Genomic DNA, 45,092 nt, shown 5'->3' with positions numbered 1-45,092 from the left:
CGTGTAGAGCTGGGCGGGCCAGGTCGGGGCGGGGCCGAACCGCGCCGTGGCGGCGGCGAGCAGCGGGCGCGAACCGCCCGTCGAACGGCGGTCGTGCGCGGCGAGCGCCGCCCGCAGCCCGTGGGCGCCGATCCACGACGCCGAGCCGAGGTCGCCGAGGAGGTGACCCCACCCGTCGACGCGCTGCCAGGTCCCGGCGAGGTTCGTGCCCAGGGCGATCGTGCCCGTACCGACCGCGACGACCGCCCCGGCCCGGCCGCCGAGCGCGCCGAGGTGGGCGGTCACGGCGTCGGCCGCGACCGCGGTGCGCTCGGCGCAGAGGCTCGCGCGGAGCGCGTCGTGGACGGCGGTCGGGTCCGGGACGAGGGTCGCGACGCCCGTCGCGCCGACCGCGGCGGCGGCGACCACGGGGGGCTCGCCGTGGGTCTCGGTCCAGGCCGCGACGAAGGCTGCGCCCAGGTCGTGCACGACCTCGGCGACGTCGCTGCCGTCGGGTCCGATCGCGACCGGGCGTCCGGTGAGGCTCGTGCGGTGCGCGTCGGGGTCGGCATCGCTGCTGGGATCGCTGTCGAGCCTTGCCGCGACGAGGCGGCTGCCGCTCCCGCCGACGTCGATCGCGACGATCCAGCGGGGGGAGCCCGTGGGTGGCGCCGCGACGTCTGCACGGGCCTCCGGGCGGGCGGGGTCGGGGTCCTGCGTGCTGGTCACGCCTCATTGTGGCATGAAGTTTCACAACAGCGCCACAGCGCGGAGAAAAGTGCCACGGGGTTCACCCGGCCCTGCGCCCGGGACTCTCGCCGTCGGCCCGGTTCGTGGCCGGGTCCTTGGCCGGGCCCCCGACCGGACCTCGCACCGGAGCCCCGGGGCGGGCCCTCGACCGGGGGCCGGGCCCTGCTGCTTGGAGGCTACTCCTGCGTGTGGCCCAGGTCACCAGGTGTCCGGCGGTGCGGGCGACCCGTGGAGCGCGGACTCGCGTCCAGCGGCACGTACCGTGGAGCCCATGAGAGGCGAGTACAAGGTTCCTGGTGGCAAGCTCGTGGCGGTCGACGTCGAGACCGACGGGGGGAGGCTGTCCCGCGTCGCGCTGAGCGGAGACTTCTTCCTCGAGCCCGACGACGCGCTCGACGACATCAACGCTGCCCTGACCGGGCTGCCCGAGACGTCGACCGTCGCGGACCTGACGCGTGCGATCGAGGCCGTGCTGACCGACGACATCACGATGGTCGGGTTCTCGCCCGAGGCCGTCGCGATCGCCGTGCGCCGCGCGCTCGGTCATGCGACCGGCTGGGACGACCACGTCTTCGAGATCATCCACGAGGGCCCCGAGCAACCTGCGATGCACCTCGCGCTCGACCAGGTCCTCACCGAGGAGCTCGATGCCGGCCGGCGCGGTCCCACGCTGCGTATCTGGGAGTGGGGCGCGCCCGCCGTCATCATCGGGTCGTTCCAGTCGCTCAGGAACGAGGTCGACCCCGAGGGCGCCGCGAAGCACGGCATCACCGTGGTCCGCCGGATCTCGGGCGGAGGCGCCATGTTCGTCGAGCCCGGCAACACCATCACGTACTCGTTGACCGTCCCGGCCTCGCTCGTCGAGGGTCTGAGCTTCGAGCGCTCGTACGCGTTCCTCGACGACTGGGTGCTGGGGGCGCTCGCCGACGTCGGCGTGAACGCCACCTACAAGCCGCTCAACGACATCGCGTCCCCGGCGGGCAAGATCGCGGGTGCCGCGCAGAAGCGCCTGCGTGGGGGAGCGGTGCTGCACCACGTGACCATGGCCTACGACATCGACGCCGACAAGATGCTCGAGGTCCTGCGCATCGGGCGCGAGAAGATGAGCGACAAGGGGACCAAGAGCGCCAACAAGCGTGTCGACCCCGTGCGCTCGCAGACCGGCATGGCGCGCGAAGAGGTCATCGAGGCCTTCAAGGCGCACTTCCGGTCGCGGTACCGCACGGTCGACGGCGCGGTGACCGCCGACGAGCGCGCACAGGCCGAGGAGCTCGTGCGCACGAAGTTCGGGACCGAGGAGTGGACGGCGCGCGTGCCGTGACGCGGTAGCCGCGGGTCGCGGTCGGGGCGAGGTCGCGCGCCGTGGCGTCGCCGGGGCCCGCGCCGTCGGGTCGCCGAGGTTACCAACAGGTCACAACTTCGCGACCGGCTTCCCTCTGCCCGTCGTTGGCGGTAATCTTCACGAACACCCAACCTGATGTAAGTTTGTTTCAGAGTCGAAGGGTGCCGACGACCCGGCGCCCCCACGAACGATCAGGTCCGCAGGGACGAACGGCTGGCCGCGACGCGGCAGCCGACCAGAAAGGAAGTCACGGCATGCAGCGACGCAGCACGGTGGCCGTCACGGGCACCCTCCTCCTGGCGCTCGGCCTCACCGCGTGTGGCGGTGGGGACAACAGCGGCGGCGAGGCCACGGGGGACGCAGCCTCCGCCGACCACACCGGCGAGACCCTCACCGTCTGGATCATGGAAGGCACCAACCCCGACGGGGACGCCTTCTTCGACGAGGTCACCACCGCGTTCAAGGAAGAGACCGGCGCCGACCTCCAGATCGAGTTCCAGCCGTGGGCCAGCGCCCACGACAAGTTCACGACCTCCATCGCGGGCAACACCACGCCGGACGTCGCCGAGCTCGGCACCACCTGGACCGGTGAGTTCGCCGACGTCGGCGCCCTGTCCGACCTGACCGACCGGATCAAGGACGCGGGCCTCGAGGAGGACCTCGTCCCCGGGCTCGTCGAGTCCGCGACGCTCGACGGCGCGCAGTACGGCATGCCCTGGTACGCCGGTGTGCGCTCGGTCATCTACCGCAAGGACCTCTTCGAGGCGGCCGGCATCGCGATCCCGACGACGTGGGCCGAGCTCCAGTCCGCGGCCGAGACGCTCAAGGCCGCGAACCCGGGCCTCATCCCCTTCCCGATCGCCGGTGACTCCCAGTACGGCGCCATGCCCTTCATCTGGGGTGCGGGCGGCGACCTGGCCGTCAAGGACGGCGACACCTGGAAGTCCGAGATCAACTCCGCGGACTCCGTCAAGGGCCTCGAGTTCTACACGGGTCTCGCGACCGACGCGGGCCTGTCGACCGCGGCGGCGACGACCTGGAAGGAGACCGACCTCCTGTCGAACTTCGAGCAGGGCAACGTCGGCATGATGATCTCCGGCAGCTGGACCCCGGGCAAGATCCTCACGGACGTCCCGGACATGGCCGACAAGATCGGCGCGTTCCCCATCCCGGGTGAGACCGACGGTCTGTCGGACTCGTTCCTGGGCGGGTCGCACCTGGGTGTCTTCGCGGCCAGCGAGAAGCAGGACCTCGCGTGGGAGTTCGTCGAGATGATGACGACCGGCAAGTTCGCGCAGGAGTGGGGCAACCAGTCCGGCTACTTCCCCGGCCAGACCTCGCTCCTGGAGAAGGTCATCGAGGAGAACGACCCGCTCGTCGCGCCGTTCGCCCAGCAGATGGTCGAGGCCGGCGCCTCGGTCCCGGTGACGCCGCTCTACGGCCAGATCCAGGGCAAGAAGACGGTCGAGACGATGCTGCAGTCGATCCTCTCGGGCAGCGCCACGGTGCAGGAGGCCGCTGACACCGCGGCCGCCGACATGAACGAGACCTTCGGGTCCTGACGAGCCCATGGCAGATCTGCACCAGGTTCCCGGCGCGTCGGCCGCCCAGCTGACGCGCCGGGCCCCGGCCCCGGCCCCTTCCTCCAGCCCGCGCCGCGGCGTCGGCCGACGTGGCATGCAAGTGCTCGGCCACAAGTCGCCGCTGCGCCCCTGGCTGCTCCTGGCCCCCGCGCTCGGCGTCCTCGGCGTCCTGCTCCTGTGGCCTCTGGCCCGCGTCGTGATGATCTCGCTGCAGGACTACGGCCTGCGGCAGATCGCCTCGGGCGAGTCGAACTACATCGGCTTCGACAACTACGCCGCGATCTTCGGCGACTCGTTCCTGTGGACCGTCGTCCTGCCCAACACGATCGGCTTCGCGGTCGCGTGCGTGGTCCTGACGGTGGTCCTGGGCACGGCCGTCGCGCTGTTCCTCAACAACCTCGGGACGCTCTGGCGCACGGTCTGCTCGACGGCGATCATGGTCGCCTGGGCCGTCCCGGCCATCACCGGCACGTACGTGTGGATCTGGATCTTCGACCCGCTCAACGGTCTGGTCTCCTCGGTGCTCGACTCGGTCGGGCTCATCGACCCGGCGACCACGAACTGGTTCACCGAGCGTCTGAGCTTCTACGCGATCGCGACCCTCAACGTCGTGCACCACGGATTCCCCTTCGTCGCGATCACGGTCCTCGCGGGCCTCCTGACGATCCCCAAGGAGCTGCACGAGGCCGCGATGATGGACGGCGCCACGCCCTGGCGCCGGTTCTGGACCATCACCGCGCCGATCCTGCGCCCCGTCTTCGCGGTCGTGACGATCCTGTCGACCATCTGGGACTTCAAGGTCTTCACGCAGATCTACCTGATGCCCGGCGGCAACGGCGGCAACAAGGAGGTCTTCAACCTCGGCGTGTGGTCGTACATCCAGTCCTTCGCGCAGGGCAAGTACGGGATGGGCTCGGCGATCGCCGTGCTGCTCACCCTGATCCTGCTCGGGATCACCATCGTGTACATGCGCACCCTGTTCAAGGAGGAGGAGCTGTGAGCGCCCTGACCGGTACCCCGTCCAGCACCCCGCCCACGGCCGGCCGCGCGGGTCGCACGGTGGCCGCATCGATCGACGGAAGCGCCCCGCGCCCCCCGCAGGCCCTGCGGGTCAAGGCGCGCAAGCGTCCCCTGCCGACCGCGGGCAAGGTCGTCGGCATCGTCGCGCTGCTCGCCTTCGCGCTGTTCCCCGCGTACTGGATGTTCTCCTCGGCGATCGACCCCGAGGCCGCGACGCGAGGCGCGCGGATCCTGCCCGCCGGGGTCACGTGGGACAACTTCGTGACCGTGATCGACGACGGGGGGTTCGGGCACTACCTGCGCAACTCGATCGTCGTCGCGATCGGCGCGGTCGTGTTCTCCTCGGTGCTCGCGCTGCTCGCGGCCGTCGCGGTGAGCCGCTTCAGGTTCCGCTTCCGCAAGTCGATCCTCGTGCTCGTCCTCATGGTGCAGATGGTGCCGCTCGAGGCCCTCGTCATCCCGCTGTTCCTCCAGATGCGCACGCTGGGCATGCTCAACTCGCTCCTGGGTCTGACGATCGTCTACATCGCCTTCTCGCTGTCCTTCGCGATCTGGATGCTGCGCGGCTTCGTCGCGGCGGTCCCGGTCGAGCTCGAGGAGGCCGCGTACCTCGACGGTGCTTCGTGGGGCCGCATGTTCTGGAAGATCCTGCTGCCGCTCGTCGCCCCCGGCGTGGTCGCCACGAGCGTCTTCTCGTTCATCACCGCGTGGAACGAGTTCATCTTCGCCCTGACGTTCCTGCAGCAGTCGGCCAAGTACACCGTGCCGATCGGTCTGCAGAAGTTCTTCGGCGAGAACACGACCGACTGGGGCGCCGTCATGGCCGCCTCGACCCTCATCACGCTGCCCGTGATCGTCTTCTTCGTCCTCGTGCAGCGCAACCTGTCCTCCGGCCTGACCGCTGGGTCGGTGAAGGGATGACCACCGTGCACCACGACGCGCTGCGCGCCGTCAACGGCGTCCTGCTCCCCGGTCTCACGGGGACCGACGCCCCGGCCTGGCTCCTCGCGGCCTGCGAGGAGGGGCTCGCGGGAGTCGTCTACTTCGCGTACAACACGCCCGACGTCGCCACGACCGCCAGGCTCTCGGCCCACCTCCACGAGGTCTCGCCCGACCTGCTGATCACGATCGACGAGGAGGGTGGGGACGTCAGCCGGCTCGAGGCCGTCACGGGGTCGAGCATCCCGGGGGCCGCGGCCCTGGGGGCGGTCGACGACGAGGACCTCACGGAGCGGGTCGCGCTCGCCCTCGGGCGGCTCCTCGCGGCGACCGGCGTGGACCTCGACCTGGCGCCCGTGCTCGACGTGAACTCCCGGACCGAGAACCCCGTCGTGGGCGTGCGTGCGTTCGGCGCGACGCCCGGGCTCGTGTCCCGGCACGGCGCCGCGTTCGTCCAGGGCCTGCACCGTGCGGGCGTCGGGGCGTGCGGCAAGCACTTCCCGGGGCACGGCGCGACGGACGTGGACTCCCACCTGTCGCTGCCCGTGGTCGACGACTCGCTCGAGACGGTCCGCGAGCGCGACCTGCCGCCCTTCGTGCGTGCCTTCGAGCCCGACGTCGACATCGACTCGATCATGACCGCGCACCTGCTGGTCCCTGCGATCGGTCCGCGACCCGTCTCGCTCGAGCCTGCTGCCGCCGCCCTGGCGCGCGAGCTCGGCTTCGAGGGCCCGATCATCACCGACGCGCTCGACATGGGCGCGGTCTCGGGCGGTGACGGGATCGGCGAGGTCGCCGTCCAGGCCGTCGAGGGCGGCGCGGACCTGCTGTGCCTCGGCACGACGGTCGGCCGCGACGACGAGGCGCTGTTCCGCCAGGCGCAGTCCGCGCTCCTCGCCGCGGTCGAGGAGGGTCGGGTCACGATCGAGCGCCTCCAGGAGTCTGCGGCCCGCACCGCACGCACGGTGCGCCGGGTGCGCGAGCGCCAGGCGTCCGCGGGCGCGACCTGCGGCCCCGAGGAGGCGACGGCCGCGCTCGAGGCGCTCGCCGCCGTCGGGCAGGAGGCCGCCGAGCGGGCCGTGCGCGTGCACGGTCCCGCCACGCACCTCGACCCGTCCGGCCCCGCACCCGACGTCGTCGACCTGCGCCAGCGGTTCGACCACGCCGCCGGGCGCACCGCCCAGCACGTCCAGACCGCGCTCGTCACGGCCTTCCCTGACACGACCCTCCACGCCTTCTCCGACCAGGCCGGGTGGGAGGACGCGCTCGCCGCGGTCTCGGCACGACAGGCGGACGGTCCCGCCCGGCCGCTGGTCGTCATCACCCGTGAGCCCGTCCCGGGCAGCCGCGAGGCAGGCATGCTCGACGCCCTGCGCGCCGCCCGGCCGGACCTCGTCGCCGTCCACACCGGCTTCCCCGACGCCGTCCCCGCCTGGTTCGGGGACCGGACCACCGTGGTCGTCGCCTGCGGCACCGGACGTGCGAACGCGCGCGCCGCCGTCGGGCAGCTGACCGCGCTCACCTCGGAGGTGACCCGATGATCGTCCTCGGCCTGTCCTCCGGCACGTCGGTCGACGCGATCGACGCGGCCGCCGCCGACTTCCACCTCGGCCCCGACGGGGTCCTGCGCATGCGGCCCCTCGGGCACACCGAGTACGAGTGGCCCGCCGCGCTGCGCGAACGCATCCTCAAGGCGCTGCCGCCCGCCGCGGTCGACATGGGCGAGGTCACGCAGCTCGACACGCTCATCGGGCAGGAGTTCGGCCGCGCCGGACGCCAGGCCATCGACGACGTCGCCGGCGGTGACGTCGACCTCGTCGCGTCGCACGGGCAGACGCTCTACCACTGGGTCGTCGGCGCCCGCGCGCACGGCAGCCTTCAGCTCGGCAACGCCGCCTGGATCGCCGAGCGCACCAAGCGGCCCGTCATCAGCGACTTCCGCGTCGCCGACATCGCCGCAGGCGGCCAGGGCGCGCCCCTCGTGAGCGTCCTCGACGCCCTGTGGCTCGGCCGCGACCCGCAGTCGCCCGACGGCGCGCCGGCCGGGCTGAGCGCAGCGCTCAACATCGGCGGGATCGCGAACGTCACGCTCGTCGGCGAGGTCGAGGCACCCGTGACCGGGTGGGACACCGGTCCCGGCAACTGCCTCATCGACCTCACCGCCCGCCAGCTCACGGGCGAGCCGTTCGACCGCGACGGCGCCCTGGGCGCCGCCGGGACGGTGGACCAGGCCGCGCTGCGCGCCCTGCTCGACGACCCGTACTTCGCGGCCAAGGCCCCCAAGTCGACCGGCCGCGAGCTGTTCGACGCGACCTACGTGCCGCGCAAGCTTGCGTCCGTGCGCCCCGATCTCACCGGTCCCGACCTCGTCGCGACCCTCACCGAGCTCACCGCGGTCACCATCGCGGAAGGGCTGCTCACGGTCGCCCAGTCGATCCCCGCCGACCGACGCAGCGCGGGCGACGCCGCCGCGGAACCCCAGCGCGAGGTGCGCCGCGTCGTCGTCTCGGGCGGTGGCGCGCACAACCCGACGCTGCTCGAGCGACTCCGCGCCTACCTGCCGGACGGCTGCGAGCTCCTCACGGCCGACCAGCTCGGGATGCCCATCGACGCCAAGGAGGCGTACCTCTTCGCGCTCCTCGGCTTCCTGTCGGCGCACGGGGTCGCCGGCACCGCCAAGGGGGTCCAGCGCCGCCGCTCGACCGGGGCGCGCCGCGCCGCGGTCCTCGGCTCGCTCACCCCGCCCACCCCGCTCGTCTGGCCCGCGTTCACCGGGCCCATCCGCCGGCTCGTGCTGGCCAACACCCCGTTCGGGCTCGCCCCGATGCCGAAGGGAACGCACCGATGACCGACACCCGCCCCGCGACGGACGCCGGACCGGCAGGACTCACGTCCTCCGACGAGGACTGGCAGGAGGTGCTCCGGCTCGCGTCGCCGACCGAGGACCGCAACCCGCGCACCACGGACATCGACCTGCTGCCCACGGCCGAGGTCGTGCGGCGCATCACCGACGAGGACGCCGGGGTCGCCGACGCCGTACGTGCCGAGGCCGACCGCATCACCGCGGCCGTCGACCTCGCCGTGGCCGTGCTCCGCGGCGGCGGGAAGGTCCACTACTTCGGCTCCGGCACGTCGGGGCGTCTCGGTGTCCTCGACGCGGTCGAGCTCCTGCCCACGTACGGCGTGGGGGACGAGTGGTTCGAGGCGCACCTCGCGGGCGGCGCCGGCGCCATGATGCTCGCGGTCGAAGGAGCCGAGGACGACGTCGAGCTCGGACGGCGCGACGCCGACGGCGTCCGGGCCGGCGACCTGGTCGTGGGGCTCGCCGCCAGCGGCCGCACCCCCTACGTGGGCGGCGCGTTCGACGTCGCCGCCGAGCGAGGCGCCGCGACCGTGCTCGTGAGCGCCAACCCGCAGGCGCGCCTCGCCTCGCGCGTCGACGTCGCGATCCTCCTCGACACGGGCCCCGAGGTCGTGACGGGCTCGACCCGGATGAAGGCCGCCACGGCGCAGAAGCTCGTGCTCAACACGTTCTCGACCGCGACCATGATCCGCCTCGGCAAGACGTACTCGAACCTCATGATCGACGTGCGCCCGACCAACCAGAAGCTGCGCGCCCGCATCGTGCGCATGCTCGTCCAGGCCACGGGACTCGGCACCGACGAGTGCGAGCAGGTCCTGCACCGGGCCGGCGGCGAGATCCACGTCGCGCTCGTCATGCTGCTCGCCGGCGTCGGCGTCGACGAGGCCCGCGAGGCGCTGCGTGGGGCCGGGGCGCCCGGCGTGCGCCGCGCGCTCGAGCTGCTGGGGGCCTGAGGGTCTCGGTCGCGCGACGTCCCTGGTCAGAGGGCCAGGTCGGGAAGCAGACGGCCGCAAGGTCGGATCGCGACATCTGGCGCCGAATCGTTATCCGGCCGGCATGCGGTACACGTGTCCCACGGTCGAGGATAGGAGGACATCTCGCCGCACCACGCGGTGACGTCCGAACATTCTGGGGGAGTCATGGGAGCACGTCGTCGTCCATCGGTCGGAGCAGGGCCCGCCGCCTACGGCCGGGCCACGAGGGCGGGACTCGTGCTGGTCCTCGGCGCGACGCTCGCAGCGTGCGCGACCGAGGCGCCCGCCGACAGCGAAGGTCCCGTCGAGACTGCGGGGACGACCACCCTGCCGTCCGCGGGGGACGACGTTGCGCAGGTGACCGCCGAGCTGGGAGCGTCCGTCGTGGCTCCGGCACCACCTCACGTCGACCCGTCCGCGATCCGGTCCCTGCTCCTGCCGGAAGCCGGGGTCCTCAGCGGCATCCCGGCGATCCAGGGGAACGTCGTGACGATCCTTCGTGACGAGCCCCGGGTACCCCCGGCGAACACCCAGTCCCCGGCGGACTGCGACATCGCGGCGATCCTCGCGGGACTCGGCACCAGTGGTTACGCCTTGCAGGACACCATCAGCCCCGGGGGCCGCGTCCAGCAGGAAGCTCACCTCTTTGCGGACGCGGCCGCGGCCGAGTCCGCCTACGCGATCGTCCAGGACCGGGCGGCGTCGTGCCCCACCGTGACGATCGACTACGTCGAGGCCGGTGACCCGATCAACGTCGAGGTCTCGGGCACCGTGGACACCACCGGGACCTTCCCCTCGCTCGCCCAGGACGCGCGCCTCTCCGCCGACGCCTACTGGGTGACCGAGGGTTACAACGGCTACGTGCTGGTCGGCAACGCGATCGTGCACTGGTCGGCCGACGCGGCCAACTATCACGCCGAGCAGATGCCGCGGGTCGACCGTGCCGTCCTGGGGACGCGCAGCGCCGTCGAGGCGGTCGTCCTGGCGCACCTGCAGCAGTTCGCGACGTCGTAGCCGGGCGGAGGTCGCCCGGCACAGGGCGCGGGACCGTCCACGTCAAGCGGACGGTCCCGCGTCACGTCCCTCGCCGGTCAGCCGACGGGCGCGGTGGCGGTACGTGCCCCGAACACCGCGGTCCCCACGCGTACGATCGTCGCGCCCTCGGCGATCGCCGCCTCGAGGTCGCCGCTCATGCCCATCGACAGCTCACGCGCCTCACCCGTCCCCGGGGCCTCGCTCGCGAGCACCTCGTCACGTATCCGGCGCAACCGCTCGAACCCGGCGCGCACCAGCGCGGTGTCGGGGGAGTTCGCCCCGATCGTCATGAACCCCGTGAGGCGAAGACCCTCCAGAGCGGCGACCTGACGGGAGAGGTGTGCGGCGTCCTCGGGCCCCACCCCCGCCTTGGACCCCTCTCCCGACACGTTGACCTGGACCATGACGTCGAGCGTGCGGCCCTCGCGCGCGCAGCGGCTCGCGAGCGCCTCGGCGAGCGCGAGCGAGTCGACCGACTCGACACCCGTGGCCGTCGCGAGGACCTGGTTGACCTTGTTGCGCTGCAGGTGCCCGATCATGTGGATCCGCACCGAGCCGCCTGCGACCAGGTCGGCGAGGTCGGGTGCCTTGGCGACGAGCTCCTGGACGCGGTTCTCGCCGATCAGCGTCGCGCCCGCGGCGACGACCGCGCGCACCGCGCTGGCGTCCTGCGTCTTGGTCGCCACGAGCAGCCGCACCTCTTGCGGAGCGCGGCCTGCGGCGAGCGCCGCGGCGTCGACGCGGGCGCGCACGGCCGTGTAGCGGTCGGCGATCGTCCGGGACGGCTCGGCCGGGACGTCGAGGGGCGAGTCAGGGGAGGGGGAGGGCACGGGAGCAGTCTAGTTTTCCGACGGCGTCACCGGGGTGGGCGTCCGGCCGACGTCCGTGAGGCAGAATCGGGGCATGAACGCGATCCTGAACGTCATCTGGCTCATCTTCGCGGGGCTCTGGCTCGCGATCGGCTACGTCGTGGCGGGGATCGTCTGCTGCATCCTCATCATCACCATCCCGTTCGGCATCGCGAGCTTCCGCATCGCCGGGTACGCGCTGTGGCCCTTCGGGCGGACCGTCGTCGACAAGCCCACGGCCGGCGCGTTCTCCACGATCGGCAACGTGATCTGGGTGGTCTTCGCGGGGATCTGGCTCGCGATCGGGCACGTCATCACCTCGATCCCGCTGTTCGTCTCGATCATCGGCATCCCGCTGGGCATCGCGAACCTCAAGATGATCCCGGTCTCGCTGCTGCCGCTCGGCAAGCAGATCGTGCCGACGAACGCGCGCTTCGGCGCCTGACGCGCGAGTATCGGGTGGTGGCCGCCGAGGGTGACGGTGACCGACGCCGAAGGTGATGGCGACCGACGCCGAGGGTGACTGTGTGGGCCGCCGAGGGTGACGCTGACCGTTGCCGACGGTGACCGCAGGTGACGACGACAGGGGAGCCATGCGCGACGGGAGCCGGGACCTGGGCCAGCGTCTGGGGCTGGGCCTGCGGCGGACCTGGTGGCGCGTCCGCGACTACGCCTGCGTGCTGCGCTGGCAGGCGACAGGGTTCGTGTCCCGGGTGGGGCCCGACGAGCTGCGCCAACCCGACCGGCCCGTCGGACCGCCCGTCGTCCTCGTCCCCGGGGTGTACGAGTCCTGGCACTTCCTGCTGCCCCTGGCCACCCTCCTGCACGACCACGGGGTCGCGGTCCACGTGCTCCCGGAGCTCCGGGACAACCGGCGACCTGTCGCGGACGGCGCCGTCCTCCTCGCGCGGTACCTCCGGGAGCAGGACCTGCACGACGTCGTCGTCGTCGCGCACAGCAAGGGCGGGCTCATCGGGAAGCTCGCCATGGTGCGCGAGAGCCCGGGCCGGATCGCGTCGATGATCGCGATCAACACGCCGTTCGCGGGCTCCGTCTACGCGCGATGGTTCGTCGCGCCGGCCGTCCGGGCGTTCATCCCGAGCGACGCGACGATCGTGGCCCTGTCCGCCGAGCGCGCCGTGAACGAACGCATCACCTCGGTGCACAGCCGCTGGGACCCGCACATCCCCGCCGGAAGCACGCTCGACGGCGCGCACGACGTCGTGCTCGACACCCCGGGACACTTCCGGCCGCTCGCCGACCCGCGACTCCACGAGCTCCTGGTCGAGCAGATCCGCGGGCCGCGGCCGTCCTGACGTCCTGGCCGACGCCGTCGGCGTGCCGACGATGTCCCGGCTAGCTGCGCGGCAGCTGCAGGACGCGCGTCAGGCCGGGGGAGTCCGGGTCGTCGACGATCTCGACGCCGTCGAGCCAGGACCCGATGACGTGCGCGAGCTCGCCGGGATGGCTGAAGTTGATCGCGTGCGCGGCGCCCTCGATGAGGGCGACAGTCGTGTTGTCGCCCGCGAGACGGCTCACCTCCCGCACGCGCGCAGGAGGCGGCATGAGCGGGTCCCTGCTCCCGATGACCGCGAGCGTCGGCACGGTCGACCGGACGATGCGCTCCAACGACGGGAACCGGGTGAGCTCGCTGAACAGGTGGAACGTGTTGACCGGCCCGAACCGCACGTAGTCCGGGACCGCCACGCGAGCCATCTGCCGGCTCTCCCGCGGACCGTCCATCGCGAGCTGCCGGATCGCGCGGGCCAACCCCTGGTTGTGCACTCCGCCCGCGGGAGACACGAGCACGATGCGCTCGACGCGGTCAGGGTCGCTGTGGGCGACCTCGAGGCTGATGGGGCAGCCCATCGAGTTGCCGACCAGGACCACCTTCTCGAGCTCGAGGGCGTCGAGGATGCGGATCAGCGCGTGCGCCAGCGCCGGGATGCCGAGCGTGTAGTCCCACTTCTCGCTCCGGCCGTAGCCCGGCAGGTCCGGGACGAGGTTCATGGCCCGCCCGGCGAGCACGCGCGCCGTCGGCATGAGGTAGGTGCCCGAGATCGCGAAGCCGTGCACGTGGACGATCGGCAGGCTGCCGGGCACCTCCGCGCTGCGCCGGTAGAACACGGGGTGCCCCTCGACCTCGACGGTTCCCTCGGTCCATCCGGTGGTGTTCGTGCCCATGAGGCCGATCGTGGCAGAGGGGGTGCGTGGGGGCCACCGGTGCGGGGCGTGGAGGGGGCCGGTGGTGGTCGGCGCATCTCGTGAACCTTCGGGCGGCCAGGTCGTCAACCGCCCGCCGTGGACTCCGGTGGGCTGACTGCCGCCCAGAGTCAGCGCATGAACGCCAGCGCCCATGTCTCGGGGCCGCGCTCCAGGTAGTCGACCGTGAACGTGCCCGGCCAGCGGGCGTCGACCTGGGCCAGGAGGGGCAGGGGGTCGTGCGGGGCGAGCAGTACCATGCCCGCGCCGGGGACGACGCCGTCGAGCGCACCGAAGATCGTCGCGTGCCGGATGGCGTGCGGCACCGCGCGGGCGTCGAGGACGGGGAGGTTCCCGGCGTCGTCGTGCCCGCCGCACCCGCACGAGTGCCCGCCCGGGGCCGGGGCGGTCGGGTCCGTGGCCGGGTCAGCCCTCCGGGGCTCGTCGGCCGGCTCGGCGCCACTGCCGCACCCGCCGCCCAAGCCTCCGTCGACACTGCCGCACCCGCACCCGACGCCGACCTCGGCAGGCCCAGGACTGCCCGTCCGCCCGTGCTCGTGCCCGCCGAGCAGCTCGTGCATCCCGTCGAGGACGGTCGCGAGCGACACGTCGGAGGAGAGGGCCAGCAGCGGCAGGATCTGCTCGTTCTCCTTGGTCATGTGCACCTCGAAGAGGACCTGGAGGGCGCGGCCCAGCGCGGCTGCGCGCACGGGGCTCGTCGCGTCGGCGAGCGCGTCGACGAGGCCGCCGATGACGCCGTGCTCGGCGATCATGGCGTCGACCAGGAGGCGGGCGTCCGGGGTGCGGTGCGCGTGCGGGTACATCGCGCCCTCCTCGGCGAGCGCGTGCGGCAGCAGGTCCGCGCGGGTCCATGCGACGAGCCGCTGGTGGGCCGTGGCGGTCGCCGTCGCGTCGCCAGTCTCGACCGCCCGGACGAGGGCCTCGACGAGGAGGCCGAGGGTCCCGTTCATCTCGGTGTGGTGGGCGACGACGGCCTCGACCGCGCGTGAGTCTTCGGCCGACGTGGCCAGGACGATGCTGCTGCTCATGACGTGGGTCCTCCGGGGCGGGTGTGGTTTCCGAACGCCTTCGAGATTAGTACACTTTATTCCGTGGAAAATACGGAGCCTCTGGGTCAGGCAGGACGAGCGATCTCCCCGCGCCCGGGGTACGGCCCCCCGCTGGTCCGACGTCCGGTGCGCCCCGCGCGGCTGTCCAGGGCGCGGCTCGCGGTGCTGGACGTCCTCGCCTCGCAGTCCGAGCCCTGCTCGGTCGCCTCGGTCGCGACGGCGCTCGACCAGCACCCCAACACGGTGCGCGAGCATCTGGAGGGCCTGGTCGAGGCCGGGCTCGCGACCAGCGAGAACGCTCCGGCGCAGGGGCGCGGACGCCCGGCCCGGCTCTACTCTCCGGCGACGGAGTCCCCGACGACGGCAGGAGCCGCCGAGTACGCGGGCCTCGCGTCGGCGCTCGCGGCCCAGATCGCCCGGTCGAGCGCCGACCCGGTCGGCGACGCCCTGGCAGCGGGCCGTGCGTGGGGTGCGGACCTCGCCGCGGGTCACGAGCCCCCGTCCGGCGACCGAGGCCACGGGCCGAGCGGCGAGGGAGCCGACGGCGCCGCGCTCCAGGCGACGGCGCTTCCGGACAGGGCGCACGTCGCGATCGCCGCGCGCCACGAGGTCGTCGCCCTGCTGGACAGGCTCGGCTTCGCACCGCAGGCCGACGACGACGCGGCATCGGTCGCGCTGACCCGGTGCCCGCTGCTCGAGGCTGCGTACCGCAACCCGGAGGTCGTGTGCGCGGTGCACCTCGGTCTCGCCCAGGGGGCGCTCGAGCGCCTGGGCGCTCCGCGGGAGGGCACCTCGTTGCTGCCGTTCGCCGAGCCGGGCGCCTGCCGGCTGCGCCTGCGCCCCCAGCCAGAGCCTCGCAGGAACAAGGCGTCGTGATGCGCCGTGCGGTCTTCGTCCTGCCCGCCGGGCTCGCTCTTCTCGCGGGCCTCGACGCGGCGCTCCTGCTGCTCGGCCTGCCGGCTCCCGTCACGACCGAGCGCCTGCCCGTGGTCCACGGCGTGCTGCTCGTCCTGGGGTTCGTCGGCACGGTCGTCGCGCTCGAACGGGCCGTCGCGCTGCGCACCCGCTGGGGGTTCGTCGCCCCGGGTCTGCTGGGGGCGGGGGCGCTGGCCCTACTCAGCCCTGTGCCCCTCGTCGTCGGGCAGGTGCTCCTCGTCGGGGGATGTGCCGCGCTGTGCGCGGTGTACGTGCCGCTGTGGCGGCGGCAGCACGACGACGCGGTCCTCGCCCAGCTGATCGGCGCACTGCTCGCGACGGGCGGCGCCCTGCTGTGGCTCGGCGGGGTGGGTGTCGCGGACGTGCTGCCGTGGCTCGCGTGCTTCGTCGTGGCGACCATCGCGGGCGAGCGGCTCGAGCTCGCCCGGATCGCGTTCCTCGGCCGGGGCGCGGCCCTCGTCCTGTGGGTCTGCTGGGCGCTCGCGGCGGGGTGCGTGGCCACGTTGCTGTGGCCTGGGGCCGGCTACGTGATCCTGGGCGCGGCGGTCCTGGTGCTGTGCGGCTGGCTCGCCGTGCACGACGTCGCGCGGCGCACGATCCGCTCGACGGGCCTCGCGCGCTGCATGGCGGCGTGCCTGCTCGCGGCGTACGTGTGGCTCGCGGTCGCGGGCGCGGTCTGGCTCCTCGGCGGGAGGCAGGACACGGGACCGGGGTACGACGCCGTGATCCACGCGGTCTTCCTGGGGTTCACGATCTCGATGGTCATGGCGCACGCGCCCGTGATCCTGCCCGCGGTGCTGAGGATCCGGCTCCCGTACACGCCCCTGATGTACGGCCCGGCCGTGCTCCTGCACGTCGGGCTCGTGGTCCGGCTCGGGCTGGGCGACGCCCGCAGCCTGCCCGTGGCGCACCAGGTCGGCGGCGTCCTGAACGTCGTGGCGCTGCTCGCGTTCGTCGCCCTCATGGTCACCGTCGGGATCCGCGCGAACCTGCGCCATGCCGCGCCCCCCGCCACGGCCGCACCCGGCCGGTGCGACGCCGTCGGGCCTGCACCTGCCCTCGAGGAGACCGTCCCGTGAAGCTCGACCTGTCCGCCGCCCCCGCCCCGCTGCGGCCCCTGACCGACCGCAGCACGTGGCACCTGCGCGCCAACGCGCCCGTGGTCGGGTGGCTGCTGGCCACGGTCGTGGTCGCGGTCGGCCACCGGTGGGTGCCCGCTTCGCCCTGGCTGCTCGTGCACCTGCTGCTGCTCGGCGCGGTGACCAACGCGATCTGCGTCTGGAGCCAGCACTTCACCGACGCGCTGCTGAGCCGCCGGGTCACGCCCGCGTCGCGGCGGTGGCAGGTTGCCCGGCTCGTGCTGCTCAACGTCGCGGTCGTCACGACCGTCGCGGGCATGGTGACCGCGGCGTGGGTCGTCACGCTGGTCGGGGCGGTCGGCGTCGGAGTAGCGGTCGCGGCGCACGGCACGGCCCTGTGGCGGCAGTCGCGCCAGGCGCTCGCGGCCCGCTTCCGGATCTGCGTCGCGTTCTACGTCGCCGCGGCCTGGCTCCTGCCGTTCGGGGCCGGGCTCGGCGCGACGCTCGCGCGCGGTCTCGACGAGGCCTGGCACACGCGCGTGGTGCTGGCCCACGCGGGCGTCAACCTGCTCGGGTTCGTGGGCCTGACGGTCATGGGCACGCTCATGACGCTGTGGCCGACCATGCTGCGGACCAGGATGGCCGACGACGCGCCCCGCGCCGCGCGTACGACGCTCGCCCTCGTGCTCGGCGGGCTCGCGGCCGGTGTCGCGGCGGTGCTGCTCGCGGCGCCGCCCGTCGCGGCCGTGGGCCTCGCGACGTATCTCGCGGGTGTCCTGGTCTCGGTGCGCCCCATGGTCACGGCGGCCCGACGGCGACCGCCCGCCACCTTCGCGACGTGGTCGGCGGCGTGCGCGCTCGCGTGGCTCGTGGGGTCGCTCGCGACGCTGACCGGTGTCCTCGCGTTCAGCGGAGGCTGGGAGACGGCCGCCGATCGCGTCGGGACCGTGACCGTGCCGCTCGTCGCGGGCTTCGCGGCCCAGGTCCTGCTGGGGGCGCTGACCTACCTCGTGCCCGTGGTGCTCGGCGGGGGACCGGCCGCCGTGCGCTCGACCACGGCCGTCCTCGAACGGGGAGCCGTCGTGCGGGTCGTGCTGTTCAACGGCGCGCTCGCGCTCTTCGTGCTGCCCGCGCCGAGCCTGGTGCACGTGCTCGCGTCGCTGACCGCGCTGGGCGCTCTCGTGGCCTTCCTGCCGTTGCTCGTCGGTGCGGTGCTCGCTCACCGCCGTGCGCGGCGCACGCCGTTCGTCCCACCGACCGCTGACGACGTCGCGGCGGCCCACGCCCTGGGACAGGACCTGCGTGCGCGAGCCGGCGGCGCTCGCCAGGGGCCGCCCGTGGAGGCCGTGACCGGCCCCCGCCGCAAAGGCCTGGCCGTGGCTGCGCTGAGCGTCCTGCTCCTCGTCGCGGCCGGCGGAGTCGCACTGGACCCGGCCGCGCTCGGCACGGGCAGCGGCGCGACGTCGGCAGCGGCCGGTGCCGCGGGGACCGTCGCCGCGACGGGCCGCACCACGACGGTCGAGGTCGAGGCCGCCGACATGCGCTTCGTCCCGAGCGAGATCGAGGTCCCTGCCGGCGACACCCTCGTCCTCGTCGTGACCAACACCGACACCACGGTCCACGACCTCGCGCTCGACACCGGCCGGACCAGCGGCCGGATCGCGCCGGGCGCGACCGTGACGTTCGACGTCGGGGTCGTGGGGCGCGCGATCGACGGGTGGTGCACGGTCGTGGGGCACCGGCAGATGGGCATGGTCCTGACGATCACGCCGACGGGAGCGGGCGCCGTGACCGACGCCGCGGCGTCCTCCGGGAACGCCGGAAGCATGGGCGACCACGAAGGCATGGCCGGCATGGACCACGGTTCGGGTGGATCAGCGGGCTCGGTCCCGTCGGGCGGCGCTGTGCCGGGCGGCGCAGCGCCCCGCGCCGCCGAGGACCTGGACCTCCTGGCCATGCCGGGCGAGGACTTCACGGCGTACCCGGCCGCGCTTGCACCAGCGGGCCCGGAGACCGTGCACCGTGTGCGCATGGCGGTCTCCGAGGTCGTGACCGAGGTCGCGCCGGGCGTGACGCAGCGGCTCTGGACGTTCGGCGGCACGGCCCCCGGCCCGACGCTGCGGGGCAAGGTCGGGGACCGCTTCGAGATCACGCTGGTCAACGACGGCACGATCGGGCACTCGATCGACTTCCACGCGGGAGCCCTCGCCCCCGACGAGCCCATGCGCACGATCGCCCCGGGCGAGGAGCTGACCTACACGTTCACCGCGACCATGTCGGGTGTGTGGATGTACCACTGCTCGACCATGCCCATGTCGGCGCACATCGCGAACGGCATGTTCGGCGCGGTCGTGATCGACCCCCCCGATCTCGCGCCGGTCGACCGCGAGTACCTGCTGGTCCAGTCGGAGTACTACCTCGGTCCCCAGGGCGGCGAGGTCGACGTGGACCGGCTCGCGACGGGGGAACCCGACGTCGTCGCGTTCAACGGCTACGCCAACCAGTACGACGCGGCGCCGCTCCCGGCCCGCGTGGGCGAGCGCGTGCGCGTGTGGGTGCTGCCTGCGGGCCCCAACCGGGGGACGTCCTTCCACGTCGTGGGTGGCCAGTTCGACACGGTCTACAGCGAAGGTGCCTACCGGCTGCGGCCCGGCAACGCCGAGGCGGGCGGCTCGCAGGTCCTGGGCCTCGCGGTCGCGCAGGGCGGGTTCGTCGAGATGGCGTTCCCCGAGGCGGGCAGGTACCCGTTCGTGAGCCACGTGATGATCGACGCCGAGCGCGGCGCGCACGGGCTCTTCGCGGTCACGAGCCCGTAGCGGGCCGGCGCCGGAGCCAGAGCCGGTCCCGCGACCGCGGGCACGCCCGACGTAGGGTGTCCTCGGTCCCCTCGCAACCATCACCGGAGGCAGCATGCACGTCGACACCACGAGCCTGCCCGCATGAGCGAGGTCCGCATCGGCCGGTGCGAGCAGTGCGGCGGCGACGTGCAGTGGCTGCCGTGCTACGACGGGCGCCGTCGGGCCTTCGCGCTCGACGAGGTCAGCAGCGTGCACGCGGGGGACGAGGTGCGCTGGTTCCTGACGTCGAACCGCGGAGCCGTGCCGGGCACGCAGCTCGCGTACAAGGCGACCATGCCGTTCCGGGTCCGGCACGTGTGCCAGCGCCAGCCCCAGGGGTACGGCGCGGGAGGAGAGGACGGCATCGACAAGGCCAAGGCGCTGCGCTCGGCGCCGCAGGTCCGCGAGTTCCAGGTGCGTCCGCCCTACCGGTTCGGGTACCGCTGGGAGTCGGAGTGGGGGCACATCGTGCACCCGGACCGGGGTCTGTGCGGCGCCAAGGTGATCGGCGAGATGACGCCCCGCGAGGCCGCGCGCCTGCCGACCATGCCCATGTGCAAGGAGTGCGTCATGAGGTACCGTCGCCGCCACCCGCAGGACCAGGTCCGCCCCCCGGTCGAGCCGTCCTGACGCGCCGAGCCGTTCTCGACGAACACGCCAGTCCCGACGAAGGAGCCCCGTGCCGCCCTACGACCTCGATCACCGGCTCGTCGTCGGTGTCTCCTCGAGCGCCCTGTTCGACCTGTCCGACTCGCAGCGCGTCTTCGACGAGCAGGGGATCGACGCGTACCGCGCGTACCAGGACGAGCACCTGGACCGGACGCTGCGCCCCGGGGTCGCGTTCGAGTTCGTCCAGCGTCTCCTGAGCCTCAACGACCTGTCGCCCAGCGCGCAGGACCCGCTCGTCGAGGTCTTCGTCCTGTCGAAGAACGACCCGACGACGGGCCTGCGCGTCATGAGCTCGGTCGCGGCGCACGGGTTGCCGATCAGCCGGTCGATCTTCACGCAGGGCCTCGCGCCGTACGCGTACATCCCGGCGCTCAACATCTCGCTCTTCCTCTCGGGGGACGCGCGCGACGTCCGGACGGCGACCCTGCTGGGACACCCTGCCGGGCAGGTCCTGGGGAGCGCCGCCGTCGGGCACCTCGCCGCAGCCGGCCCGACGGCGGAGCGCGCGCCCGGCGTTCCCCTCGCCCCGGGCGGGGAGCAGCCGGCGCCCGAGGACGCGGCCGACGCCGAGCTGCGCGTGGCCTTCGACTTCGACGGCGTGCTCGCCGACGACAGCGCCGAGCGCATCTTCCAGTCGGACGGGCTCGAGCAGTTCCACCGGTACGAGAGCGCGCGCAAGGTCACCGAGCACCACGCGGGGCCGATCCTGCCGTTTCTGCGGGCGCTGAGCACGATCCAGCGCCGCGAGGAGGAGCGGGCGGTCGAGGACCCGACGTACCGGCCCCGGGTACGCGTCTCGATCGTCACGGCGCGCAGCGCGCCCTCGCACGAGCGGGCGGTGAACACGCTGCGCTCGTGGGGCGTCACGGTCAACGACGCGTTCTTCATGGGCGGCGCCGACAAGGGGCGCGTGCTGCGCGTCCTGCGCCCGCACATCTTCTTCGACGACCAGCGCGGGCACCTCGACCCGGTCGCGCGCGAGGTCGCGAGCGTCCTGGTGCCGTACGGCGTGACGAACGAGGCGACGGTGGTCCCGGACGGACCGGCCGGACCGGCCGGGCTCGCCGAGCCGGACGAGCCTGCCGAACGGGCCGCAGCCGCCGCGCCGGACCCGACCACGGACGCGTCCGTACCCGCCCGGGTCGGCTGAGGCGGTCGTCGTGCCGTTCGTCGCGCCGCTGCCGGGCGACCCGGACCGGTGGGGACCGGCCGCGACGGTCGACCTGCGCCAGCTGCCCGTCGCGGGGCGGTGGAAGGTCTGGTTCGAGATCCTGACCCCGTTCGGGTACACCTCGCGTCCCGCCGACGAGCAGGACCCGTCCGGGACGGTGTGGCACCGGGCGTCGGTCGAGCAGACCGTCCCGACGGGCCTCGTGACCGACCTCGCGTCGGTCCCCATGCCGCTGTGGGGAGTGGTCGCGAGCTACGGGCGCCAGACGCTCCCCGCGATCCTGCACGACGCGACGTCGAAGCTCGCGGACTCCGGTCGTCCGGCGAGCAGCAGGCGGGCCGCGCGACGTGACGCCGACCACCTCTTCCACGACACGCTGCGCGAGACCGGGACGGGTCCCGTCCGACGCGGGCTGATGTGGGCTGCGGTCCGGATCTTCGGGAGCCTGCCGGTCGCGGTCGCGTTCCTGCTCGCGGTGGTCGCCGGGGTCGTCACGCTCGGCCTGTGGGTCGCCGGCGCAGGTACGGACGGGGAGGGCGGCCCGTGGCTCGCGGGAGCCGTCGTCGTGGCTGCCGCCGCGCTCGGCGTGCTGCTGGCCCTGGCGGTCTGGGCCGGGTTCGAGTCGCGTCCGGCCGCCGACGGCAGCGAGCGCGTCCGCTGGGTGCCCGCCGCGTCGAGCAGCGTGCTCGGCGCGGTCGGCGCCGGTCTTCTCACACTGCCCCTCCTGCTCCCGCTGATCGTGCTCACGTTCGTGACCGAGCTTGTGGTCGGGCTGGGGGAGGGCGACCGCCCGGGTATCCGCGCGCAGGACGTCGCGCTGGACGGTGACGTGCCGGAGGCCCTCCCGACCACCCGCATCACGTACCCGGCGGCCGGGTGACGTCCCGCCCTGCGCGCCCCTGGGGCCTCCGTGCCCACCGGCACCGCGCACCACGCCCGTAGGCTGCGCTCGTGCCCTCCGCCGCCCGACCCGCCTCGCGCCCCCTCGACGACGGGGTGAGGCCCGGCCTGCTGCTCCCCGCAGCCCGCACGGTCCGCGCGCACCTGCCGACCTACCTCCTGACCGTCGTCCTCCTCCAGGGCGTCACGGGCCTGGTCGTCGTCCCGCTCATGGCGTGGCTGTTCGACCGGGCGCTCGCGGTCGCCGGCGTCCCCTCGTTCACGCACCTCGACGCGGTGCGGGTCCTGTCGAGCCCGGGCGCGGTGCTCCTGCTCGTCCTCCTGGCGCTGGTCGCCTCGGTCGTGGTCCTCGTCCAGCAGGGGGCGTTCCTCGCGATCGGCGTGCGCGTGCGGGTGGGGGAGCCGGTCTCGCTGCGCGGCGTCTCGCACGACCTCGCCCGCGCGAGCCGCCGGCTCCTCGGCCCCCAGCTCGTGCTGTTCGTCGGGTACTTCTTCGTGCTCGTCCCGGTGGGCGGGTTCGGGATGGCGGCGTTCCTCGTGCGGGGCATCGCGATCCCGGACTTCGTCGTCGGGGAGCTCCTCAAGTTCGACGGCGGCCTGTACGTCTACCTCGCGTTCCTCGCGGGAGTCCTGTTCCTCAACCTGCGCCTGGTGCTGACGCTCGCGATCCTGCTGACCTCCGACGTGTCGGTCGCGGGGGCCATGGCTGCGAGCTGGCGCGCGACCCGGCGGTCGTGGCCGCGTCTCCTCGGTGTGTTCGCGGTCGTGGGCGTCGTGGTGCTCGTGGTCGCCGCGGGGATCGTGACGCTCGCGCTCGTCCCCACGCGGGTCGCGGACCTGCATGCTCCCGGCCTCGCGCCCCTCGTCGCGGGGGCGACGCTCACGGTCGTGGAGATGGTCGGGTTCGTGCTCGCGGGGTTCGTCACGGCGGTCCTGACGCAGGTCGTGGTCGCGGTCGCGGCGGAGCGCGGGGCGTCGCTGCCCGACGGCGCCGCTCGGGCCGGGACCGTTGCTCCCGCGACCGAGGTGGTCGTCCCGTCCGCCGGGGCAGGGCCAGGAGGGCCTGCGGGCGACTCCGCAGGGTCGGTGCACGGGTCGGCGAGCGTTCCGCCGGTCCTGCGCCGCGGCCTGGCGGGCCGACCGCGCACGGTGCGTGCCGTCGTCGGGCTGGCTGCCGTGCTGGTGCTCCTCGCCGTCACGGCGGCCAACACCCGAGCCATGACCACGCTGGCGCGAGAGGAGCCCGGCGCGGTGATCGCGCACCGGGGCGACCCGGGCGGCGGCGTCGAGAACTCGATCGCCTCGCTCGAGTCGGCCGCGGCGCTCGGCGCGGACTACGTCGAGCTCGACGTGCTCCAGGCCGCGGACGGTGGGCTCGTCGTCTTCCACGACCTGACCCTGCGCCGGCTCGCGGGCTCCGACCGTGCCGTGCACACCATGACGCTCGACGAGCTGACCGCGACCACGATCCGCCAGGGCGGGTTCGAGGCGACGATCCCGTCGCTCGAGGAGTTCGTCGAGCGCGCCCGCGAGCTCGACGTGCCGCTCCTGGTCGAGCTCAAGGCGCACGGTCACGAGACGACGACGTTCGTCGCGGACGTCGTCGCGCTCCTGCGCGCGCAGGGCGTCGCCGACGAGTACCTGGTCCAGTCGATCTACCCCGAGCAGGCCGACGAGGTGCGGGCGCTCGGACCGGAGATCGCGGTCGGCCACGTCGTCCCGTTCCTGCGCGGGGCGCTGGGCGACCTGCCGGTCGACTTCGTGGCGATCGAGCAGTCGTCCGACTCCGCCCGCGTGCGCGCCGAGGCTCGGGCGGCCGGGATCGACGTCTACGTCTGGACCGTCAACGACCCTGCGGCGATGCGCGCCCAGCTGCGCGGCGGCGTCGACGGCATCATCACGAGCAGCCCGCGCCGCGCCGTGGCCGAGCGTGCCACGGTGCGCGACGACCTGGCCCTGTCCACGCGGCTCGAGGACGAGCTGCGCGACGCGCTCGCGTGGTGACGAGCACGAGGTTCCGGGCACACGAGGACGGGGTTGAGGTCGTCATCCGTCGGATGACGACCCCAACCCCGTTCTCGGCAACGGAGGGCGCTCAGAGGGCCGCGTGGGCCTCCTTCTCCTGCTGGTACTCCTCGATCGTCAAGGTCCGCAAGCGCGAGTTGCGGCCCGTCGGGTTGTCGACGTAGCCCACGGCCGAGATGTACGGCTCGATCACGTGGATCTTCTGCAGCGGCGTCACGATGAGCAGCTGGAGCCCGAGGCTCTTGAAGAGCTCGAGCGCGAACCGCGTCGACTCGTCGGACCCCCGGCCGAACGCCTCGTCGATCACGACGAACCGGAAGGCCTTGGACCGCACCGCGCCCCAGTCGAGCTTGAACTGGTACGCGAGCGAGGCCGCGAGGATCGTGTAGGCGAGCTTCTCCTTCTGACCACCGGACTTCCCGCCCGAGTCGGAGTAGTGCTCGTGCTCGACGTCGTCCTCGCGCGAGCGCTCCGACGCGGACAGCACGAACCAGCTCCGCACGTCGGTCACGCGACGCTTCCACGCCTCGTCCGCCTCGGCCTGCCCCTCACGTCCGCGGAACCGCTCGACGATCGCCTTGACCCGCAGGAACCGCTCCTCCGAGTAGTACGCGACGCCCTCCTCGCCCGTGTCCTCGTCGCGGCGCCCCTCGAGGTCGAGCCCCAGGGCGCCGTCGGTGCACGCCCGCAGGTCCGCCCGGAACTCACGCACCTCGGTGTTGGGCGTCGGCGCCATCTCGAGGCGGATGTACCGGCCGGGGTTGTAGTCGATCGCGCGCAGCGAGTCGTTGATGATCTCGACGCGCTCACGGATCAGGTCCGCCTGCTTGGAGAGCTCGGCGTGGAAGCCCGCGATGTCGCGGATCGTGTTGGTGTTGAGGTACGTCTTGAAGTCGACCTCGAAGCGTGGCAGGTCGTCGCGCGTGAGCCGCTCGTGCAGCGCCCGGTACTCGGGTGCGGACCGCACGTCGTTGTCGAGCTCGGTCGTCTCGACCGGGTACGCGGCACGGAACGCCGTCATCTGCGCGGCGATGCGCGTCCCGAGCTGGCCCTGCCGGGCCTGCGCCTCCTCGACGCGGCTCGTGAGCCGGGTCCGCAGCGCGCTCTCGACCGCGTCGGGCTCGACGTCGCCCGGCACCCCGCCCTGGGCGGTGGCCTGGTCGCGGGCCTCGGCGTCGAACAGCCGGGCGAGCTCGTCGACGAGTGCCGCGTCGAGCGGACCCTGCTCGGTGAGCACGCGCGCCGACCGGTCGCGCTGTGTGCGCGCACTGTCGAGAGCGTGCTTGTCGGCTCCTGCCGCCGAGAGCAACGCGTCACGCTCGGACGCGATGCCCGCGGCCCGGCGCGCGAGGTCGCGGAGCTGGTCGGCGATGCGGCTGAGCTCGGTCGACGCGCCCTCGATGCGCCGCTTCTCCTCGTGGAGCTCGGCGATCGCCCGCACGGGCTCCTCCCAGTCGAGCTCGCGCCACTCGCGGAACACGTCGAGCCGGTTGAGCGCACCCGACCGTGAGATCGCCTCGTTCTTCTCACGCCCGACTGCGTCCCGCCGCTCCTCCAGGGCCGTGCGGCGCGTCGTGACGTCGGTGGCCTCGTCGAGCAGCGCGTCGATCTTGCCCTGGTTGCTCCACCCGAGGACGTAGCCGCTGCGGTCGCGGACGGCGCGGCGGTCGTCCTTCTCGTGGTGGCTCGCCGAGTGCTTGACCTGCCCCTCGCGCGTCACGGCGCGCGGCACGCGCTGGAAGTCCGCGAGGGCCTCGGCGCACACGTAGTCCGCGCGGCGTTCGAGCTCGTCGCTCAGCCAGGTCGCGAGGTCGCCGTCCTTGACCTCGAGCAGGTCCGCGAGGAGCGGCCCGTCGTCCCGGCTCGCGGCCTTCCCGACGGCGCCGCGCCCCTTCCCCGAGCGGCCGCCGGTGGGCGCGGGCACCCGGTGGTAGACGAGCTTGGACCGCAGGTCGTGCGAGTTGATCCACGCCGAGACGGCGTCGTAGTGCTGGGCGGGCACGAGGAGCGAGAGCGCGAAGCCGCGCAGCACGCGCTCGGCGGCGCCCTCCCACTCGGCGTGCTCGGCCCGCACGCCGATGAGCTCGCCCGCGAAGGGCAGGTCGGCCTCCGTGAGGCCGACGTCGGAGCACAGGCGCGAGCGCAGGTCCAGGCTCGTGCGGGGCAGGTTGGACTCGCGGTCGGCCAGCGACGTGAGCTCGGCGTTGATCTCGCGGGCCTCGGCCTCGACCGCTCGCAGCTCGGCCGCGACCTCCCCCGCGCGGCCCTCGATCTCACCGAGCGAGTCCTGCGCCTGCGACTGAAGATCGGCCGCGCGTTCGCGCAGCGCCGCGAACTCGTCCCGTGACGTCACGGGCTCCAGGCCCGCGGCGGCCAGGTAGCGCGCGTACTCGTCGGCCTTGGCGCGGCGCTCGGCCCGCTCGACCTCGCGGCGCGCGACCTCGCCCTCGATCTGCGTGAGCCGGTCGCCGCCGTGCCCGGCGCGTTCGACCTCGAGCCGTTGGCGCTCGGCGTCGAGCAGCGCGAGCTCCTCCTTGAGGCGGTCGAGGCCGTCGGCGCGAGCCGCGGTCGACGCCTCGAGCTCGCCGATGCGCAGGTCGAGCGCCGAGACCCGGCGCCCGGCGGTGAAGCCTCGCAGGGCCTCGCGCTGGGCGGACAGGGTCCGCACCTGCTCCCCCGCGGCGTCGTACGCGTCGGCGTCGGCGAGCAGGGGCGCGAGCTGGTCGATCTGCGCACGGGCCTTGACGACGGCGTCGTGCGCGCTCGTGAGGTCGTCGAAGTGCGCGACGAGCTTCTCGGTCCAGCGGGCCGCGTCGAACGGTTCGAGCATGTGCTCGCGCACGAACTCGTTGAGGTCCCCGACCGACTTCATCGACACGGTCTGGTGGAACAGCTCCATGGCCTGCTCGGACTCGATCCCGAGCAGGCGGCGGAAGTCGCGCCCGTACTCCGGGAAGTGGTCGCGGATCTGCGCGCCGGACTCGCGCAGGCGCCGGCGCAGGACGTTGATGTCCCCGTCGAAGCCCGCGAAGTCGTCGGCGATCGTCATGGGTGACGTGCTCGTGACGTAGAAGCGCTCGGGCTGGCCCTGCGCGCCGTCCTTGAGCCAGAACACCTGGGCCAGCACGGCGCGCGAGTCGAACCCGCGGTTGGCGAACTCGCCCAGGATGACCGAGTAGGTGTGCCCGCGGCGCAGGCCCACGTGCCGGGACGCGCCCGTGACCTCGTTGCGCTCGGACTTGTAGTGCCCGGCGACGTAGGAGCGCAGCGTGCGTTCACGCGTGTCCGCACCGGCCGCCTTGTTGTAGCTGATGCGGTTCGCGGGGAGCAGCAGGGTCGTGATCGCGTCGACGATGGTCGACTTGCCCGAGCCGATGTCCCCCGTGAGCAGCGCGTTGCGCCCTTCGAGCTCGAAGCTCCACGCGTACTTGTCGAACGTGCCCCAGTTGAGGACCTCGAGCCGGTCGAGGCGGTAGCCCGACCGCTGGTCCAGGTCCGCCGCCGCGTCGTGCAGCTCGACCGCGCTGAACAGTGCCTCGGCCATCAGGCCTCCTCGTGGGTCGTGCCGGTGCCGGGCTCGGTGCCGAGCACGCGGTCGTCGTCGGGCAGGAGCGCTCCCCCGTCACGCGACGCGAGCTCGGCCGCGTACTCCGCGAGGCGCGCGTCGAAGTCCGCGAGCCACTGCCCGTCGACGAACGCCTTGAGGATGCGCCGCACCTCGTAGGTGTCCGGGGTGTCGGGCACGGGGCGCAGGAAGCCGAGCTCGACGACGCGACGCACGTTGGCCTCGACGCGGTCGCGCGCGCGGGCCTCGTTGCTCGAGCCGGGCAGGAAGACCCGGACGAGGTCCACGATCTCGTCGCGCGTCAGGACCAGGCGCGTGTCGCCGCCCTCGGAGTCGAACTGGGCGAGGCGCTTGCGCAGCAGCGCGAGCAGCAGGCTCACGTCGAACGACAGCTCGCGGCGCGCGACGAGGCGCGGGATGAACGTACCGTCGTGCTCCTCCTCGGGTTGTGCGCGCAGGTACGCGTACCCCTCGGACTCGTCGATCACGATCTCCAGGCCCAGCGTCGCGACGAAGTCCCGCGCCTGCGCCTCGAGCGCGAGCAGGTCGCGCCACGTGCGCGTGCCCGCCTCGCGGTAGACGACGCCCTTGACGAGCGAGGTCACGACGAGCGAGAGCTCGGGGCTGGGCCCACCGGTCTGCCCGGGGCGTTCGGTCCGGACGGGCTGCTGGCTCACGGGGTTCCTTCCTGGGGAGTCGGCTGGGGAGTCGGCTGGGGAGGCTTCTGGGCGGACGGCTGGCCGGGCGGGGCGGACGGCTGGCCGGACGGGGCGGACGGCTGGCCGGGCGCGGCGGGCTGCGCCTGTGCGAGCGAGCGGGCGACCGCGCCCGCGAGGTCCTTGGCCCCCGTCCGGGCGAACGTGACGCGCGGGACGCGGGCCACGCGCACGCGCGGCCCGGTGGGCCTCGCGGCGGACCCGTCGTCGCCCTCGGCCCCGGCGACCCGGGCTTCTGCGGCTCGGGCGGCCTCGGCGGCCTCGATCGTCTCGCCCTCACCGACGGGCGCACCGCCAGGGTCGCCCGGCACGTGATCGTCGACCACCCACCGCACCTCGTCGGTGTGCGCGGGGTCGTGCACGACGGCGAAGCGCGGGTCGTCGAGCGACAGGTACGTCACGAGCTCCGCGAGCCCCTGCTCGAGCGGGTTCTCCTCGACGAGCTGCGCGAGCGAGACCTGGCCCCGGCGGCGCAACGCGTCGCGGACGGTGCGGCTCAGGCGCTCGGGGTCGACGTGGACCTGCGTGAACAGGGCCGACGCGTCGAAGTCCGCGACGCCCGCGGTCACGCCCTCGCTCGCGAGCGGTTCCTGGTGCTGGGGCCGGTAGAGGGGGCGTTCGGTCGGCAGGTGCACGTCGACCGACGTCGCGTCCATGGTCGTCGCGAGCGGCCCGGTCTCAGCCGCCCCCAGCCGCAGGCGGTCCGGTGTGTCGCGCAGCGCAAGGGCGCGCGACTCGATGCTGCGCAGCACGTCGATGACGCGCCGGTTCTCGAGCCAGACCTGGTCGTCGAGGAAGCGACGCAGCTGCTCGGACAGGACGCGCACGGTCGACTGCGTGCGCTCGCCCGCGTCGAGCCAGTCGTAGTGGATGCGGCGCAGGCGGCGCCCGGCCGCGCGACCCGTGACGCCGGGAGCGGCCTCGCCGTCGTCCCCGACCTGCTCCTCGAGCGCGGGCAGCGCCTGGACCTTCTCGACGAGCTCGGCGAACTCCTCCTGCCGCTGGCGGTCCAGGAGGAAGTCGTAGAACGCATGGAAGCTGCGCCCCTGGTCCGAGTCCGCGATCGCGGACCGGCTCCCGACGACCGCGTCCAGCAGGTCGCCCTTGGCGCCGTCCCAGCCCGTGATGCGTTCGCGCATCTCACGGTCGAGGGTCCGGAAGTTCGCCTCGACCTCGCGGAAGTCCGCGAGCAGGTCGGCGGCCGTGCCCGTGAGCTGCTGGTACCGGTCGCGCTGGGCCGCGGCGTCCAGCAGCGAGAGCTGGCCCGCGCGCACGCGCTCGATCTCCTCGTCGATCCGTGCCCGCCGCGCCTCGAGCTCGCGCAGGCGCGCGTCGGCGTCGGACTCGGTGCCGACCGTGAGCTGGCGCAGCAGCTCGAAGACCGTGTTGAGGCGCGACTCCGTGCCGACGAAGCTGCGCTCGCGCAGCGCGACGACCCACGAGACGGCCTTCTCGACGGCCGGGGTCGCGTCGTAGTGCGCCTCCTCCGAACCCGTCGGGTAGAACTTGCGCAGCCAGCCCTGCTCGGGCGCGGCCCAGTGGTCGAGGTAGGCCTTGGGCGAGCGCGGGTACCTGCGCGCCCCGGCCGCGGTCTCCCCTTCGGCGTCCGCCCCCTCCTGCCCGACGGCGTCGCTCCCCGTCGCGGGTTCGTCGCCCTCGGCGACAGGCCGGGGCTGCACGCGGGCAGGGACGGGACCGTCGATCGCGTACAGCGCGTCGTCCAGGAGGGAGACCAGCTCGGCCTCACCGATCGAGCGGACGTTCTGCTCGACGAAGACCGTGCCGAGGAAGCTCAGTGCGAGCGGGGCGTTGTCCGAGCGCAGGAGGCGCCAGGCGGGGGTGCGCCGCAGGGCGTCGATGTCGTCGTGCTGCACTCAAGCCCTCTCGCGCGTGTCCGGTGTCGGTGTCGACCGGGGGCTGGGTCGTGCGCCGGTCGGGCGGTCGCCGCAGGGGATCGCACGATCAGCCGCACCGAGCATCCTAGGCGCCGGGTCCCACGATCCCGGGATCGGCACGGTCGTCCGGCACACCCGGTGCCCGCCGACGCGGACCTCCGTCGAAGCCCTCCGTCGAACGATGTATGCGCGGCGAGCGAAGATCGGCGAGGTGGGCGACGCCGTCGGGCCTGCACCCGACCAGCATGGACACCATGCCGAGCCTCCTGGAGAACCCGCTGGTCCTGTTGATCCTCGCGTGCGAGGTCGGCTTCTGGGTCGTGCTCGGAGCGGGCCTGATCTCGCGGTACGTGCTGCGCCGGAGGCGGCTCAGCACGGTCCTGCTCCTCTCCGTGCCGCTCATCGACCTGCTGCTCGTGACCGTGTCGATCGCGGACGTCGCGGGCGGGTCGCCGCCCGAGGCCGTGCACGGGCTCGCGGCCGTCTACCTGGGGTTCACGGTCGCGTTCGGGCACTCGATCGTCTCGTGGGCCGACGTCCGCGCCGCGCACTGGTTCGGTGACGGGCCCGCGCCCGTCAAGCCCCCCAAGGACGGCCTGGCGGGGCTCGTGCACGAGATGCGCGAGCTCGGCAAGGCGCTGATCGCCGCCGTGATCGCGCTCGGAGTCATCAGCACCCTGTCGGTCGTCGCGGGCGACGGCCTGCTCCCGCCCGCGCAGTGGCCCGACGACCCGCTGTGGACCTGGGCGCTGCGGGTCTCGGTCGTGCTCGGGGCGTGGGTCGTGTTCGGTCCCGTGTGGGTGCTGCTCGGGCTCGGGAGCGACGCGAAGAAGGACGACTCGAAGGACACCGGTTCGGGGCGGGGCGAGCGAGCCGCTCCGGCCGACTCGGCGGGTCCTGTGGACCCGGTGGACTCGCGGACCCCGGTGGACTCGGTGGGTGGCCACCGGTCGGACGGCGCGTGAGGACGGCGCCGCTGGCCGAACGTGCGGTGGGCGTCTGTCGACCATGCGGTCGTGGTCGGATCCGGGCCGGATCCCGACGCCAACCGCATGCTCGGCAGCGAGGCTGGGCGGGCGGAGGGGCCGGGGTTGGGGTTGGGGCTTGGCGGGAGGGGGCTCAGCCGTCCAGCCAGTCCTTGGCCGCCGCGAGGAGCTCCGCGTCGTCGAGCGACGCGTCGAGCCGCAGCCGCGGGTCGGTCCAGCCTGCGAGCGCCCGGGCACGCTCGGCGAGCGAGTCCCACAAGGGCTCCGGGAGCGAGGGGTACCGCGTGCCCCGGGTCACGAGGCGCTCGCGGTGCAGGTCCTCGTCCGCGAGGTAGACCTCGACGAACCAGAGCCGGGTGGCCGCCCGCGCCGCGAGGTCGACCCACTGCTGCCGGGCCGCGGGGTGGTCGTTGACCGCGTCGACGATCACGGCGTGGCCCAGGAGCAGGTTCTCCTCGGCGGCCGCCTCGACGGCGAGGTACGCGCCCAGGCCCGTGACGTCGTCGTGCACGGCCCCCGCCCGCAGGAACGCGTCCTCGACGGGGTCGACGCTGAGCATCACCGCCCCCAGGTCGCGCGCGAGGAGGCGCGCGAGTCGACTCTTGCCGGTTCCGGGCAGTCCCGCCATGGCGATCAGCACGATCGTGAGACTAGGCCCTCGCCGCCCACAGGGCTCGCTGAACATGCCGCCGGCGTCGGTCGAAGGTGCCGAGAACGGGGTTGAGGCCGCCACCGGACCGGTAGCGACCTCAAACCCGTTTTCGACCGAGGGGGCTACGGCGTCGTCGCTCCTAGCGTGTACGCGCCGGAGCCCGCGTACGCGTTCACCACGTACCGGTAGTACCCGGCGGTCCCTGTGTACGTGATCGCCTCAGCGGCACCGGACGACGTCGACTGCGCGACGTTCGCCCACGTGGACCCGGTCCACTTCTGCAGGTACAGGTCCAGGTCGGTGCCCGCCGGACCGCTCAGGCACACCCGGTGCGCCCCGCTGCCGGCCGTGACGTACGAACCGTTCGGCTGCGCGACCGAGGTCCCGGCCGAGACGCTGCCCTGGTAGGTGCGCGCATAGCCCGGGCACCCGGCCGGCGGCGGCTCGGTGCCCCCACCACCCGAGGTCACGAGCGTGAGCCCGTACGCCCCGAGCGCCTCGTTGACGGGCTGGAAGTACGTCGTCCCGCCCGACGAGCAGTTGCCCGACCCGCCAGAGGTCACGCCCTGCGCCTGGTTGCCCGCGAGGAGCGAGCCGCCCGAGTCGCCCGGCTCGGCGCACACGTTCGTGCGGATGAGCCCAGAGACGGTGCCCTGCGGGTAGGTCACCGAGCTGTTGTAGGCCGCGATGGTCCCGCAGCGCCAGCCCGTCGTGGAACCGGACCGGCAGACGGAGGCCCCCACGGGCGCGGCCGTCGAGCCCGCGACCGCGACGCGCCCGCCGCTGTAGTTGTTGACCGCGCCGACCGGGGTGTTGCCCGCGTCGACCTGTACCCAGGCGTAGTCGTTGCCGGGGAAGCTCGACCCGCGGAACGTGCCGCCCGGCCCGGATGTCCGGGTACCGACCGTGCCGCAGTGCCCAGCCGTGATGAAGCCCCCGTTCACGGCGAAGCCGACCGAGCAGCGTCCGCCCGAGCCCATCGTGTACGCGTTGCCGCCCACCACGTCGATCAGCGGGCGAGGTGCCTCGGTCGTCGTCACGTAGGTGATGGCGCCCGCGGGAACGCCCGCGCTCGCGGCGGCCTGCTCCGCGAGGGCGCGGCCGCCGTCGTGCACGTTGACGACGACCTGGTTGGTCGTGACGTCGACGAACCAGCTCGGCACCGCGGCCGGGTCGGTGAGCTCGCCGTCGAGCGCCGCCTTCCACGTGTCGAGCTCGGCGAGCGTGTGGTCGACGACCACGGGGGTCGCGCCCGCCGCACGGACCTCCTTGGCCTCGGCGTCGTCGGCGACGCCCACGTACAGGGTGTTCTTGGCGGGGTCGACCCAGGCGCCCGCGTAGGCGTCCAGGCTCTCGGCGAGAGCGTCCTCGGTGCTCGCCGCGTCGGACTGGAACGCCAGACGCCTCGTCGCGTCCTTGGCGCTCAGCCCCAGGTCCCGCTGGAGGGCGCGGAGCACCTCGGGCGAGACCTTCGAGGAGGTCTGGGGTGAGATCGTCGGTGCATCGGGGCTGGGTGTCGCCGCGTTCGCGGCGAGCGCTGTGGGTCCGGCAACCATCGCCGTCGCGGCGCACGCCGTGGCGAGCGTCCTCCAGAATGATCGTGCCATCTCGCTGTCCCTTCGTCGGGTCCCGGGATCGCCGGGTGAACGAGGCTCACGCTAGGGAGCGGGAAGCGGGCGGCACAGATGCCAGCCGGGTCATACCGGGGCGTTATGTACGGGTCTCCCCGTAGGTGTCGAGCCAGCACAGGTAGCGCGGGCTGCGGCTCACGGCGTCGTGGTGGGACCGGACGGCGGCGTCGACGAGCACCTCGACGGGCAGGTGCGCCGCGCCCCCGCGCCACCCCACGTAGTGCGCCCACCGCAGCGGCGCACCGTCGAGCGGCACGACCTGCGTGCCCGGGGTGTCGGGGAACGTCGGCTGGACCAGGGCGACCGCGTGCCCGGCCTGGACCAGGTCGATCACGGTCGGGCGGTCGGCCTCGCTCAGGCCCGACGGCGTGAAGCCCGCCCGTGCGCACGCCTGCGCGAAGCAGCGTTCGAAGCAGCCGTCCCCGGGGCCGCTGAGCCACACCTCGTCGGCGAGCTCGCCCAGCGGGACCGACGAGCGGTCGGCGTGCGGGTGCGCGTCCGGCAGCAGCACGAACACGGGGTCGACGTCGACGCGCCACCACGTCACGCCGCCCGTCGTGGGCGGGCTCGCGTCGGAGCACAGACCCACGAGCGCGACGTCGAGCGTGCCCGCCGCGATCTGCTGCGCGGTGTCGTCCACGGACCAGCTCGTGGCGGTCGTGACCCGGACGTCGGGCAGGGCCGTGACGAGGCGGTGCACGAACCGTCCCGCGAGCGCGCTCGCCACGGTCCCGACGCGCAGCGTCCCCGGGCCGTCCTCGTCACGGTTGACGTGCTGCTGGACGTCGTCGAGCAGCGAGGTCATGGCGGGCAGGACCATGCGGGCCCGACCCAGGACGAGCTCACCGAGGGCCGTGGGGTGGGCGCCGCGCTGGTCGCGCGTGAAGACCTGCCCGCCGAGCGAACGGTCGATGCGGTTGAGCTGCGCGGTCAGCGCCGGCTGGGCGATCCCGAGGGCCGCCGCGGCCCGCGTCACGCTCCCGTGGTCCGCGACGGCCACGATCAGCCGCAGGTGACGGAGCTCGAGGTCCATGCGCCTGAAACTAGCGCGGCGGGTGATGTTCCGCGCCTGCGCGGTGCGCGAGCACGGGGTTCCGAGCGGTCGAGCACTGGGTGCAGGTCGCGATCGCCCGGATGGCGACCGCAACCCCGTGCTCGGCAGGTCACCGTCCGGGAGAGCTGCCCATGCGGCGGGCCGCCCGGCGCAGCATCGCGGTCAGCACGGGACCGTGGGCCAGGCGCACGGGGAGGAAGTAGGCGCGCCCCTTCCAGCCGTGCAGACGTACGACGGTCGTGACGCGCACGAGACGAGCGGCGCCGTCGACCCCTACCGCGCAGCGGAAGTCGAGGTGCGTGTCGTCCGCGACGATGAGCGCCTCCTCCCCCTCGACCCGAGAGACGTCGAAGACGCTCTGGTCGCCGCGGCTCACCCCGATGAGCGGGACGAGGGCCTGGCGCAGGACGAACGCGGCACGCACCCACAGGGGCGTCGAACGGACGTCGAAGATCGCGCGGGCCCATGCGGCGGGGTCGGTCGTGGCGCCGTCGGGCAAGGGAACGACCACGACGTCGGCGTGGTCGGGTCGGGGGACGTCCTCGAACGCGAGCGAGGAGAAGTGGGGCTTCACGGGTGCTGCGGTCATGGGATCGCCTTCCTCGAACCGGACCGTACGTCGCCGTACGGTTTCTCCGTACGGTAGCGTACGGAACATGCCGCCGACCACCCGCCTCGACGCCGCCACCTGGGTCGACGCCGCCTACGACGCCTTCACCACCGCCGGGCTCGACGCCGTCAAGGTCGAGCCCGTCGCGCGCGCGCTCGGCGCGACCAAGGGGTCGTTCTACTGGCACTTCGCCGACCGGCAGGCCCTCGTCGACGCCGTCCTCGCCCGCTGGGAGGCCGAGACCGCGCGGATCGTCGAGGAGGTCGAGAACACGCCCGGCAGCCCCGCGGACCAGTTCGCCGCGCTCTTCACCGCCGTGACCCGCCGCCGCTCGCCCCGGACGGGCGAGCAGCTCCTCTACGCGCAGACCGACCTCCCGGGCGTCGCCGCGGCCATGTCCCGCGTCACGGCCCAGCGGCTCGACGTCGTCACGCGCCTCCTGCGCTCGGCAGGCTTCTCGCCCGACGAGGCCCGGGCGCGCGCGACCATCGCGCTCGCGACCGTCGTGGGCGCCGAGCACCTGACGCTCGCGACCCCGGACCTGGCGCCCACGGGGGACGACGCGCGGGCCGTGCGCGAGCTGAGCCTCGCGATGATCCTCGGGCGGGACTGACGGCGGGTCCGAGCGGGGTGCGGCTCAGCCGCCCTGGGCCGCGACCTCGGCGTCGCTGCGCAGGATGCAGAACTCGTTGCCCTCGGGGTCCGCGAGCGTGACCCACCCGGACCCGTCGGGTCGTCGGTGGTCGGCGAGCCTGGTCGCCCCCAGGCCGAGGAGCCGTTCGACCTCCTGCTCGCGCGTCCCGTCGGTGGGCCGCAGGTCCAGGTGGAGCCGGTTCTTGATCTCCTTGCTCTCCGGGACCTCGATGAACAGCAGGCGCCCGCGGGACTCGGCCGGGGCGTGGGTGCCGGCGGGCGGGAAGATCGTGCACTCCTCGTGGCCGGGCAGGTTCGGGTCGTCGGGGTCCTCGACGTAGCCGAGGACCCCGCACCACCAGACCGACTGTGCGTAGGCGTCGCGGGCGTCGAACGTCGTGTGCTGGATGCGAGAGGTCATGGGCTCAACCTAGGGAGGCGCGTCGCCCGCCGCACGGCCTTTCCGGTCGCTGCGGCCGACCACGGAGTTCCGTACGGTCGAGCACGAGGTTGAGGCCGTCATCGCCGGGAGAACGACCTCAACCCCGTGCTCGGCACCCGAGCGTCACGGGAGCAGGAAGCCGTCCCGCACCAGGCCGCGCACCGCAGGGAGCAGCTCGCCCGCGAGGTCGCCGGCCGGGACCTCGAACAGCGACGCGATCGCCCCGATCAGCTGTCCCACGGTGAGCTCTCCGTCGCTCGCCCCGACGAGCGCCGCGAGCCCGGTCGACGCCTGGATCCCCCGCCCCAGACCGTCGCCCTGGCGCACGATCACGACGTTGGGGTCCTCGGCGCCGGGCGTCAGGTAGTGCTCCTCGGTCACGTCGGGAGCCACCGCGAGGCGCGAGGACGCGAGCGTCGCGTCGTCGCGGGCCGCGAGCCAGTCGTGCGCCGCGAGCGAGGCGGCCAGGTGCCCGCCGAGCGGCTGACGCACCGACCCCGTGTGCTCCTCGAGTCGGCGCAGGCTCACCCCGTGCCCCTCGGCGGGCTTGCGGAGCGTGACGATCCCGAAGCCCACGGCCTCGACGTCGCGCGTCGCGAAGTCGTCGAGCCACGCCTCGTACGACGCAGCCCACGCCCCGGGCTCGCGCTCGGGGGTCGTGCCACCGTCACGGATCCACGTCTCGGCGTACTCGGCCGGGTCCAGGACCTCGCGCTGGATGATCCAGCCGTCGAGCCCGGCCTCCTCGAGCCAGGCACCCACGCGCTCGGTCCACGGCTCGCCACGCCGGTGCTCCCAGTTGCCGAGCATCTGCGCGACGCCGCCCGGCGCCAGCACGTCCCCGACGTTCACGATCAGGTCGCGCACCAGGTCGTCGCCCGCGCGGCCCCCGTCGCGGTACTCGTACTCAGGAAGGGCGCTGCTGGTCCCGCCCGGAACACCGCGCGGCGTGATGACGAACGGCGGGTTGGAGACCACGAGGTCGAACTGCTCGCCCGCGACGGGGTCGAGCATCGACCCTTCCCGCAGGTCCAGGCTCACCCCGTCGAGGGCCGCGTTGAACTCGGCGAACCGCAGCGCTCGCCGGGAGATGTCGGTCCCGACGACCGACCGTGCGTGCCGCGAGGCGTGCAGGGCCTGGATGCCGCAGCCGGTCCCGAGGTCGAGCACCCGGTCCACGGGCGTGCGCATCGTGACCTGCGCGAGCGTGATCGAGGCGCCGCCCGCGCCGAGCACGTGGTCGCCTGCGAGGCGTCGCCCGGTCGCGAGCTCGCCCAGGTCGGAGGCCAGCCACCACGTGACCGGACCGGCCGCGTCGGCCGCGGCGTAGGGGCGCAGGTCGAGGAGGGCACGGACGCCGTCGTCGGGCCCGTTGCCCGCCGCGGTCACGAGCCCGAGGCGGGCGGCGCCGTCGGTCCCCACGCCCGGCAGCGCGGCGGCGTGGTCCGCGCGGCGGACCTCGAGGCCCAGCAGGAAGAGCCCCGCGAGGACGGCCCGCGGGTCCTTCCTGCCCGACGACGCCGCACCGGTCGCGTCGTCGAGCGCGGCCCGGGCGACGCGCAGCGCGGGGACGGCCTGCTCGCGGTGCAGGGCCGCGGCCGCGAGCGGACCGAGGAAGTCCTCGACCCCGTCGACCGTGTAGGAGGCGGCCGCGAGGTCGTCGCGCAGCAGCGGCAGGAGGCGTGGGTCGATCGTGGGTTCACCGAGGGACATGCCCCTATCCTCCCCCGGGCGACCCGCGGGGCGCCCGGGCCGCCGACGAGGGGCCGGCCTCACAGCGCGCGCTGCGGGACCGGCCCCTCCGGGACGGCTCTCGGGTCAGGCCTTGCAGTTCTCCGCGGAGAACGTCTCGAGGTTCTTCATCGCGGCGGTCACCTCGTCGCTCTGGATGTCGTCACCGACGGCGGTCGCCTTGTCGACGAACGCCGGGTCGGTCGGGTCGAGGTCGTTCAGCTCGGTGAAGGCCGCCCCGGCGTCGCCCATGGCTCCGGTCAGGACCTTCCAGTCCGCGGCGACGTCGTCGGGGGCGGTGATCTTCTCCATCTCGGCGGCAAGGGTGGTGAAGGCGCCACCGGTGCTCGCGAGGTCCGACGGGTCGACGTCGGCCATGGTGGCGTCGAGGTCCTCGCTGGCCTTGCAGAACGCGGCGACGTCCGCGCCGCCGCCGCTGCACGCGGCGAGGGAGAAGGTCAGGAGGACGGCGGTCGCGATACCGCCGAGGGTCGTGGTCGTGCTCTTTCGGTTGGTCACGGACCCCATCCTGGAGCATTGCTGTGAGCATCGGCGCCAGAATTCGCCCCCTGGGCAGTTCTCCCCATGCGCCTCACGCGCGGCAGGTGGTGTCCAGGTATGCCGTCACACGTGCCGACGCCGCCGTCATGGCGTCCGTGTCGAGGTCCTTGCCCGCGTCGTCGAGCGCCTTGACGATCTCCTTCGGGGAGTCGCTGTCGGCCTTCGCGAGCGCCTTGGCCGCGGTCGAGACGTAGGACGTCACGGTCTTCCAGTCGACCGCGACGTCCGCGGGGGGCTCGACGCTGGTGAGCGCGACCCGGGCGTTCTCGAACCCCGTCACCAGGGTGCGGGGATGGTCCACGCTCATCGACACCTGCGCGGTGTTGGCCGCGGCCCACGCGGCCTCGGTCTCGGCGCAGAACGAGGTGTCGACGGCGGGGTCGGCCGGGGCGGCCGGGTCACCCTCCGCTGCTGCGGCGGCGTCCGCGTCGGCCGCCGACGCCGCGTCGGTCGCAGCGTCGACCGGGGTGCTGGCGGCCGGCGCGGCGGGGGCGCCGGCGGCCGCGGGCGAGGTGGGCGACGCGGCGGACGACTCGGGGTCGCCCCCACCCGAGCAGGCTCCCAGGGCAAGCAGCGCGACGACGGCGAGCGCCGTCGTCGGGCGCAGGAACGAGGTCTTCATCCCTCCATGATGCGGGCTGGAGGCCCTGCACCGAAACTCCCTGGCCCGCGCCGGGACGGCCGGATCGACGCGGAGCGGACGTCCGTCAGCGCTCGGCCGACCCGGTCCCCGACCACCTGCCCCGCGACCGTCACCAGTTCTCCACGGTGGACGACGCCCCCTTGGTCCGGTTTCTCCCTAGGATGACCGCGTGAGCGCGACGCAGCGAGAGACGGTCGGACCCTCCCACGCCACGGGACCGGAGGGCGAGCCCCTCCTCGCCCGCCCCGACACCCCTCCCACCGTCCCCCCGGACCCCACGACCGCCCGACGGCGGAGCACCGACGCGCGCGTCCCCGTCCAGGCCCGCAGCAGCGACCGTCAGCGCTCCATGGTCGACGCCGCCGCACGCCTCCTGCTCGCCGAGGGCTTCCCGGCCGTCACGCACCGACGGGTCGCACGCGCGGCACAGGTCCCACAGGGCTCGGCCTCGTACTACTTCCCGTCGAGCTCCGCGCTCGTCACGGCCGCGGTCGAGGCCGCCGAGGACCTGCGCGGCACCGCGGCGACCGAGAAGGCCGACGGTCTCGCACGTCGCGACCGTTCGACCGCGACGACCGCACGGCTGCTCATCGAGACGTTCTACGCGCCCTCGGTCGACGACCAGGTGGTCGACGTCCGGCTCGACCCCGTGCTCACCGCGATGCGCGACCCCGCGCTGCGCCCCATCCTGCGCGCGAGCCGCCCCCGGCTGCTCGCGGCCCTGCGGACCGTGCTCGAGGCCAGCGGGTACGACCACGTCACCGACGTCGACCTCCTGGGTCACTTCATCGACGCCGCGCTCCTGTCCGCGGCCGCCGACGGGACCGAGGACGTCCTCGACAGGGCGACAGGGACGACGGCGCGGCTGCTGGAGCACTGGCGCTGAGACGGGCGCGACGACCGTCAGGAGACAGCGCGCGCGTGGGGTCGGTTCGACAGAAGGGGGGGGGGGCCCCCCGCGCCCCCCCCTTCCGACGAGATTCCCCCGGTTGGGCCTCAGCTCGTCCGCACGGCCTGCGGCTCCTCCGCCATCTGCTCACGGTCCACGCGCGCCGCGCGCAGCCTCGACAGGATGACGGCTCCGAACGCGATGCCCGCCGCGACCACCGCGATCGCGATGCGCAGCGTGTGGTTGGCGTCCTCGGGGACGCTCAGCAGCACCACGGCCGGGGCGATGAGCACCGAGACCAGGTTCATGACCTTGAGCAGCGGGTTGATCGCCGGACCGGCCGTGTCCTTGAACGGGTCGCCCACGGTGTCGCCGACGACGGTCGCCTCGTGCGCGGGCGATCCCTTGCCGCCGTACGCGCCGTCCTCGACGATCTTCTTCGCGTTGTCCCACGCACCGCCCGAGTTCGCCAGGAAGACCGCCATGAGCACGCCGGCACCGATGGCCCCCGCGAGGAAGCCCGCGAGCGGCCCCACCCCCAGCCCGAAGCCCACCGCGATGGGCGCGAACGCGGCCAGCAGGCCCGGGGTCGCGAGCTCGCGCAGCGAGTCACGGGTGCAGATGTCGACGACCTTGCCGTACTCGGGGCGCTCGTCGTACGTCATGATCCCGGGGTGCTCGCGGAACTGGCGACGCACCTCGTACACGATCGCGCCGGCCGCGCGGGTCACGGCGTCGATCGCGAGCCCCGAGAACAGGAACACGGTCGCGGCGCCGAGGATCACCCCGACCAGGGTGATGGGCGAGATGATCGAGTAGTCGAGCATCGAGACGACGAGCCCGCCGGCCGGGTTCGTGATGTCCGCGAGCGCCCCGCCCACGGCGTCGGCGTAGGACCCGAACAGCGCGGTCGCCGCGAGGACCGCGGTCGCGATCGCGATGCCCTTGGTGATGGCCTTGGTCGTGTTGCCCACGGCGTCGAGGTCCGTGAGGATCTGCGCGGCCTCCGGGTTGCCGTCGCCCGACTCGCCGACGGCCATCTCGTAGATGCCCTGCGCGTTGTCCGAGACGGGCCCGAACGTGTCCATCGCGACGATCACGCCGACCGTCGTCAGGAGCCCGCAGCCCGCGAGCGCGATGAGGAACAGCGACAGCCAGACCGAGCCGCCCGCGATGAGGAAGACGCCGCAGATCGCTGCCGCGATGATGCCCGCGGTGTACACCGCGGACTCGAACCCGACCCCGATCCCGGACAGGACGACCGTGGCCGCACCCGTGCGGGAGGTGGCGGCCACGTGGAGGGTGGGCTTCGACGTCGTGCCCGTGAAGTAGCCCGTGACCCACAGGATGATGCCCGCCAGGACCACGCCGATGAGGACCGCGAGCGCCGCGACCACGCGCGGGTCGCTCGTGACGTCGCCCAGGTCCGCGGTGCCCGACAGCTCGGAGAACGACGACGGCAGGTACACGAACGCCGCGACGCCCGCGAGGACCGCGCCCAGGAGCGCCGAGAGGTAGAAGCCGCGGTAGATCGCCCGCAGGCCGTTCTCGCTGCCGCGCACGCGTGTGACGAAGACGCCCAGCACCGCGACGAACGCGCCGATGGCCGTGACGATCAGCGGGAAGACGAGCCCCTGCTCGCCCATCGCGGCCTTGCCGAGGATGAGGGCCGCGACGAGCATGACGGCGTACGACTCGAAGAGGTCGGCAGCCATGCCCGCGCAGTCGCCCACGTTGTCGCCCACGTTGTCCGCGATGGTCGCGGCGTTGCGCGGGTCATCCTCGGGGATCCCCTGCTCGACCTTGCCCACCAGGTCCGCACCGACGTCCGCCGCCTTGGTGAAGATCCCGCCGCCCACGCGCATGAACATCGCGAGCAGTGCAGCCCCGAACCCGAACCCCTCGAGCACAGCCGGTGCGTCCCCTCGGTACAGCAGCACCACGCCGGCCGCACCGAGCAGGCCTAAACCCACGACGGACATCCCCACCACACCACCGGTCCGGAACGCGACGCGCGCCCCCTCGGCTCGTCCCCCGGGCCGGGTCGCGGCCGAGGCGACGCGCACGTTCGCGCGCACCGCGAGCCACATCCCCAGGTAGCCGATGCACGCCGAGAACCCGGCACCGACGAGGAACGCGACCGACCGGCCCACCTTGATCCCGGCGTCGCCCGGCAGGAGGAACAGCAGACCGAAGACGATCACCGCGAACAGCGCCAGGGTCCGGAACTGCCGGTTGAGGTACGCCGAGGCCCCCTCCTGGATGGCCTGGGCGATGTCCTGCATCTTCGCGGTGCCCTCGGGAGCGGCCAGGACCTGGCGTCTGAGGACGAAGGCGAAGACCAGCGCGGCGAGGCCTATGGCCCCGATCACCGCGACGATCGTGAGACTGGTGGAGCTGAGCGTGAGCATCCGTCCTCCTTGACGACTGCTGGACCGGGATCACCGGCTGGTCCTCCGGCACCCCCGGAGGATGCGCCCGAGTCTAGCCATGTGTGGCGTGCGTCACGAGACGTCGAGAGAGACGTCACGAGGAGGCGCGCCCGACTTCACCCCCAACGATCCACGGGCGCCGAGCGTCATGATCAGTGACACCGCCCACCAGGGGCGGTCGGACGGAAGAAGGGGGGAACGGTGGCCGACTGGGACGACGAGCTCACCGCGCTGAGCAGCCAGCGCGGTGACGCGCTCGTGGGGTACGCCTACCTGCTCTGCGGGAACAGGCGTGACGCGGAGGACGTGGTGCAGGACGCACTCGTCAAGGTGTTCTCGAGGCTCCGCGGAAGGGGCACGACGACGGAGCGGCAGGCGCCGCCCGGCTCGCCCTCGGGCGGGACGCGGCTCTTCATGCTCGACGACACCGCCGACCGGGAGGCGCACCGCCCCGTCGCGCACCTCGAGGGGTACGTGCGCCGGGCGATCCTCACGCTCTACCTCGACGGGTACCGCCGCCGACGGCACTGGCTCGGGCTGAGACATCTCGTCGGTCAGCGGGAGGACGTCGCCGGACCGGAGGCTCCGGCCACGGCCCGTGCCGACACCGCCAGGGCGCTCGCCCGGCTGACTCCGCGGCAGCGGGCGTGCGTCGTGCTCCGGTACTACGAGGACCTGACGGTCCCGCGCATCGCCGAGGAGCTCGGGTGCGCCGAGGGGACGGTCAAGCGTCACCTGTCGGACGCGATGGCCGTCATGCAGCAGACGCTGGGCGCAGCGTCCCCGACGACGGCCTCCGCCGCGGCGACGGCGACCTCCTCTGCACCCTCCGCCGGGTCCACCGCCGCACCCACCGCCTACCCGGCGCCCACAGTCACGGCACAGCGCACGACGAACGGGAGGAACACGAAGTGAGCACCACCGACCACGGCCCCTCGAACCACGAGGACGACCTGGGCCGCGCGCTGCGTGACCTGGTCGACGACGCGTCCCTGCCCGGTCTCGACGCCCACCTCGACGTCGTCCGCGGGCGGACGCGACGCCGTCGGGCAGCGAAGAAGGTCGCCCTCGGGGCGACGACGCTGTGCGTCGCGGGGGCCCTCGGCATCGCCGCGGTCTCGCTCCCGCAGGACGCCCGACCGGAGCCGATCGCACCGGCACGGTCGCCGTCAGCGACCTCCTCGCCAACGCCTGCGTCCCTGCCGACCTTCCCGACGCCGCTCACCGCGCAGGCCCTCGAGTGCCAGCAGCCCGCCCCGACCCCGACGGGCGACCGGCTCCCCGCCCTTCTGAGCATCGACGCGGCCGCGCTGACGGTGCAGAACCTCGAGCTCGTCGACACCACGGTCACGACGACCTTCACCGACGACGCGAGGATCACCCTCGCCGGGGAGAAGTGGTCGGGCGCCTACGTCGTGGTGCAGGACGGGGTGATCGTCAGCTCGCTCCTCCCCCTCCCGGAGACCGACGGCCCCCTCGCCCCGGAGCCGGGTTCCTCGGTCACCCAGGAGCTGAGCGTCGACTCGTTCGCCTCCTGCGACCCTGAGGGGCTCAACGACCACTCGCCCTCGATGCTCCCGGGCGACTACCAGGTGTTCGCGCTGTCCCGGTTCCAGCTCGACTCCTGGGCCCCCGTCGGGCCCGACGGCACCGTGGGACCGGAGACCACAGGAGCGCTGTACGACGGGTGGCTCGTCTCGGAGCCCGTGCCGCTGACGATCACGCCCGCGACGGACACCGATCCTGTCGCGCTCCAGGACGTCCTGCTCACGGACACGTCGGCCGTCTACGCGTCCCTCCGCCAGGCGGCGGAGGCAGGCGACCCCGTGGCTCTCGACCTCCTCGTCGATCCCTCGCGGATCCCCGTGGCCGACGGACCGTACGGGACGTGGACGCTCACCGTCGCCCCGAACGCCAGCACCGGTGAGCGTCAGCGGACGACCAGCGACGACGGCTGGACCCTGGTCCTGCGGGGTGGAGCGCCCTTCTCCGCCCCGGCGCCGTCGGGCCTGGCCTTCTCCCGCTTCGTCGGGACCTACGACGTGCTGGTGGACGACTCGGGAGCGACCCCGACCATCAGCCTCCAGGTGATCGAAGGAGGGATGGCCGTCGAGGCCCCGGCGACCAAGGATCGAGAAGTCTGCGACGCCTACATCGACGCGAGCAGAGGCGTCGACACCGCTGGCGGCCCCCTGGGCACGTACATGGACGACCTCGTCCTGCTCGCCGGAGACACGGTTCCTGCCGCGGACTCTTCGCTCTACCGGGAGCTGCGAGCACGGTGGATCAGCTCCCCCAGCGCCTGGTGGTCCATCGTCCATGGCGTGGACCTGATGCGTACGACGGACGTCGGCGGAGACTCCCTCGCCCTGATCTGCGAAGGATCCTGACCCCGCCCCCCCGGGCCGCGGCCCCGCTCACCCCACGGTG

The 45,092-nt window shown here is 73.4% G+C and carries 38 protein-coding genes; 22 read left to right on the top strand and 16 right to left on the bottom strand.

Annotated elements, in window-relative coordinates:
- Positions 1 to 708, bottom strand: a 708-nt coding sequence (locus H9652_RS19725) for a BadF/BadG/BcrA/BcrD ATPase family protein (protein ID WP_318244057.1), incomplete at its 3' end; no start/stop codon positions are given.
- 292 nt (positions 709 to 1,000) lie between these two features.
- Between H9652_RS19725 and H9652_RS08570 the strand changes: the two genes are divergently transcribed.
- The 8 genes from H9652_RS08570 to H9652_RS08535 all read left to right on the top strand — a co-directional run bounded on the left by H9652_RS08570 (position 1,001) and on the right by H9652_RS08535 (position 10,464).
- Complete coding sequence (locus tag H9652_RS08570) at positions 1,001 to 2,050, top strand: lipoate--protein ligase family protein (protein ID WP_191795881.1); 1,050 nt, start codon at positions 1,001 to 1,003, stop codon at positions 2,048 to 2,050.
- Between the two features lie 275 nt (positions 2,051 to 2,325).
- Positions 2,326 to 3,633 (top strand): sugar ABC transporter substrate-binding protein, encoded by a 1,308-nt coding sequence (locus H9652_RS08565; protein WP_191795880.1) that lies wholly within the window; start codon positions 2,326 to 2,328, stop codon positions 3,631 to 3,633.
- Positions 3,634 to 3,748: 115 nt separating this feature from the next.
- Positions 3,749 to 4,654 carry a carbohydrate ABC transporter permease gene (locus H9652_RS08560; RefSeq protein ID WP_191795879.1) on the top strand — a complete coding sequence of 302 codons (906 nt, stop codon included), beginning with the start codon at positions 3,749 to 3,751 and terminating at the stop codon, positions 4,652 to 4,654.
- A gap of 104 nt (positions 4,655 to 4,758) precedes the next feature.
- Entirely contained in the window at positions 4,759 to 5,595 is an 837-nt protein-coding gene (locus tag H9652_RS08555; protein WP_371415827.1) for a carbohydrate ABC transporter permease, read from the top strand.
- Positions 5,592 to 7,154 (top strand): glycoside hydrolase family 3 N-terminal domain-containing protein, encoded by a 1,563-nt coding sequence (locus H9652_RS08550; protein ID WP_191795878.1) that lies wholly within the window; start codon positions 5,592 to 5,594, stop codon positions 7,152 to 7,154. Before H9652_RS08555 ends, H9652_RS08550 begins: the two co-directional genes overlap by 4 nt.
- Positions 7,151 to 8,461 (top strand): anhydro-N-acetylmuramic acid kinase, encoded by a 1,311-nt coding sequence (locus H9652_RS08545; protein WP_191795877.1) that lies wholly within the window; start codon positions 7,151 to 7,153, stop codon positions 8,459 to 8,461. Before H9652_RS08550 ends, H9652_RS08545 begins: the two co-directional genes overlap by 4 nt.
- Entirely contained in the window at positions 8,458 to 9,429 is a 972-nt protein-coding gene (locus tag H9652_RS08540) for an N-acetylmuramic acid 6-phosphate etherase (RefSeq protein ID WP_191795876.1), read from the top strand. The genes H9652_RS08545 and H9652_RS08540 overlap by 4 nt, the downstream gene beginning before the upstream one ends.
- A 258-nt stretch (positions 9,430 to 9,687) precedes the next feature.
- Positions 9,688 to 10,464, top strand: coding sequence for a hypothetical protein (locus H9652_RS08535; protein WP_191795875.1), 777 nt, complete (start codon positions 9,688 to 9,690; stop codon positions 10,462 to 10,464).
- A 77-nt stretch (positions 10,465 to 10,541) separates the two neighbouring features.
- Here H9652_RS08535 and H9652_RS08530 read toward each other — a convergent pair whose 3' ends face one another.
- On the bottom strand, positions 10,542 to 11,315 hold the full coding sequence (locus H9652_RS08530) for a YggS family pyridoxal phosphate-dependent enzyme (protein ID WP_191795874.1): 774 nt from the start codon (positions 11,313 to 11,315) through the stop codon (positions 10,542 to 10,544).
- 73 nt (positions 11,316 to 11,388) lie between these two features.
- Between H9652_RS08530 and H9652_RS08525 the strand changes: the two genes are divergently transcribed.
- Together H9652_RS08525 and H9652_RS08520 are read left to right on the top strand one after the other, a co-directional pair.
- A complete protein-coding gene (locus H9652_RS08525) occupies positions 11,389 to 11,778 on the top strand; it encodes a YccF domain-containing protein (RefSeq protein WP_191795873.1) in 390 nt (129 codons plus the stop codon).
- Positions 11,779 to 11,896: 118 nt separating this feature from the next.
- Positions 11,897 to 12,649, top strand: a complete 753-nt coding sequence (locus tag H9652_RS08520) for a lipase family protein (protein WP_318244056.1) — start codon at positions 11,897 to 11,899, stop codon at positions 12,647 to 12,649.
- Positions 12,650 to 12,689: 40 nt separating this feature from the next.
- Here H9652_RS08520 and H9652_RS08515 read toward each other — a convergent pair whose 3' ends face one another.
- Complete coding sequence (locus H9652_RS08515; RefSeq protein ID WP_191795872.1) at positions 12,690 to 13,517, bottom strand: alpha/beta fold hydrolase; 828 nt, start codon at positions 13,515 to 13,517, stop codon at positions 12,690 to 12,692.
- 149 nt (positions 13,518 to 13,666) lie between these two features.
- A complete protein-coding gene (locus H9652_RS20270; protein WP_191795871.1) occupies positions 13,667 to 14,584 on the bottom strand; it encodes a DUF2249 domain-containing protein in 918 nt (305 codons plus the stop codon).
- Between the two features lie 63 nt (positions 14,585 to 14,647).
- On the opposite strand from H9652_RS20270, the gene H9652_RS08505 reads away from it, so the two are divergent.
- From H9652_RS08505 to H9652_RS08475, 7 genes are all read left to right on the top strand, one after another.
- Positions 14,648 to 15,481 carry a helix-turn-helix transcriptional regulator gene (locus H9652_RS08505; protein ID WP_318244055.1) on the top strand — a complete coding sequence of 278 codons (834 nt, stop codon included), beginning with the start codon at positions 14,648 to 14,650 and terminating at the stop codon, positions 15,479 to 15,481.
- The gene (locus tag H9652_RS08500; protein WP_191795870.1) at positions 15,481 to 16,620 is read left to right on the top strand and encodes a hypothetical protein; all 1,140 of its coding nucleotides are present in this window, start codon (positions 15,481 to 15,483) and stop codon (positions 16,618 to 16,620) included. The genes H9652_RS08505 and H9652_RS08500 overlap by 1 nt, the downstream gene beginning before the upstream one ends.
- The gene (locus tag H9652_RS08495) at positions 16,617 to 19,436 is read left to right on the top strand and encodes a multicopper oxidase domain-containing protein (protein WP_318244054.1); all 2,820 of its coding nucleotides are present in this window, start codon (positions 16,617 to 16,619) and stop codon (positions 19,434 to 19,436) included. The genes H9652_RS08500 and H9652_RS08495 overlap by 4 nt, the downstream gene beginning before the upstream one ends.
- Before the next feature lie 123 nt (positions 19,437 to 19,559).
- Entirely contained in the window at positions 19,560 to 20,087 is a 528-nt protein-coding gene (locus tag H9652_RS08490; protein WP_191795869.1) for a hypothetical protein, read from the top strand.
- 49 nt (positions 20,088 to 20,136) lie between these two features.
- Positions 20,137 to 21,276, top strand: coding sequence for a 5'-nucleotidase (locus H9652_RS08485; protein ID WP_191795868.1), 1,140 nt, complete (start codon positions 20,137 to 20,139; stop codon positions 21,274 to 21,276).
- A 10-nt stretch (positions 21,277 to 21,286) separates the two neighbouring features.
- A complete protein-coding gene (locus H9652_RS08480; RefSeq protein WP_191795867.1) occupies positions 21,287 to 22,177 on the top strand; it encodes a DUF1353 domain-containing protein in 891 nt (296 codons plus the stop codon).
- A gap of 71 nt (positions 22,178 to 22,248) precedes the next feature.
- On the top strand, positions 22,249 to 24,201 hold the full coding sequence (locus H9652_RS08475; RefSeq protein ID WP_191795866.1) for a glycerophosphoryl diester phosphodiesterase membrane domain-containing protein: 1,953 nt from the start codon (positions 22,249 to 22,251) through the stop codon (positions 24,199 to 24,201).
- A gap of 91 nt (positions 24,202 to 24,292) precedes the next feature.
- Here H9652_RS08475 and H9652_RS08470 read toward each other — a convergent pair whose 3' ends face one another.
- Genes H9652_RS08470 through H9652_RS08460 form a run of 3 tightly spaced genes read right to left on the bottom strand, consistent with a single transcriptional unit; the run spans position 24,293 to position 30,377 of the window.
- On the bottom strand, positions 24,293 to 27,766 hold the full coding sequence (locus H9652_RS08470) for an ATP-binding protein (protein WP_191795865.1): 3,474 nt from the start codon (positions 27,764 to 27,766) through the stop codon (positions 24,293 to 24,295).
- On the bottom strand, positions 27,766 to 28,464 hold the full coding sequence (locus H9652_RS08465; protein WP_191795864.1) for a DUF4194 domain-containing protein: 699 nt from the start codon (positions 28,462 to 28,464) through the stop codon (positions 27,766 to 27,768). Before H9652_RS08465 ends, H9652_RS08470 begins: the two co-directional genes overlap by 1 nt.
- Positions 28,461 to 30,377, bottom strand: coding sequence for a DUF3375 domain-containing protein (locus H9652_RS08460; RefSeq protein ID WP_191795863.1), 1,917 nt, complete (start codon positions 30,375 to 30,377; stop codon positions 28,461 to 28,463). The genes H9652_RS08465 and H9652_RS08460 overlap by 4 nt, the downstream gene beginning before the upstream one ends.
- Positions 30,378 to 30,652: 275 nt before the next feature.
- On the opposite strand from H9652_RS08460, the gene H9652_RS08455 reads away from it, so the two are divergent.
- A complete protein-coding gene (locus H9652_RS08455; protein WP_191795862.1) occupies positions 30,653 to 31,363 on the top strand; it encodes a hypothetical protein in 711 nt (236 codons plus the stop codon).
- A gap of 154 nt (positions 31,364 to 31,517) precedes the next feature.
- On the opposite strand, the gene H9652_RS08450 is transcribed toward H9652_RS08455, so the two are convergent.
- The 4 genes from H9652_RS08450 to H9652_RS08435 all read right to left on the bottom strand — a co-directional run bounded on the left by H9652_RS08450 (position 31,518) and on the right by H9652_RS08435 (position 35,310).
- The gene (locus H9652_RS08450; protein ID WP_191795861.1) at positions 31,518 to 32,024 is read right to left on the bottom strand and encodes an AAA family ATPase; all 507 of its coding nucleotides are present in this window, start codon (positions 32,022 to 32,024) and stop codon (positions 31,518 to 31,520) included.
- Between the two features lie 134 nt (positions 32,025 to 32,158).
- Positions 32,159 to 33,643, bottom strand: a complete 1,485-nt coding sequence (locus H9652_RS08445) for a S1 family peptidase (protein ID WP_191795860.1) — start codon at positions 33,641 to 33,643, stop codon at positions 32,159 to 32,161.
- A gap of 103 nt (positions 33,644 to 33,746) precedes the next feature.
- Positions 33,747 to 34,700, bottom strand: a complete 954-nt coding sequence (locus H9652_RS08440; RefSeq protein ID WP_191795859.1) for a LysR family transcriptional regulator — start codon at positions 34,698 to 34,700, stop codon at positions 33,747 to 33,749.
- Between the two features lie 130 nt (positions 34,701 to 34,830).
- Positions 34,831 to 35,310: a DUF2867 domain-containing protein gene (locus tag H9652_RS08435; protein WP_191795858.1), complete on the bottom strand. Its 480-nt coding sequence runs from the start codon at positions 35,308 to 35,310 to the stop codon at positions 34,831 to 34,833.
- A gap of 67 nt (positions 35,311 to 35,377) precedes the next feature.
- On the opposite strand from H9652_RS08435, the gene H9652_RS08430 reads away from it, so the two are divergent.
- Positions 35,378 to 35,944, top strand: a complete 567-nt coding sequence (locus H9652_RS08430) for a TetR/AcrR family transcriptional regulator (protein ID WP_191795857.1) — start codon at positions 35,378 to 35,380, stop codon at positions 35,942 to 35,944.
- Between the two features lie 24 nt (positions 35,945 to 35,968).
- On the opposite strand, the gene H9652_RS08425 is transcribed toward H9652_RS08430, so the two are convergent.
- The 4 genes from H9652_RS08425 to H9652_RS08410 all read right to left on the bottom strand — a co-directional run bounded on the left by H9652_RS08425 (position 35,969) and on the right by H9652_RS08410 (position 39,320).
- Complete coding sequence (locus tag H9652_RS08425; protein ID WP_191795856.1) at positions 35,969 to 36,385, bottom strand: VOC family protein; 417 nt, start codon at positions 36,383 to 36,385, stop codon at positions 35,969 to 35,971.
- Between the two features lie 144 nt (positions 36,386 to 36,529).
- On the bottom strand, positions 36,530 to 38,119 hold the full coding sequence (locus H9652_RS08420; RefSeq protein WP_191795855.1) for a DUF7059 domain-containing protein: 1,590 nt from the start codon (positions 38,117 to 38,119) through the stop codon (positions 36,530 to 36,532).
- A gap of 105 nt (positions 38,120 to 38,224) precedes the next feature.
- Entirely contained in the window at positions 38,225 to 38,656 is a 432-nt protein-coding gene (locus tag H9652_RS08415) for a hypothetical protein (RefSeq protein WP_191795854.1), read from the bottom strand.
- A 73-nt stretch (positions 38,657 to 38,729) separates the two neighbouring features.
- On the bottom strand, positions 38,730 to 39,320 hold the full coding sequence (locus tag H9652_RS08410) for a hypothetical protein (protein WP_191795853.1): 591 nt from the start codon (positions 39,318 to 39,320) through the stop codon (positions 38,730 to 38,732).
- Between the two features lie 190 nt (positions 39,321 to 39,510).
- On the opposite strand from H9652_RS08410, the gene H9652_RS08405 reads away from it, so the two are divergent.
- Positions 39,511 to 40,227, top strand: coding sequence for a TetR/AcrR family transcriptional regulator (locus H9652_RS08405; RefSeq protein WP_191795852.1), 717 nt, complete (start codon positions 39,511 to 39,513; stop codon positions 40,225 to 40,227).
- A gap of 110 nt (positions 40,228 to 40,337) precedes the next feature.
- Here H9652_RS08405 and H9652_RS08400 read toward each other — a convergent pair whose 3' ends face one another.
- Complete coding sequence (locus H9652_RS08400; RefSeq protein ID WP_191795851.1) at positions 40,338 to 42,641, bottom strand: sodium-translocating pyrophosphatase; 2,304 nt, start codon at positions 42,639 to 42,641, stop codon at positions 40,338 to 40,340.
- 222 nt (positions 42,642 to 42,863) lie between these two features.
- Here H9652_RS08400 and H9652_RS08395 point away from each other — a divergent pair, with 222 nt between their 5' ends.
- Together H9652_RS08395 and H9652_RS08390 are read left to right on the top strand one after the other, a co-directional pair.
- Complete coding sequence (locus H9652_RS08395) at positions 42,864 to 43,577, top strand: sigma-70 family RNA polymerase sigma factor (RefSeq protein WP_191795850.1); 714 nt, start codon at positions 42,864 to 42,866, stop codon at positions 43,575 to 43,577.
- Complete coding sequence (locus tag H9652_RS08390; protein WP_191795849.1) at positions 43,574 to 45,052, top strand: hypothetical protein; 1,479 nt, start codon at positions 43,574 to 43,576, stop codon at positions 45,050 to 45,052. The genes H9652_RS08395 and H9652_RS08390 overlap by 4 nt, the downstream gene beginning before the upstream one ends.
- Positions 45,053 to 45,092: the final 40 nt, after the last annotated feature.

The organism is Oerskovia rustica (assembly GCF_014836555.1).
Taxonomy (GTDB): Bacteria; Actinomycetota; Actinomycetes; order Actinomycetales; family Cellulomonadaceae; genus Oerskovia; species Oerskovia rustica.
Note: the sequence above shows the minus strand (reverse complement) of the source record. Positions and strands in the feature narration are given on the sequence as shown.

What these genes read in the sequence shown, in the direction of transcription:
- H9652_RS08570 (WP_191795881.1), top strand. Translation starts at nt 1,001, where the DNA reads ATGAGAGGCGAGTACAAGGTTCCTGGTGGCAAGCTCGTGGCGGTCGAC.
- H9652_RS08565 (WP_191795880.1), top strand. Translation starts at nt 2,326, where the DNA reads ATGCAGCGACGCAGCACGGTGGCCGTCACGGGCACCCTCCTCCTGGCG.
- H9652_RS08560 (WP_191795879.1), top strand. Translation starts at nt 3,749, where the DNA reads ATGCAAGTGCTCGGCCACAAGTCGCCGCTGCGCCCCTGGCTGCTCCTG.
- H9652_RS08550 (WP_191795878.1), top strand. Translation starts at nt 5,592, where the DNA reads ATGACCACCGTGCACCACGACGCGCTGCGCGCCGTCAACGGCGTCCTG.
- H9652_RS08545 (WP_191795877.1), top strand. Translation starts at nt 7,151, where the DNA reads ATGATCGTCCTCGGCCTGTCCTCCGGCACGTCGGTCGACGCGATCGAC.
- H9652_RS08540 (WP_191795876.1), top strand. Translation starts at nt 8,458, where the DNA reads ATGACCGACACCCGCCCCGCGACGGACGCCGGACCGGCAGGACTCACG.
- H9652_RS08525 (WP_191795873.1), top strand. Translation starts at nt 11,389, where the DNA reads ATGAACGCGATCCTGAACGTCATCTGGCTCATCTTCGCGGGGCTCTGG.
- H9652_RS08515 (WP_191795872.1), bottom strand. Translation starts at nt 13,517, where the DNA reads ATGGGCACGAACACCACCGGATGGACCGAGGGAACCGTCGAGGTCGAG.
- H9652_RS20270 (WP_191795871.1), bottom strand. Translation starts at nt 14,584, where the DNA reads ATGAGCAGCAGCATCGTCCTGGCCACGTCGGCCGAAGACTCACGCGCG.
- H9652_RS08500 (WP_191795870.1), top strand. Translation starts at nt 15,481, where the DNA reads ATGCGCCGTGCGGTCTTCGTCCTGCCCGCCGGGCTCGCTCTTCTCGCG.
- H9652_RS08490 (WP_191795869.1), top strand. Translation starts at nt 19,560, where the DNA reads ATGAGCGAGGTCCGCATCGGCCGGTGCGAGCAGTGCGGCGGCGACGTG.
- H9652_RS08470 (WP_191795865.1), bottom strand. Translation starts at nt 27,766, where the DNA reads ATGGCCGAGGCACTGTTCAGCGCGGTCGAGCTGCACGACGCGGCGGCG.
- H9652_RS08455 (WP_191795862.1), top strand. Translation starts at nt 30,653, where the DNA reads ATGCCGAGCCTCCTGGAGAACCCGCTGGTCCTGTTGATCCTCGCGTGC.
- H9652_RS08445 (WP_191795860.1), bottom strand. Translation starts at nt 33,643, where the DNA reads ATGGCACGATCATTCTGGAGGACGCTCGCCACGGCGTGCGCCGCGACG.
- H9652_RS08440 (WP_191795859.1), bottom strand. Translation starts at nt 34,700, where the DNA reads ATGGACCTCGAGCTCCGTCACCTGCGGCTGATCGTGGCCGTCGCGGAC.
- H9652_RS08435 (WP_191795858.1), bottom strand. Translation starts at nt 35,310, where the DNA reads ATGACCGCAGCACCCGTGAAGCCCCACTTCTCCTCGCTCGCGTTCGAG.
- H9652_RS08430 (WP_191795857.1), top strand. Translation starts at nt 35,378, where the DNA reads ATGCCGCCGACCACCCGCCTCGACGCCGCCACCTGGGTCGACGCCGCC.
- H9652_RS08425 (WP_191795856.1), bottom strand. Translation starts at nt 36,385, where the DNA reads ATGACCTCTCGCATCCAGCACACGACGTTCGACGCCCGCGACGCCTAC.
- H9652_RS08420 (WP_191795855.1), bottom strand. Translation starts at nt 38,119, where the DNA reads ATGTCCCTCGGTGAACCCACGATCGACCCACGCCTCCTGCCGCTGCTG.
- H9652_RS08410 (WP_191795853.1), bottom strand. Translation starts at nt 39,320, where the DNA reads ATGAAGACCTCGTTCCTGCGCCCGACGACGGCGCTCGCCGTCGTCGCG.
- H9652_RS08400 (WP_191795851.1), bottom strand. Translation starts at nt 42,641, where the DNA reads ATGCTCACGCTCAGCTCCACCAGTCTCACGATCGTCGCGGTGATCGGG.